The 55982-nt window shown below is 60.2% G+C and carries 59 protein-coding genes and 1 pseudogene (1 of these 60 running past the window's edge); 43 read left to right on the top strand and 17 right to left on the bottom strand.

What is annotated here, in order from left to right; genetic code table 11:
• The first annotated feature begins 351 nt into the window (after nt 1-351).
• The 6 genes from AWB70_RS20515 to AWB70_RS20490 all read left to right on the top strand — a co-directional run bounded on the left by AWB70_RS20515 (nt 352) and on the right by AWB70_RS20490 (nt 4207).
• Nucleotides 352-651: a hypothetical protein gene (locus AWB70_RS20515; RefSeq protein ID WP_053572386.1), complete on the top strand. Its 300-nt coding sequence runs from the start codon at nt 352-354 to the stop codon at nt 649-651.
• 108 nt (nt 652-759) lie between these two features.
• Nucleotides 760-1194 carry a hypothetical protein gene (locus tag AWB70_RS20510; protein WP_060854163.1) on the top strand — a complete coding sequence of 145 codons (435 nt, stop codon included), beginning with the start codon at nt 760-762 and terminating at the stop codon, nt 1192-1194.
• A 10-nt stretch (nt 1195-1204) separates the two neighbouring features.
• Entirely contained in the window at nt 1205-1987 is a 783-nt protein-coding gene (locus AWB70_RS20505; protein ID WP_053572385.1) for a hypothetical protein, read from the top strand.
• Nucleotides 1988-1999: 12 nt separating this feature from the next.
• Entirely contained in the window at nt 2000-2539 is a 540-nt protein-coding gene (gene ssb / locus AWB70_RS20500; RefSeq protein WP_053572384.1) for a single-stranded DNA-binding protein, read from the top strand.
• Nucleotides 2540-2792: 253 nt separating this feature from the next.
• Nucleotides 2793-3875 carry a DUF7146 domain-containing protein gene (locus AWB70_RS20495; RefSeq protein ID WP_060854162.1) on the top strand — a complete coding sequence of 361 codons (1083 nt, stop codon included), beginning with the start codon at nt 2793-2795 and terminating at the stop codon, nt 3873-3875.
• Nucleotides 3876-3982: 107 nt separating this feature from the next.
• Complete coding sequence (locus AWB70_RS20490) at nt 3983-4207, top strand: hypothetical protein (RefSeq protein WP_035511697.1); 225 nt, start codon at nt 3983-3985, stop codon at nt 4205-4207.
• A gap of 289 nt (nt 4208-4496) precedes the next feature.
• On the opposite strand, the gene AWB70_RS38800 is transcribed toward AWB70_RS20490, so the two are convergent.
• The gene (locus tag AWB70_RS38800; RefSeq protein ID WP_159680270.1) at nt 4497-4649 is read right to left on the bottom strand and encodes a hypothetical protein; all 153 of its coding nucleotides are present in this window, start codon (nt 4647-4649) and stop codon (nt 4497-4499) included.
• 485 nt (nt 4650-5134) lie between these two features.
• A complete protein-coding gene (locus tag AWB70_RS20480; RefSeq protein WP_235024302.1) occupies nt 5135-6166 on the bottom strand; it encodes a PRTRC system protein D in 1032 nt (343 codons plus the stop codon).
• Nucleotides 6167-7957: 1791 nt separating this feature from the next.
• Between AWB70_RS20480 and AWB70_RS20475 the strand changes: the two genes are divergently transcribed.
• Entirely contained in the window at nt 7958-9103 is a 1146-nt protein-coding gene (locus tag AWB70_RS20475) for an integrase domain-containing protein (protein ID WP_053572379.1), read from the top strand.
• A gap of 117 nt (nt 9104-9220) precedes the next feature.
• Here the strand turns inward: AWB70_RS20475 and AWB70_RS38795 are convergent, their stop codons facing one another.
• From AWB70_RS38795 to AWB70_RS20465, 3 genes are all read right to left on the bottom strand, one after another.
• A complete protein-coding gene (locus tag AWB70_RS38795) occupies nt 9221-9361 on the bottom strand; it encodes a hypothetical protein (RefSeq protein ID WP_159680267.1) in 141 nt (46 codons plus the stop codon).
• A 69-nt stretch (nt 9362-9430) separates the two neighbouring features.
• Nucleotides 9431-10096: a Lar family restriction alleviation protein gene (locus tag AWB70_RS20470; RefSeq protein WP_060854160.1), complete on the bottom strand. Its 666-nt coding sequence runs from the start codon at nt 10094-10096 to the stop codon at nt 9431-9433.
• 341 nt (nt 10097-10437) lie between these two features.
• Entirely contained in the window at nt 10438-10938 is a 501-nt protein-coding gene (locus AWB70_RS20465; protein WP_235024301.1) for a hypothetical protein, read from the bottom strand.
• Between AWB70_RS20465 and AWB70_RS20460 the strand changes: the two genes are divergently transcribed.
• The 3 genes from AWB70_RS20460 (at nt 10931) to AWB70_RS20450 (ending at nt 13913) form a co-directional block, all read left to right on the top strand.
• Nucleotides 10931-12226: an SDR family oxidoreductase gene (locus AWB70_RS20460; RefSeq protein WP_053572377.1), complete on the top strand. Its 1296-nt coding sequence runs from the start codon at nt 10931-10933 to the stop codon at nt 12224-12226. The two genes, AWB70_RS20465 and AWB70_RS20460, sit on opposite strands and share 8 nt — an antisense overlap.
• Nucleotides 12223-12687, top strand: a complete 465-nt coding sequence (locus AWB70_RS20455) for a DUF2269 family protein (RefSeq protein ID WP_053572376.1) — start codon at nt 12223-12225, stop codon at nt 12685-12687. Before AWB70_RS20460 ends, AWB70_RS20455 begins: the two co-directional genes overlap by 4 nt.
• Nucleotides 12688-13139: 452 nt before the next feature.
• Complete coding sequence (locus AWB70_RS20450; protein WP_053572375.1) at nt 13140-13913, top strand: SDR family NAD(P)-dependent oxidoreductase; 774 nt, start codon at nt 13140-13142, stop codon at nt 13911-13913.
• 96 nt (nt 13914-14009) lie between these two features.
• Here the strand turns inward: AWB70_RS20450 and AWB70_RS20445 are convergent, their stop codons facing one another.
• From AWB70_RS20445 to AWB70_RS20420, 6 genes are all read right to left on the bottom strand, one after another.
• Nucleotides 14010-14405: a DUF7682 family zinc-binding protein gene (locus AWB70_RS20445; RefSeq protein ID WP_053572374.1), complete on the bottom strand. Its 396-nt coding sequence runs from the start codon at nt 14403-14405 to the stop codon at nt 14010-14012.
• A gap of 70 nt (nt 14406-14475) precedes the next feature.
• Complete coding sequence (locus tag AWB70_RS20440) at nt 14476-14775, bottom strand: hypothetical protein (RefSeq protein WP_063786785.1); 300 nt, start codon at nt 14773-14775, stop codon at nt 14476-14478.
• A gap of 8 nt (nt 14776-14783) precedes the next feature.
• The gene (locus tag AWB70_RS20435; RefSeq protein WP_235024300.1) at nt 14784-15293 is read right to left on the bottom strand and encodes a hypothetical protein; all 510 of its coding nucleotides are present in this window, start codon (nt 15291-15293) and stop codon (nt 14784-14786) included.
• Between the two features lie 54 nt (nt 15294-15347).
• The gene (locus AWB70_RS20430; RefSeq protein WP_235024317.1) at nt 15348-16553 is read right to left on the bottom strand and encodes a DUF1173 family protein; all 1206 of its coding nucleotides are present in this window, start codon (nt 16551-16553) and stop codon (nt 15348-15350) included.
• Nucleotides 16543-16872: a hypothetical protein gene (locus AWB70_RS20425; protein ID WP_053572372.1), complete on the bottom strand. Its 330-nt coding sequence runs from the start codon at nt 16870-16872 to the stop codon at nt 16543-16545. Before AWB70_RS20425 ends, AWB70_RS20430 begins: the two co-directional genes overlap by 11 nt.
• Before the next feature lie 35 nt (nt 16873-16907).
• Complete coding sequence (locus AWB70_RS20420; RefSeq protein WP_053572371.1) at nt 16908-17354, bottom strand: hypothetical protein; 447 nt, start codon at nt 17352-17354, stop codon at nt 16908-16910.
• 430 nt (nt 17355-17784) lie between these two features.
• Between AWB70_RS20420 and AWB70_RS20415 the strand changes: the two genes are divergently transcribed.
• The 3 genes from AWB70_RS20415 (at nt 17785) to AWB70_RS20405 (ending at nt 22011) form a co-directional block, all read left to right on the top strand.
• Nucleotides 17785-18579, top strand: a complete 795-nt coding sequence (locus AWB70_RS20415; RefSeq protein ID WP_053572370.1) for a hypothetical protein — start codon at nt 17785-17787, stop codon at nt 18577-18579.
• Nucleotides 18580-18642: 63 nt separating this feature from the next.
• Nucleotides 18643-21762: an SNF2-related protein gene (locus tag AWB70_RS20410; RefSeq protein WP_060854159.1), complete on the top strand. Its 3120-nt coding sequence runs from the start codon at nt 18643-18645 to the stop codon at nt 21760-21762.
• The gene (locus AWB70_RS20405; RefSeq protein WP_060854158.1) at nt 21763-22011 is read left to right on the top strand and encodes a hypothetical protein; all 249 of its coding nucleotides are present in this window, start codon (nt 21763-21765) and stop codon (nt 22009-22011) included.
• A 234-nt stretch (nt 22012-22245) separates the two neighbouring features.
• On the opposite strand, the gene AWB70_RS20400 is transcribed toward AWB70_RS20405, so the two are convergent.
• The 4 genes from AWB70_RS20400 to AWB70_RS20385 all read right to left on the bottom strand — a co-directional run bounded on the left by AWB70_RS20400 (nt 22246) and on the right by AWB70_RS20385 (nt 26332).
• On the bottom strand, nt 22246-23697 hold the full coding sequence (locus AWB70_RS20400) for an IS1182 family transposase (RefSeq protein ID WP_053572368.1): 1452 nt from the start codon (nt 23695-23697) through the stop codon (nt 22246-22248).
• 25 nt (nt 23698-23722) lie between these two features.
• Nucleotides 23723-24160, bottom strand: a complete 438-nt coding sequence (locus AWB70_RS20395; protein ID WP_053572367.1) for a tautomerase family protein — start codon at nt 24158-24160, stop codon at nt 23723-23725.
• A 51-nt stretch (nt 24161-24211) separates the two neighbouring features.
• The gene (locus AWB70_RS20390; RefSeq protein ID WP_060854157.1) at nt 24212-25309 is read right to left on the bottom strand and encodes a threonine aldolase family protein; all 1098 of its coding nucleotides are present in this window, start codon (nt 25307-25309) and stop codon (nt 24212-24214) included.
• A 75-nt stretch (nt 25310-25384) separates the two neighbouring features.
• The gene (locus tag AWB70_RS20385; protein WP_082378245.1) at nt 25385-26332 is read right to left on the bottom strand and encodes an AraC family transcriptional regulator; all 948 of its coding nucleotides are present in this window, start codon (nt 26330-26332) and stop codon (nt 25385-25387) included.
• A gap of 315 nt (nt 26333-26647) precedes the next feature.
• Between AWB70_RS20385 and AWB70_RS20380 the strand changes: the two are divergent.
• The 22 genes and pseudogenes from AWB70_RS20380 (at nt 26648) to AWB70_RS20285 (ending at nt 46028) form a co-directional block, all read left to right on the top strand.
• Nucleotides 26648-28078 (top strand): annotated as a pseudogene (locus AWB70_RS20380) (IS1182 family transposase).
• A 438-nt stretch (nt 28079-28516) separates the two neighbouring features.
• Entirely contained in the window at nt 28517-29215 is a 699-nt protein-coding gene (locus tag AWB70_RS20375; protein WP_060854155.1) for a DUF7673 family protein, read from the top strand.
• A 177-nt stretch (nt 29216-29392) separates the two neighbouring features.
• The gene (locus AWB70_RS20370) at nt 29393-31069 is read left to right on the top strand and encodes a PRTRC system ParB family protein (protein ID WP_060854154.1); all 1677 of its coding nucleotides are present in this window, start codon (nt 29393-29395) and stop codon (nt 31067-31069) included.
• Between the two features lie 62 nt (nt 31070-31131).
• A complete protein-coding gene (locus AWB70_RS20365) occupies nt 31132-31653 on the top strand; it encodes a PRTRC system protein E (RefSeq protein ID WP_327349749.1) in 522 nt (173 codons plus the stop codon).
• A gap of 9 nt (nt 31654-31662) precedes the next feature.
• A complete protein-coding gene (locus AWB70_RS20360) occupies nt 31663-31899 on the top strand; it encodes a PRTRC system protein C (protein WP_053572363.1) in 237 nt (78 codons plus the stop codon).
• Nucleotides 31892-32107 carry a hypothetical protein gene (locus AWB70_RS39305; protein WP_060854153.1) on the top strand — a complete coding sequence of 72 codons (216 nt, stop codon included), beginning with the start codon at nt 31892-31894 and terminating at the stop codon, nt 32105-32107. The genes AWB70_RS20360 and AWB70_RS39305 overlap by 8 nt, the downstream gene beginning before the upstream one ends.
• A gap of 17 nt (nt 32108-32124) precedes the next feature.
• Nucleotides 32125-33138: a PRTRC system protein F gene (locus AWB70_RS20355; RefSeq protein ID WP_235024298.1), complete on the top strand. Its 1014-nt coding sequence runs from the start codon at nt 32125-32127 to the stop codon at nt 33136-33138.
• 13 nt (nt 33139-33151) lie between these two features.
• A complete protein-coding gene (locus AWB70_RS20350; RefSeq protein WP_060854151.1) occupies nt 33152-33883 on the top strand; it encodes a PRTRC system protein B in 732 nt (243 codons plus the stop codon).
• On the top strand, nt 33880-34536 hold the full coding sequence (locus AWB70_RS20345; protein WP_087086304.1) for a PRTRC system protein A: 657 nt from the start codon (nt 33880-33882) through the stop codon (nt 34534-34536). The genes AWB70_RS20350 and AWB70_RS20345 overlap by 4 nt, the downstream gene beginning before the upstream one ends.
• A complete protein-coding gene (locus tag AWB70_RS20340; RefSeq protein ID WP_060854150.1) occupies nt 34533-35366 on the top strand; it encodes a PRTRC system ThiF family protein in 834 nt (277 codons plus the stop codon). The genes AWB70_RS20345 and AWB70_RS20340 overlap by 4 nt, the downstream gene beginning before the upstream one ends.
• Nucleotides 35367-35479: 113 nt before the next feature.
• Nucleotides 35480-36562: a hypothetical protein gene (locus AWB70_RS20335; protein ID WP_053572898.1), complete on the top strand. Its 1083-nt coding sequence runs from the start codon at nt 35480-35482 to the stop codon at nt 36560-36562.
• 1191 nt (nt 36563-37753) lie between these two features.
• Nucleotides 37754-37999, top strand: coding sequence for a hypothetical protein (locus AWB70_RS38355; protein WP_097191177.1), 246 nt, complete (start codon nt 37754-37756; stop codon nt 37997-37999).
• Between the two features lie 117 nt (nt 38000-38116).
• Nucleotides 38117-38251 (top strand): hypothetical protein, encoded by a 135-nt coding sequence (locus AWB70_RS39550; RefSeq protein ID WP_268811020.1) that lies wholly within the window; start codon nt 38117-38119, stop codon nt 38249-38251.
• A gap of 99 nt (nt 38252-38350) precedes the next feature.
• A complete protein-coding gene (locus AWB70_RS20325) occupies nt 38351-38812 on the top strand; it encodes an outer membrane lipoprotein (RefSeq protein ID WP_053572901.1) in 462 nt (153 codons plus the stop codon).
• A gap of 38 nt (nt 38813-38850) precedes the next feature.
• On the top strand, nt 38851-39096 hold the full coding sequence (locus AWB70_RS20320; protein ID WP_235024297.1) for a hypothetical protein: 246 nt from the start codon (nt 38851-38853) through the stop codon (nt 39094-39096).
• 143 nt (nt 39097-39239) lie between these two features.
• A complete protein-coding gene (locus AWB70_RS20315; RefSeq protein WP_053572902.1) occupies nt 39240-39638 on the top strand; it encodes a hypothetical protein in 399 nt (132 codons plus the stop codon).
• Nucleotides 39635-40096 carry a hypothetical protein gene (locus tag AWB70_RS20310; protein ID WP_053572903.1) on the top strand — a complete coding sequence of 154 codons (462 nt, stop codon included), beginning with the start codon at nt 39635-39637 and terminating at the stop codon, nt 40094-40096. The genes AWB70_RS20315 and AWB70_RS20310 overlap by 4 nt, the downstream gene beginning before the upstream one ends.
• A gap of 36 nt (nt 40097-40132) precedes the next feature.
• Complete coding sequence (locus AWB70_RS20305; RefSeq protein ID WP_143281670.1) at nt 40133-40777, top strand: hypothetical protein; 645 nt, start codon at nt 40133-40135, stop codon at nt 40775-40777.
• Between the two features lie 102 nt (nt 40778-40879).
• Complete coding sequence (locus tag AWB70_RS20300; protein WP_053572905.1) at nt 40880-42397, top strand: hypothetical protein; 1518 nt, start codon at nt 40880-40882, stop codon at nt 42395-42397.
• Between the two features lie 250 nt (nt 42398-42647).
• The gene (locus tag AWB70_RS20295; protein WP_008343193.1) at nt 42648-43673 is read left to right on the top strand and encodes an ATP-binding protein; all 1026 of its coding nucleotides are present in this window, start codon (nt 42648-42650) and stop codon (nt 43671-43673) included.
• Nucleotides 43674-43781: 108 nt separating this feature from the next.
• The gene (locus AWB70_RS20290) at nt 43782-44696 is read left to right on the top strand and encodes a hypothetical protein (protein WP_060854148.1); all 915 of its coding nucleotides are present in this window, start codon (nt 43782-43784) and stop codon (nt 44694-44696) included.
• Nucleotides 44697-44705: 9 nt separating this feature from the next.
• Nucleotides 44706-46028, top strand: a complete 1323-nt coding sequence (locus AWB70_RS20285) for a vWA domain-containing protein (RefSeq protein ID WP_053572906.1) — start codon at nt 44706-44708, stop codon at nt 46026-46028.
• Nucleotides 46029-46105: 77 nt separating this feature from the next.
• On the opposite strand, the gene AWB70_RS20280 is transcribed toward AWB70_RS20285, so the two are convergent.
• Together AWB70_RS20280 and AWB70_RS20275 are read right to left on the bottom strand one after the other, a co-directional pair.
• Nucleotides 46106-46573 carry a hypothetical protein gene (locus tag AWB70_RS20280; RefSeq protein ID WP_053572907.1) on the bottom strand — a complete coding sequence of 156 codons (468 nt, stop codon included), beginning with the start codon at nt 46571-46573 and terminating at the stop codon, nt 46106-46108.
• 26 nt (nt 46574-46599) lie between these two features.
• The gene (locus AWB70_RS20275) at nt 46600-47067 is read right to left on the bottom strand and encodes a zinc-finger-containing protein (protein ID WP_053572908.1); all 468 of its coding nucleotides are present in this window, start codon (nt 47065-47067) and stop codon (nt 46600-46602) included.
• A 367-nt stretch (nt 47068-47434) separates the two neighbouring features.
• Here AWB70_RS20275 and AWB70_RS20270 point away from each other — a divergent pair, with 367 nt between their 5' ends.
• The 8 genes in view from AWB70_RS20270 to traD are tightly spaced (at most 46 nt apart) and all read left to right on the top strand, a layout consistent with a single transcriptional unit that may run on beyond the window.
• Nucleotides 47435-48484, top strand: a complete 1050-nt coding sequence (locus tag AWB70_RS20270; protein WP_053572909.1) for a TadA family conjugal transfer-associated ATPase — start codon at nt 47435-47437, stop codon at nt 48482-48484.
• A 12-nt stretch (nt 48485-48496) separates the two neighbouring features.
• Nucleotides 48497-48850 carry a hypothetical protein gene (locus AWB70_RS20265; protein WP_035967777.1) on the top strand — a complete coding sequence of 118 codons (354 nt, stop codon included), beginning with the start codon at nt 48497-48499 and terminating at the stop codon, nt 48848-48850.
• A gap of 46 nt (nt 48851-48896) precedes the next feature.
• Nucleotides 48897-49160 (top strand): conjugal transfer protein, encoded by a 264-nt coding sequence (locus tag AWB70_RS20260; RefSeq protein WP_053572942.1) that lies wholly within the window; start codon nt 48897-48899, stop codon nt 49158-49160.
• 13 nt (nt 49161-49173) lie between these two features.
• Nucleotides 49174-51636, top strand: coding sequence for a VirB4 family type IV secretion system protein (locus tag AWB70_RS20255; RefSeq protein ID WP_053572910.1), 2463 nt, complete (start codon nt 49174-49176; stop codon nt 51634-51636).
• A gap of 23 nt (nt 51637-51659) precedes the next feature.
• Nucleotides 51660-52427 carry a TrbJ/VirB5 family protein gene (locus AWB70_RS20250; protein WP_082378325.1) on the top strand — a complete coding sequence of 256 codons (768 nt, stop codon included), beginning with the start codon at nt 51660-51662 and terminating at the stop codon, nt 52425-52427.
• Entirely contained in the window at nt 52427-53446 is a 1020-nt protein-coding gene (locus tag AWB70_RS20245) for a type IV secretion system protein (RefSeq protein ID WP_063786812.1), read from the top strand. Before AWB70_RS20250 ends, AWB70_RS20245 begins: the two co-directional genes overlap by 1 nt.
• Nucleotides 53443-54801 carry a TraI domain-containing protein gene (locus AWB70_RS20240; protein ID WP_053572912.1) on the top strand — a complete coding sequence of 453 codons (1359 nt, stop codon included), beginning with the start codon at nt 53443-53445 and terminating at the stop codon, nt 54799-54801. The genes AWB70_RS20245 and AWB70_RS20240 overlap by 4 nt, the downstream gene beginning before the upstream one ends.
• Nucleotides 54798-55982: the 5' portion of a conjugative transfer system coupling protein TraD gene (gene traD, locus AWB70_RS20235; RefSeq protein WP_053572913.1), read on the top strand. The gene runs 687 nt beyond the window's last position; the window shows 1185 of its 1872 coding nt (coding positions 1-1185); it begins with the start codon at nt 54798-54800; its stop codon lies beyond the right edge, outside the window. The genes AWB70_RS20240 and traD overlap by 4 nt, the downstream gene beginning before the upstream one ends.

Here is a 55982-nt window from a genome sequence, read left to right as displayed (position 1 = left end):
AAGGGCAAATGGAAGTCAAGGGAGCACCGCGGCGCTGTCACGTTCCAAGCCGAAAATCGAAAGGCGGTGTGAAATTGGGAGCTTTCGCGCGCACGCGCTCGCGGCCCACGCGTAAATTGCCTGTTATCCCCGCGTCACCGACGCATCGACCCAAGCCGCCACTGAGCATGAGTGCGTGCGCTTGCGATCTCTTCTTCCATCCGCAGTGAGTTGCTTCCGCCACGCCTTCATCGAGTCGTGACGAAAGCGTCTCTCCGCGCGCCCGTTTTTCCCTGCTCACCCGAGCATCGAAAATCATCCAGCGCTGTACTGGCTGGACATCCCCTAGTGCGTCTTTTTCTGGAGAGAAAAATGCCGAAGCAGTTGGTTATGAAGGCGATGAAGTCGCCCGGCTGGTTGGTCGCTGTTTGCTTTGCCCTGTGGTTTGCGGCGCATTCGTTCTTCGCCTTTCTGTTTGTCTCTGCCACCGTCGCTGTCTGGATCAAGAGATCCATCAAGGCGGCGCTGAAAGAGGAGAAAGCTGAGGATTCGAAGGCGCCCGCGCACGCCGTTGTCGCTCCGGCTCCCGCCGACGCCAACGTCACGCCCATCAAACGTCAGTACGCCAAGTCCGCAGTGGTCGTTCCACTTAAGACAGGCACCGACAACTAGTCGCTACGCCTGAATGTCAAGACTGCCCGCACGGGCGGTCTTGACCCCTCACCCCAACGGGAAACCATCCCGTTGCGGGCATGGGTTCCCGTTCATTCGGAGATTCCCATGCAAGCAGAAGTAGCCGCATGGCAACTGGACATGTTTGGCGCTCCCGATGCACCGATCACACGCGTCCAAGCCAAGCCCGATCCGCTGCCCGATCCGCACCTGTGGAGCGAGGCCGTTAAAGACAAGATGGTCGACGCGTTGATCAGTCTCGCGACTGACAGCAGACGCGGCGACAACATGCCCGAGTCGTTAATGGACTGCGCTGCGTTGTTCAGCGAGCGACTCAAAAACCGAAAAAAGATGGAACTCGAAGACTACCGGGCCACGCTCGGCTGGGTCATGGAGTTCTGGAGCGGGGCGCTGCCGTATCGGTTCGTCTGCCAGATCAACGGCGTCGATCCCGAGTTCTTGCAAGACGTCATCCTGAGCAACCCGCTGCTCAAGCGCGACATGGAAGAGGTGCGTCGCGAGTGCTTCGGCACGCTGGTGTAGGAGGCCGACGATGACCACATCAACATTCGGCCGGCTGATCGGGACGCTTTTCGGAGTGACGCCGCAGCCGCAGCGTCGCAGCGACAATCCCACAAGCCATTCATCCCCGATCGAGGTCGGTAAGGGCGGTGCCAACGAACGGCACATCGCCATCGCAGGACAACCGATGTTGTTCCGCGATGAAGGTGGAGTCGTCGTGCAGTTTCGTCCGGCGTTCGACTACGAGCTGCGACCAACGGCTGTCGGCATGAAGCTGATACCGGCGCTCGCGCCGCACTGGGAAGTGCTGCACGAGTACAGGGGCACGTTGACCGACGCCATTGCGGCTGCACTCAGGGGCGCTCATGCGCAAGACACGCCTTCGCTCGACGCCAAACCCGTTCGACCAGTCAATGTCAGCGACGCGCGACCCCGGCCAGAAGTTACGGACGCCGTCGTGACAGCGCCCCCTCGACCCGCTGAGTCGTCACATCGGCGGACCGAGCGCGCGAGGTACGGGGTCTTGAGAGAGTGGGGGGAGAAACGATTCCCCGATGGCAAGCGCCCTGGCAAGACGTATGAATCGTTTTGCGTGACGCTCGAGCATCGCGGCGAGACGCACGTTCTCCAAGGCGAAGGCCTCCGTGACGCAATCGCAGAGTCGGCCTGTCGCATCGGCGACCGCGTTGAAGTCAAGCGGATCGGCAAAACCAAAGTGCCAGCAGTCGATGGACGTGGGCGACCTAAGCTAGACGCCAGCGGCGAGCAAGTCCTGTGGGACAAGTGGCTTTGGTCTATTTCCAAAAAATCTTAAAGGGAGTTAGTTATGGCATCAGTAAACAAAGTCATCCTCGTCGGCAACCTCGGGGCTGATCCTGAGACGCGCTACCTGCCGAGCGGCGATGCGGTCGCCAATATCCGACTCGCAACGACCGATCGCTATAAAGACAAGGCCTCGGGCGAAATGAAGGAGCAGACCGAATGGCATCGAGTGTCGTTCTTCGGTCGGCTGGCTGAGATCGTCAATGAGTATCTGAAGAAGGGCTCGTCGGTGTACATCGAAGGCAGAATCCGCACGCGCAAGTACACGGACCAAGCCGGGCAGGAGCGGTACTCGACGGAAATCGTCGCAGACCAGATGCAAATGCTCGGCGGCCGCTCTACGGGCGATCGTTCATCCAGTGACGGCTTCGAGAGCCAACGCCCGGCACGTCAAGAACGCTCGCAGCAGCCGCGATCGAGCAACCCTGCGCCGGCGAATCGCGAACCGCAATCGACGTCGCATGGTGGTGGCGGTGGGTTTGATGACATGGATGACATTCCCTTCAACGCTTACCTAACGCGACGCGAGTGGGCTGCGATTTGATCCCGTAACGGCTCACCTCGCTTCCTGTTTCTTCTCACCTTCGTTGCTTCGTCGAACCGGAAACGGTCGGCGAAGCCGCGAAGCGTCTCTTCCTGTGCGACGCGCCCTCGCTGTCGCGACACCCGCCTTTCGCTTTCCCTGCTGAAAAAAGCCGCCGACCGTGCTCGCCTTGCGCGAGTCGGGCGGCTTTTTTGAGCACGGTTTTACCGCCTGTTCAGGCATCGACCTCAACCACACCACTACTGGAGTGCCAATGAATATCAAGGACATCAAGCTGTCCCCGGAACAGTGGATTGCGTTGCTCCAGAAGTATGGAGTGCCCGCAAGCTCATTGACCGGGAAGGGCGCACCCTGTCCCATCTGCGGCGGAAACGACCGCTTCACCTACGACAACAACCGCGGCCGCGGCGACTGGGTCTGCCGCAAGTGCAACGACGGCGACCGTAAAGCTGGCGACGGCTTCGAGCTCATCTGCAAGTCCGCCGGGATGACCTTCCGCGAACTCATGATTGAACTCGAAGGCGGCAGTCTGGCCGACGCACGGCAAAGCCGAGCGCAACCGGTGGCCCCGGCGCCCGGCAGAAAGGTCGATCCCGAGTGGGCGCGCAAGCGCCTCGACTCGATGTGGGATCGCGCGACGCTGGTCGGTTCCGATGGCCTCGTTGCGCGATACCTGCGCAATCGGGTGCCGGGTTTGACAGTGGCGCCGTCCGCAGCGCTGCGCATGGCGATGCTCGATTACCGGCACGAGAAGAAAGTCATCGGTCAGTGGCCGGGCATCCTTGCTCGATTCACATTGCCGGACGGCCGACTCGGGACGCTGCACCGCACGTTCCTTGAACGCACGGAACCGGCGAAGGCGTCGATCGTCACTAGCGATGGCGAGATCCTTCCGGCCAAGTTGCACGACGTGACGCTTCATAAGCTCAACGGCGGCGCAGTCCGGCTGATGGATCCAGTCGATGGCGAGATCGGCGTCGCGGAAGGTCTCGAGACGGCGTATGCCGCGCACATGCTCTTCGGTGTGCCGGTCTGGTACTGCCTGAATCGCATCCTTCTCGCCGATTTTGTTGTGCCGGACGGCCTAGGAATTCGAGTCGTTCATATCTTCGCGGACTTCGATGCGGTCGATCCCCGCACCGGCAAATCGCCGGGCGTCGATGCTGCATTGAAGCTGGCGAAGCGGCTGCGAGCTGAAGGCTACACCGCTATGGTTCACCGGCCCAAAAAGCGGGAAACGGATTTTGCCGACGAGTGGTGTGCGTCTCAGGCAGCGCATCGCCCTGCAGTGGCAATGGTGGTCCGCCGCGACGAACCCGAAGCACTGCACGTTTGATTTTGATTCCGCGGCCGTCTGGCTGCTAACAGTAACTTTCTGCCCGGTGGGGATTCGTCCCCGCTGGGGCCGCAATCCGCCCGAGCTTGTCCAATGGAGAAAAGGAAATGAGCTTCAGCATGATTGTTGGCCGGTATGAAATCGTGGCGACTTCCGGTGTCGAGAACGGCTCGGTCAGGGTAGGAAAGTCGGAGGCGGAAGCCTATGACGTCATCGACCGGAAGCGAGGCGGTCATGCCCGACTGGAGAAACAAGGCGTCACGCTGGACACTGCTTGGTTTTACTGCATTCGTCGACAGGCGAACGCACAAGGGGTGACCCTGCTGCATTGATGTCCATCTATGAAAACAAAACCCGGCCAATGAGCCGGGTTTTTTTTCGTCTGTAGCTTTCAGTGCTCACCATGTACTAGCCTTAACTCTCAAGGCAACTTTGAACACATAAAGCGCGAGCTTTATCCCAGGAACCATCACGCCGCTAGCCCAGAAGGAACCGACGAGCGAGAGCCCAAAAATCCAGTTACACAACGGTGTATCCGGCAAGCGGGCAGCGACGCACGCGACGAAAAAAAGAGCTCCTGCAGTCAGCGCCCGACGTGCAATCAAGGGCAAGGCCAAGAACTTACCGTACATCATCGGCTCCTTTGGCTGAGCGGAACACAGCGCGATGAAACAGATAGCCTGCCTCGCACGCAGCGAGCGCGGCGGCCACGAGAATCCACATGCGAACGCCGCGAGTCCAGTCAAGCTGTGCCAAGTTTTCGATGAAGCTCATTATTCCTCCGTTGCCTTTGCAAATTGCACTATACATGTCCCTATTCTGCCAACAACTAGGCGAAGTCAAGCCGTCGACGAAAGCCCACGCCGCTGCGCTTCTGTTGGCGCTAAACGCCGATCTGCGAAGCGGCATGTGCCTTCTCCATCTAGCTCAGGCTCACCCTAGATTCAAGTTTTCCGCCAGGAACGCGTAGTCGAAATCAGGCTGATCATCCTGAACTGGCGCGATTTGCTTAGCAGCGACGGGAGTTGCCTCGCTTGGCGCAGGACCCCTTGCAGCTTTCGTCGTTGCGGATGCGTTGGCTGACGTTGGCGTGCTAGTCACTCCTGCACGAGGAACCTGGACACTGCCCCGCAAAGCATCTTCCGCTAAGCGCTTGAGCAACGCTGCGCGTTGCCTCGGATTGGAGATCGCGACTAGAGCATCAAACAACGTTGGCGTCGCGATCTCGCTGATTGTTACCTTGATCTCCAAAGCGCCTGTCATGCGGGCACCGCTTCCTTGCGCTTCTTGTCGCGCAGCAGCGTTGCCTCACCAGCGGCGAGGAACCCCCTTACATTCGTGAAGCATGGCTCTGCCATATGGTCGATCCTCAAATGGGGAAACCGCGCTTGAATCTCAGACCTATACAGAGCCGCACCGCCACCAGTTAGAACGATGGAGCGAATGTCCACTGTGTTCTTCACGCCTGCTTGAATAGCTTTAACCGCGGCGTCGATAACCGTCTGCGCCGCCGGCAGAAAATCTTGCAAGTCATAGTCGTTCCCGTTGAGCAGGAGAGTCGATCCCGTGCGCAGCGCCTTGTCGATCCGCTCAATCCCCTGCGTGTCGATATGCAGCTTTTCCTTGATGACTGCGGCGATGGCTTCGTAATAGTGAGACGCGCCGCTGTGGTGGCCGCCGCTGCGCTCTTCGTCGATCGTCAGCCCGGTTGCTACCACCCAGTCCGTAGTGAAGTAGCCGACATCGATGATGAGGTGCGGGTCTTCCTTGTCGAACTCGTGGTACCGCGAGAAGTTGACCAATGCGCCGAGGGGCTGTGGAAGCACGATGACGCTGCCGACATCGAACTCCACGTCGCCGTATGAATTATTACCAGCAAACGCACTGCGCAAATGAGCAACGTGGGTGTGGAAATTCCTCATCGGCAGGCCGAGAACCAGGCGGTCGACTGATGCGATGTTCGCGAAGTGGAACGCACCGGCCAGCAGCGCGGCATAGCTGGCAGTCGTGCAATAGTCGTCGTTAAGTGTCGCCCCCGCGTCCCCGTTACGCGAGCTCAACAGCACGCCGGGACCCACTTGATAGCGCTTTCCCTCGACGTCCACCGCGACAGTCTTGGGCGTCGTGATCAAACCCGCGCTCTCTTTGGCGATCGTGTGTGCCTTGTACGGCGGGGTCAGCGACGGAAACATAAAGGTCGACACGTCGGAGCCGTTGCGGAAGGCGATCTTAGTGTTGCCATATCCGACGTCAACAGCAAGGACGGGTGCATGTACTTTCATGGTGTTCATTCTCTCTCCAGAGCAATTCGATAGGTTCAACCCATCCGCCAGTTGTCTGACAGAAAAGTGGTAGATGGGTGTACGCGCCGATTCCTTTTGTCGAAACGTTCGGTTAACTGTCAGTTGTCTCGCCGTGAACGGTGAGAAGGCGAATCGACGGTCTGAAGCGCCTCAATCTGTCAGTCATCAAGACAAAATCGGTGGGAAAAGTCCCCGTTACGCCTGTCCAACTCTACAGATCGGCGCGCAATGTCAAGGAAGCAAAAGCTCGCTACATTTAGGCGGCTTTTAATGTTGCGTGTGGTCACGGCGCCGATATCCTTCTACTTACCAACCGCGCGCACGCGCATCGACTCTCCTGAAAAGGACGATCGAGGGGGCCGCTTTGCCTAGCGAAAACCCCTCTGTCACGGCCGCAAAATGAAGCGGCCTTTTTCTGAATCTAATCAAGTTCAAAGCGACCCAAAGTGAGGACGCTGGACACGCGATATCCATTGGGTTTGCGGGCGGTTTTGCACGAGTGTCCGAGATGAGACGGATTGGGAATGCGCGGACACATGTCCGTGGCTGCCCAATTTCGACCTCATGGAGGATGGACGCATCCTTACAGCACACGACGCTGGGTACGTTGCATGAGGTCCGACACACCGCGACCGAGTGAACGCGCTTTGGGATGGGGGACCAGCTAGGCCGACGCGGCAAGCTGCTCCCTGTACGGAAGACGAACGGGCGGCGCACCCGGAATAAAGCAGCGCAAAAAGATTACCGAGCACTTGGCCGAGGTCGTGCCGCCGCAAAGACGGGGCACACCGGCGCGCAACAGCGCGTCTAGGGCCGGCGCGGTAGCCGTGGCAGCGGCATAGCCGAATCGCACAGTTAGCTGTACGCGGTTCGACTGCTGGAGCAGCAGGAGATGCACAACGACGAGAGATTCCGCGAAGCGGGCGCGCGTTGGAAGTACTCCAGCAGCAAATCAGCGGCAGTCAGCACGCGAAGCGTGGCGACTGGCAGCACGCAGCAGTACGGAGGTCGATGCACGTTTCTTCCACGTGCGGGGCTATCGAATGGAATCGCTAAAGGACAGGAAGGCAGGACCCGGCGGGGCAACGCAGCGGCTGTGCGGCAATAGCCCGGGGATAGGCTCCTGAGGTATGCAGCGCGGTGGCAGGGAAGTACACCGTTCAATAGATGAGCACGGTTGCTGACTCTCAGCACATAAGGAGAACGCGCTTGCTAGAGCCGCAAAAAAATGACGCTTCAGGAGCAGCACTAGTCTCGGATTACATGGCCATTGCGTCGTATGAGCTGGACTGGTCCCGCACCAATGTGAGCGCTGATGTGCGCTGAGATGATCGACACGTCAGGCGCTGATGCGCTGACGCGATTGCTGTGTGCGTGGGCGCCCGGGGCAGAACAGGTATCGACCTTCGCCACCGTAGCACTGAGGCGCTGCAAAGACGAAGGCGATGCGAATGGAGCACAGCCACAGCGCTTCTCAACTGCCCCGAAGCAAAGCGAACGACGTCGGATTTTCACGCTGGTAGATCACGCCTTCGAGGCCGAAGTTGCGTGGTCTCTATGGCGGCTGTCGATTGCCTATGGTTTCGACGATACGCGGTCCAGGCGAAGAGCACTCCGGCATGCGGCGATAGCTGGATGGATTTCTGGCACGTGCGCGGGTGGCGGAGTCCCGAATGGGTTTCGGCAGTCATGCCAGTTGGAGATGGCGTTTGAGAGGGGCCGAGCAATGCACTCGGTGGCCGACACGCGGCAATCAACAAACGAGGAAGGAGCATCCGAATGACAGTAACCGTCTATGTGAAAGGCATCGTTGCGGGCTATCCCGAGCTTCCCCCCGCGTTCCGGGATGCGCTTGAGAAGATTTTCACTCCAAACGTCAATCGTGTTCACAGCCGTACCCGTGTTAGCAATAAGCCGATATCGGTCGGAACACAGGAACCGCGACTGCAAAAGCTTTGCCGTTCGTTTGTTGAGCTACGCCAGATCGGCTACGCGATACAAACACCGTATGCGCTCAAGGAAAAGCACATCGAAGGGCTGGTGGCGCTATGGCACAAGGACGGCCAAAGTCCCGGGACCATCGAGAACAAGTTGACGTACTTCCGAGCGTTCTCGAACTGGATCAACAAGCGGAACCTTGTCAAAAAGATGTCGGAGTACATTGATCCAGCCGCGCACGACTTTCGGCGCACGTCTGTGGCGACCGAGGACAAGTCATGGGAAGGCAAGGGGATCGATGCCGTTTCCATTATCGAAGAAATCGCGAAGACGGAGCCCGTGGTCGCGGTGCAAATGAAGCTGCAGGCGGCCTTCGGTCTACGGGTCGAAGAGAGTCTTCTGTTGCGGCCTAAAGATGCAGTCCGTAGAGACGGAAAGCTCAGCGTCGTCCACGGCACAAAGGGCGGTCGCGCGCGTGTGGTGCCGATGGAGTTGAAGATGGACCTCCTACTCGAGGCTGCTCAACACGCAAACCGGTCTACTGGCTCGACGATCCCCGACGGCTATACCAAGACTCAGTGGAAGGACCATTTCTATACGGTTCTAAAGCGCCATGGTGTGACGAAGTCTGGCTTGGGCGTTACGTGCCACGGCCTGAGGCATCAGTTCTTGCAGCAAATGTTTGAAAAATACACCGGCGTTCCTGCGCCGATCAAAGGCAGCGACCAGAGGGCCGACCCGGCGCTCCACCGCGAAGCGATGCAAGCCGTGGTTGAGGCGGCGGGCCATAGCAAAGAGCAAAAGGCCGGCGCTTACCTGTCTAGCTTTTCTGTCCAGAGGCGGCTAAAGGCGCCTAAGGTGACATTAGAACAAGTCCACGAGGCACTCGCAGCAACCGATGGCAATAAGAAAGCAGCGGCAATCGCCCTGGGCATCAGCAGAACAGCCCTGTACCGCGTTTTACAATGCGAAAAGTTCGCCGGATAAGGGGGGTGTGCATATCCGGCTAAATTTGTAACAGTGGTTATTCGGTGTTAATTCAACAACTTGGTACTTGATGCTGGCTGAGAGGGACGCTATCCGGATAGCGTCCCTGTGGGGTTTTCAGTCCAAAAGCCAGCCCAACTGCGGACTTGTCATCGCGTGATACGTCAGGATCACGCCGAGGGCGAGCAGCGTAAAAAGCTGCGGCGCGAGCTTATTGCGGAGCCGGTAGGCGGCGACGATGTACTGGATGGGTGACATATTCGGTCCTTGTTTGCCGTGTCTAGTTTGTAGGTTCCTTCAGTATGACCGGCGCCGAATGAAGTCAAGTCACCAGCGGTTGCGGTCGGGGAGGTCATCGACCGCCTCGTTGACGCTGTTTTCAAAGTTGCCTTCGTCACCGCCTGTCGCGGGAATCCGGGGAAACTGGACCGAAGCGATTCCGTCAATGTATATGCGCTTCGCAAGCTGCTGCAGCTTTCGGTATCGCGCCGCATCGCGGAGGACTGTGTCGACTGGCCAGAACTCGCTCATTGTAATTTTGCTGTCGGCAATTTTCTTGGCGAGCATTTGGAAGATGGGACCGCGTTTCTCCCAGTCGTCTTCGTTCCTCGAGAGGAGGTCGATCAGGTAAGCATCGTCGACTGCGCTAACTTCTTTTCTTACGAGCTGAAGCAGATCGCCCTCGGTGGCTTTCGGCCGCCGCATCCGAGCATTCCAAATCTCGCCGGCCTTATCCAGTGCAGCGTAGCGGTCGTTGCCGATCGGGATCCAAGGCGTCTGCATCCCACATTCTTCACAGAAAATGCAGCAGACCTTCTCGTAGGGAACGTCGTACGGTGAGCGCGGTTCCATGTCTTGCGTGGGCGGCGCCAGGCTGTTGCCGAGGCGAGCGAAGTCGCGCTCAGGAGCCGACGGACGGCCGACTAATCGCTGGGAGAATCCGAAAGACCACTTTCCGCCGCAATGGTCGCAGGGAAAAAGTTCGTCAGTCATAGCGCTGTCCTGTCGGCGGGGTCCGGCGGTTTCAATTTTGTAAGCCGGTGACGATTATAGCGACCTGGCCCCACGCGACCGGCTCCTACGCGATTTGCCGTCACGGAAGGACGTAAATTGGAGTCAATCCGACTGCGAGGCCGAAGTCGCGCGCTGTCTCGCGTTCGCTGTCGTCCAGCCGCATGTGCGTCAGTCGGACAAGGCGTTCCATGGTGGATGGCTCGGCAAACTGCGGCGCAGTAAGACTATCGGATCGACGAGCCCTAGTGCAGCATTGTTGAACTGGTCCGCAGGCGCGAGGCGTCGTATCTGGAGAACTGGCGGCGCTTGCGCCGGCTGTGTCATCGGCTCAGCGCGCCGAGCGCTTCGTGAAAAACGGCAGGACGAGCCCCGCCCCAAACGCAAGATAAACCGCGGCGATATGGGCGACCGGCAAGTGATATTCGAAGCCCGGCGTGAAGCGCTTCGGAACGACGATATAGTCGCCCGCCGCAGCGGCCAAGGTCGTCGCAGTAGCGAGCGCGATGCGTCGGCCGTGCCCCTGTGTCGCGATGATTCATGGAACGGCGCGCCACCGCGACAGCCAGCGCGTTGCCGGCCGCCCAACCGATGGACATCAGTTGATGGATTGCAAGCCCGGTTAGCAGATGCCGCGGCTTTGGATGCGCCGTCTGGTTCGCTTCTTGCGGCCAGACCCAATGGCTCGCGGCGCTCACCGGAGCCGTCGCGCGCTTGCCGTGGAGGCGGCCGCACACCGCGAGCGCCGCCGTCGATAGCAGCCCGGCTGCAATGCCGGGCCAAAGAATGTCTTTTCTCGTGTCGATGCCCAGCGTCATGGTCATATTCCTCTCGGGTTCAACCGGGCTCCTCGGTTCACGCATCGCGGCGGCCTTGCTCGCGGATGGTCATTCGCTGATTTGCGCCGCGCGCCATCCACTGGCGAAGGCGGGTCTGTCGAAGCAGTGCCGCTTCGTCGAACTGGACTTCGCGCGCATCGACAACCAAGCAACTTTGGTACCGCTTCTCGAAGGCGTCGATGTCTTGATCAACGCGGTCGGCATCTTCATCGATCGCACCGGCCACGACTTCCAGCGTCTGCACGCGGATGCGCCGATTGCGCTCTTTCATGCGGCGGTGCGGGCCGGAGTGCGGCGCATTGTGCAGATTTCGGCGCTCGGCGCGGACGAGCACGCCGCTAGCGCATACCACCTGACCAAGCGCGCCGGCGACGATGCGTTGCGCGCCCTACCGGTGTCATCGCTGATCGTGCAGCCGTCGCTGGTCTTTTCGCCGGAAGGCGCCAGTACGAAGTTTTTCACTGCATGGTCGACGCTGCCAGTTGTCCCGCTGCCGGGGCGCGGCGGCCAGTCCATTCAACCCGTGCACATTGACGACGTCGTCGCATTAGTGACCCAGGGCGTGATTGTCGTCGATGGCGTGACGGAAACGGTGGCCGCGGTCGGCCCCGAGCCGATGACGATGCGAAGCTATCTCACGGTTCTCGCCGGCCTCGCCGGCGCATCCGCCCCGCGGTTCGTCGCGGTGCCGATCTCGCTCGTTCGTCTGAGCGCGCGCATCGGCGAACATTTACCGGGGGGCTTCGTCAGCAGCGATTCCATCGGCATGCTGGAACGTGGCAACACCGCGCCCGCGGACGGCATCACGCGCTGGCTCGGACGGCCGCCGAAAGCGCTTTCGCAGCTACGTGCGATGCCGCAATGTCTCGACCTGCATGCGAAGCTCGCGTGGCTTTTGCCGTTGCTGATAGCGTCCATTGCGGCGGTGTGGATCTGGACCGCAATCGTTTCCGCATGGCTATATCCGCGAGCGGCCAGTCTGGATCTACTCGCGAGAGTCGGCGCGCCGGACGCCATGCGCCCGTTGCTGCTCTACGCCGCCGCGCTTTTTGATTTGCTGCTCGGCGCGCTGTCACTGTGTTGGCCCGCGCGTCTCGGTCCTCGTAATCGACTTTGGAAAATCCAGATCTGCCTGATCATCGTTTATACGGCCCTCATTAGCTGGCGCTTGCCGGAGTTCTGGCTGCATCCGTATGGTCCGCTTTCCAAAAACCTGCCGATGCTCGCTGCGCTCGTCCTGCTGATTCAACTCGATAGAAAGAACCGAAGGTGAGTTACCTCGTCATCAAGTGGTTGCATGTGCTGTCGTCCACGATTCTCTTTGGCACCGGAATCGGTTCGGCGTTTTATCTGCTGTGCGCGAGTCTTGGCCGCGATGCTCGCACGGTCGCTCGCGTAAGCCGTTTGGTCGTCATCGCGGACTGGCTTTTCACGACGCCCACGGCCATCATCCAGCCTTTTAGTGGCTATCTGATGATACGGCTCGTCGGCTTCCGGGTGCAGACGCCGTGGCTTGCGTGGTCCATCGGGCTGTACGTGTTCGCGATTTCGTGCTGGGTGCCGGTCGTTTGGCTGCAACACCTGATCGCCGATGAAGCGCGAGATTGCGCGGCATCGCAGGCGCCGCTGTCTCGCCGCTTCTGGATGCTCATGGCGATATGGACTGTGCTCGGCGTGCTCGCTTTCGTCGCGTTCCTTGCGATTTTCTGGCTAATGGTTACGAAGACGCTGTAACTTGGCGCCCCCCGTCACTTCAATTGCCCGCCGCGCCGCTCAGACGATTTGGCCGCCGCGTCGGAGGCAGGGCATCCGCTCACCTGCAGGCTACGCGTGGCGGCTTCGACATCGGCTGGTTAGGTAATCTCGTCGGCCATTGGACTGAAGCCCGCGCAACGCTACTGCGCGAGATCTTGCCGAACTCATTCTCGCGTAGCACCGGGCGGGTGCGGCCGGCGGAATATCGGCGAAGACAGGCGACGAGCAGGCGGGCGTCCACGCTGCGTGACCGGGCGCGGCTCGCGCGCGCTCAGCGCATCAACTTCGTCACCATCAAGAAAGCCGCTTGTTGCAGGCCCGGAGCACGAGTGCCATTCATGTCCCCCTGTCATCGGTGAAATGCCTTTCATTGCATCGCGAGGCGGGCAGCCGGCGGGCAGAATGGGCGCTTCTTTCCCTGGGGACTCGACATGTCTCGCATCTTCATTACCGGATCGACGGACGGACTGGGGCTGATGGCCGCGCGCCTTTTAATCGAACAAGGGCATCGCGTCGTGCTGCACGCACGCAATGAAGCCCGCGCCGACGACGCGCGTACCGTGCTCCCGCGAGCCGAAGCGGTTGTGACCGGCGACCTCGCGAGCTTAGATGCGATGTGCGACGTCGCCGAGCAAACGAACGCGCTTGGCCGCTTCGATGCGGTTATTCACAACGCGGCGGTCGGATATCGCGAGCCGCGACGCATTGAGACGGTGGACGGTTTGCCGCACGTATTCGCGGTAAACGTGCTTGCGCCGTATGTCCTCACAGCGTCCATTGACATGCCCGCACGGCTCGTCTATCTCAGCTCGGGAATGCATCGTGGAGCCTCTGCCGGGCTCGACGATGTGCAGTGGATTGCGCGGCCCTGGAACGGTGCCGAAGCCTATGCGGAGAGCAAGTTTATGGACGTGCTACTCGCCTTCGCGGTGGCGCGCTATTGGCCAGATGTGCGTTCAAACGCGCTCGAGCCGGGATGGGTCCCGACGAAGATGGGCGGCTCCTCCGCGCCGGACGATCTGAACAAGGCGCACCGCACGCAGGCGTGGCTCGCCTCGAGCGACGACGAAGCCGCCCGCGTCTCCGGCCGCTATTTCTTTCACATGCGCGAGCGCGCTTGTGATCCAGCTGCGCGAGACCGGGCGATGCAGGATCGGCTGATCGAGGTGTGCGAGCGGCTTTCGGGGGTGCCGCTTCGGCGGTGACCCGTATGGGAGTTTGAAGGCAAGCTGCGCGCGTGCCTCAGCAATAGCTCAGCCGTCGATGGCCATAGTGCCAAGCAACACGTCAGTCGAGGTAAGTTATGCGGCTACGCGATTCGCCGCAATCCCATTGTAGTCTTCGTGACTGACGAGGCGTAGCGGTGCGAGCGATGGTGCGTCAAAGAGCAGGCGATAGGATCGGCCAACCGGCACGGAAACCAGCTTGCCTGCCGAGGACTTGATGAACTTTCCGTCGAGCGAAAATGGATGCACGCCGCTACTGACCTTTGCGAGCAGATCTCTGGCCTCTCGTTGTACGGCCGAGAGGTGTCGCACCATGGACAGATCGATCGGATCGTCGGTGGTCGCGACTCGCTTCGCAGTGCGCGTCTCCTCGAGGTCGAGACGACGCTGGGCCTTATGCTTTTCGGCAGCCGCGCATGCGTGGCAGTATTTGCCCTTGCCGCTGTGACCGCATTCGAAGGTTCGTTTCATGGTGCATTCCTGAGTCGTTGATGATCTATTGCACCACTGTTCGACGGTTGGTCAAGTGTCGGTAGACGACTTATTCAGGCTTCTTTTCGCCCGGCAACATTGCATCGAGTTCCTGCGATAACTCTAGGATCCGAGCGTCGGCGAGCTCGATTCGAGATTTGAGCCGGTCGATGTGAGCCATCGCAAATGCATACTGCTCGGACAGCATCGAGAGCGCCCAAATAGGACTGAGCGTGGCGTGACAAACGGCGCACATGACGATATCGCTCTGTTCGACGAGCCGAAGATTTCGGTGTGCACAGTTGGCCTCGACATCGCGGGGCGTGTTAGGAGCGACGGCTCGCCTGCCGAAGGGAATGACCTTGCGCATTGACGGTCTTATGAATGACGCATGGCCGTATTGATTGGCGAAGTCGCGACGGCTGCAATGGCGTTGGGCGCGAACAGGACGCTGGAGATGGCCGGGTCGCGGCGATAGTGGAGTTCAACGACATCGAGGAATTCGCGAAAAGAGGCGGTATCACCGGCGGCGGACCCCTGGTACCGATTCGCGAAGCGAAGATCAGTTGGCGCGAACGCGTGCTGCGCTAGCCATTGAACATGATCAGCGTTGGGCAACCACCACCGGTTCCAGCGTATGGTGAAAGCGAGCCATCCCTTGCCTGACCGCTCCAGTTCGTCCCAAGTTGCGTTGATGTCGAGTATTGCACCGAGGGAACTGAAGAACACCGCGCGCAGGGAAGTTTCGTCCGCAGCAGCAACGACGATCTGCTTGCGTCGTTCGTCGACCGCGTCGATGGTGCTTGCCATCGCGAGCGCGGGGTAGTTCACTTGCCAGTCGGCGTTACGCGCGACTGCACGATTCAGAAAGAACGAGTTCGCGGCCATATCATTTGCTCAGCAGTTACGGATGCGCTCAAAGTATCCTAGAAGGAGCGACCGTCAAGTCAACGGTCTAGGAAGCCGTACTGACGCGAGGTCGGCCGGCGGTATCCACTCAACGCACGGCTTTGCGTCGCGCGCGTACAGCGCCTGTTTCTCTTTCTTTCGGGCGAGATACTGCTCATTGCCTTGCATCCCATAAATTTCGATCGCCGTCGGCTGTCGGGTATCGGTCAGTTGAAAGTCGGGCAGCATGACGTCGCCGGCCTCGAGCCTCATAGGCTTGATGAAACGTCGGCGCTCGGCGACGAGCCGGTTAGCCATCTCCACCTCATAGCTCGAATCGCAGGGAACAAAACTGCTGCTGCACAGTTGCAGCGCAAGGTCGATGATCCGAAGATTTCCGTCCCTTGTCCGCTCGACCAAGGCGAGAATCACGACGCGCGCGCTAGCGTTACCTGTCATCGCCCAGGCGGACCTGAACGACGCGGCGGCCGATTCGATAACGGGTGTGGAGGCGAAGAATGTGCGCTTCGTTTGGCGTAGCGCGACGACGAAGCCGTACTTCGAGGCCACCACGCCGCGGAGCTCGCCGAGCACCAATCGGCGTTGAGAAGCGTGGGGTGTGGTCGTGATCTCGTCTAGGAACGCATTGAACTCGGCGACAATGGATTGCGCTTGGCTCTCGTCATGTCGCCGCATGACATGCAAGACCTCATGGATGGGCTTACCGTTAAGCTTGCCATCGCCTAGAGCGGCCACGAGCTGTGCGTTGCACTGACCCCAACCGCGCGTAGAACCTCCTTGCCAGACGTGCAAATTGGCCTCGAGCCAAACGCGTTGCAGAAACCCAAGGAGCGGTGCGGCGCGGCGAGTTGTGGTGGTGAGCGAGGAGCCGCCTTCAGCGCGTATCGACCGTTGGAGCGTTCGAACAGATAGCGAGGCGTCGAGCTTGACGTTCAGCCCTGCGGGCGTTTGCTGGATCGCACTGAGGGCGTCGGGCGGTCTTCCATCTTTGATGGGCGCCGCGGCATAGAACGGACATGAGATCTCGTCGTGGTTTGGCCCGTCGTCTGGCCATCTTGCGAGATGAAAAAGCGCGCCGTAGCGTCTCACAACGAGGCGCAAGAGTGTTCCCGCGACGCGCTCCCGGCAGCGGCATACGGCGTAACCCGGTGACTTCTTTGCGCGTTCGAGCTGGCGTGCGTACCGCGCCGGGTTGTCTTGAACGTCTTCGAGTGCGACTGTGAGTCCGTCAAATGACACTTGCACGATGTCTTGAGGCCTCGCTCAGTGTCAGGTCCACCTGATGGGCGGGAACCTTGTGTATGTGTGCCCGGGTCCCGAGGAGATTGGCCACTTTGCGTACGCTCAGGCAAAACTGCTCGGCGTGCTCGCCGCTAGGAAAGCGAAGGCCGATCGTCTTTACAGCTCCGGGCGCTGCTTCATCGCGCGAGAAGACGGAGCCGGTACCGACCAGCGCGTCGATCCAGCTGTCGGGGAAGCCCTTAGACGGTACCGAGTCAGCACGCGCGCCGGCGGGGTCCTTTGTGAAGTCTTCGAAGCTAACAACGATTAGATTCATCTTGTGTCGGCAAAGCGAGGTTGGACGGCACGGCGCTAGGCGGCAACGGTGTCGGCTTCGCGCGTCCCTCGGCCGCGAGCCACGTGCGCGTCGTAGAGCGCAACGGCTCCCATAATGGCGACAATCGCACTGAGGCCACATGCCGCCAGCAAAGCGGCCAAGCGTTTTTCGTTGGCAGCGAGTTCCGCAGCGCGCAGTCTCTCTGCTGAGTCCAGATCGCGCCGCTGCGCTGTTAGAGCAGCACCGAGCGCCGTTTCGTCCTGGAAGCCGTATTTCGACAGCAGCAAAGGACGCTCAGCAGTTGGGACGTGCTCCATCGCGTCAGATAAGCCCTGGAGGCGTGCGGCGATGCTGGTATCAACGACGACCTGAACGGCTGAGCGTTCGATCGTGAACTGGCGCGCGACAACGCTAACCGCTCCGGTCATGCCGATGGCTGAGGCACTAAGGAACGCGATGGTCGCAATGTGACTTACTTTCATGGACGTGCTCGAAGGGATCGCACGCACACGCGTGCACCTCGAAATTCTGATCTCAGCAGGCCAGCGGCGGACCGGCGAAAGGGACCGAAATCGTTGCGTCTTTTGAGGAGGATACGCGCACGGGCGCGTTTTTCGCCGACCGTGGATGTATCGCAAACATCGGGCGGCGGCTCAGGTTATCCCCAAGGTTAGCCACAGAAACTGTGGATAAGGTTTCCATGCCTGAGGACGAAAGGCACCATGAAAAGATCGCCTTTCGAGTCAGCGGCGGAACCTCGTGCATGTACTGTTGCACTACCACCCGCGCTTCTAGCGCATCGACGATGCGGCGCTTAGCAAGCTCACCGCTCAATCAATCTTCTGCTTTTTCTACCCGCAGGGGCATGTCCCCTTCGCGGGCGTGCGCCTGCTCATCCTATGGAGCAATCGCATGTACACACAACTGATCGAGCAGTTCAAGACGGCACAAACGGCAGCAGCAGTGGCATATCGAGCTGTCGTCCAGGCGGAGCGCGATGTCTTCGCAGACGGGCTGACCGAATATTCAGCGATGGAAGTGCGCAGCGAATACAAGGTCGAGCGCGAGCTCAACACGTTCTGTCGCAGGCTGCTCTCGCGGCTTGTGATGGAGGCAAGCCGGAAGTTCGCCCCCGTCGGCGGCAGAATCGAGATCGACCAGTGTCGCGAACTCGACCGATGCGGTCTCGATATCGAGGAGGATCTGAGGAAGAACAACATCCCTGACTTGGACGGCTTCTGGCGACACCTCGAGCGTACGTTCCGCGGTGAAGCTGGCGAGCGAGTCGCGTTCGAGCAGGCAGCCAAGGCCATCATCGACGGCTTCTGGCTGAAGCCCGATACCGAGATCAAGCGCACCAGCAGCGCGGTGATTCTCGAAAAGCGCGTCACCTCCCAGTCGTGCTTCCATTCGAAAGGTCAGCGCGAGGTCTATTACTCCTCGCAGCAGGCAGTCGTCACGACCTTCGATGGCCTGGCGACTTTCGCGAAGAAGCATCAGTTCGGCGCGCTGGCGATGCAACTGCGCAACTTCAGCGTCCACCGATTGACGTTCTCCACTCGCGAGAAGCTGTCGTTTACGGGGCTGGAGATCGTGCTGTTCAACGACAAATGGCAGTTCAAGTTCGCTCACGACGTGGGTGACGCGTTGTCCCTCTTCATTAGTGAGTTCGGCGCCACGTACCTCGCCTCGCGCGACCGGTACTAAAGCGTCCACCGTTCCATCCTTTCGACCCGCTTCGGCGGGTCTTTTCATTTCTAGAGGCAATTCATGCAGAGAGATCTGTTTTCGTACGAGCGGGACTGGTATGAGCCGTTGCGCGGGATCAGGAGTTTGGGATCGCAGGCACCGTCGATCGCCCATCAGGGCGAGCTGGCAGCGGCACGGCGTCAGCACCTCGGGCAATTCTTCACCCCGGACGCCATTGCGGCGTTCATGTGGAGCTTCGTCAGCGGCTGGAAGGTCAATCGGCTTATCCGGATCCTGGATAACTCGGTTGGTTCCGGGCGCCTCTTTCAGTACGCAGACCCGGAACGCCATGCCGTGTACGGCGTCGACGTCCACGCCGATGTCATCCAGCAGTGCCAGAAGGTGTTCGAGGACGCGGGGTTTGATTGCGAGTTTCGGCAAGCTGGCATGGAGGATATCCATCCGGCGCGCTTCGATATCGCGATCATCAATCCTCCGTTCTCGATCCATTTGGAGTCGCCGCATCTGCAGACGCTGGAATGCACGACGTGGGGCCGGTACGGCGCGCACACCAGCGCATTGAGCCACGACTACGCTGTGCATCAGGCGCTTGAGGCGGCGAATATCGTCGTCGCGCTCCTGCCGATCACGACCGCGGAGTCGATGATCGCGGGCGAGCAGGGCGATCGCATGAAGCGCCGCGCGGCAGGCCTTTTCGAACTGCCGGCGGACGCATTCAAGCTCGAAGGCGCGAACGTACGCACGGCGGTGGTCGTGTTCGACCGCTATCGCGATCGTCCCTCGGACTTCGTCCGGGCGGTCGTCGACGATCTGGCCAAGCCCGGCCCGGATCTCGGGCTGGACTTCGAGGATCGTTCCTTCGGGGAAGCTCGGCTGCGGCTGCAGAAGCTCGATGACAGCGTGCCGTTCATCACGCGTGCCGTCACGGGCGACAAGTCGGTCAAGGTGTCGCACGATGGCCGGCGCATTCGCTTGTCTTTTGCGTGTGGCTTCAACGAAGCGATGGTGCTCAACGCGGTTCTCGTAAAGCGCATTTACTCGCGCGACGGCCACCGGCTGCCGCGTGGCTTTCGTTACTCGGGGCAAGGCTTGCTGGATATGGAGACGTATCTGGTGCAAGACGATCCGGTCGCGGCTTTTGGTCAGTTGCTCGATCGAATCCGCAGCGTCGGTGGCGAGCCGCAACTTGCGCCCGGGTTCATGGAGCACTTCACCAGACGCACGAGGCGTAGTGTGCGCCAGGCGATACCACTGCGGCACGTCGCGTGGACGACCGGCGCTGGGTCGCGAGATCAGGTGTCGGGCATCGCGAAGGAGACCCACAAGGTCGACGCGAGCCGCTGGGCCAGTCCGCTCATCAAGGCGGGCGATGAAGTCCAGTTTGATCGTGAAGCCGACGGGCGTTACCGATATGCGCTGCACGGCGTTTGGTATCACCTGTCTGTTGACGAGCTCAATGCGCGGTTCGCGGTCGACAACGTCAGCGAGGGATGGGAGGTGGTGCACGAAGGTCTGTGCGCGCGCTTTCCCGACCAAGCAGCGGCGCTGCGCTCACGCGTGAAGGCGCTCGGCGTCGATCAGTGGCTCGATTGGGAGTTTCAGGTCGATGATCTAGTCGAAACGCTGTTGAAGCCTACCGGTTGCGTCGTTGCATGGGAGCAGGGTTGCGGCAAGTCCCGGCTCGCGCTCGCGCTGATCCTCGTCTCCGGTGTGAAGCACGGCCTCATCGTCGTTGAGTCCAGGCTGATCGAGGAGATGTTGAAGGAGATTGGGCAGTTGCCTATCGCGGCCGATCAGGTGCAGGTAATCGAATCGGCGGCGGATCTCAGCGACCTTCGACAGATCAACCTTATCTCGTATGAGCGCCTGCGGATGCCGGTCGACAAAGCCGCATCTGCGCGCGGGACGTATGCGCATCGACTGCGGCGTCGCATCGGCCTGCTGGTGGCCGACGAGGGCGAGCGCCTCGCCAATCCCACGAGCGATCAGAGCCGCGCGCTTTGGCAGCTTTCGGCGCGGCGACGGTTCGTTTTGACGGGAAGTCCGATCCCGAACTACCCAAGAGACGCGTTCGGGTTGATTGCGTTCTCCGGTGGTGATGGAACGGCAGCACAGCCCTACGGCTACCGCGTCGGTTATCTCGAGCAGAACTGGATCAATTCGGTCGAGTACGCGATGCGCGGCGTCGATCGATTCAGGGATGACTTCGTGGTGCTGGAGTGGGTGACGTGGCAGTTTGCGGAGAGCCTGCAGGACGGGGCGAAGCGCGAGGTGCCCAAGATCGGCAACCTGCACCTGTACCGGGCGATGCTCGCGCCGCATATCAAGCGGCGGTTGGTCGCCGAGCCCGAGGTGTCGCGTTACATCCAAATCGAGCCGCCTCAGTTTGAGGTGGAAACGGTGGACTGGGATCGCGGGCATCTGGCCGCGTATCTGCGCGCTGCCGACGAGTTCGCCGATTGGTATCGCTCATCGCGCGATGACAAGAAAGCGTGCAACCTGGTGACGATCCTCGCTCGAATCCGTGCTGTTCACTTCTCTGCCAACTACCCGCAGTTCGGGATGGAGGGCGTGGAATACCTCGGCGGGCTCACGAGCAAGCAGCGCGCTATCGTGGGCCGTATGAGAGCGATTGCGGCGGAAGGCAAGCAAGCAATCGTGTTCGCCGAAAACCCGGGCGTGCTTGATCTTCTGGCGCGCGAGCTGGATGCGCATGGTGTGCAGACTGTCCCGTTTCATGGCGAGATCCCGATCAAGCGTCGCGTGGCCGATAAGGACAAGCGGTTCTTGGGCGGACTGGCAACCGGGTTGATGGCTACGAAGGCATCGGGCCGCGCCGGTTATAACCTGCCCAACGCCGACTACATCCTCTTCTACGACCGATCGTGGACGTGGCGCATCGAGTATCAGGCGATGCGGCGCGCGCTGCGATGGAACCGGAAGGGCGTGTTGAAGGTGGTCTATTTCCACCTGCCTGGAAGCATCGACGAGTACCAGGACCAAATGGTCGCGCACAAACGTGATGCGACGCAGGCGGGGCTGGACTGGGCGACGCCAGAACTGGACGACGAGACGTTCTTGCATATGGACTCCCTGCTAGATCGTTTTGTCGATGACCTCGCGTTGCTGTCGGCGGAAACGTCCGGTGACATGCGCAAACTTTTGAAGGAGGCAGCGTAAATGCCGAAAGACTCGAATGTGTATGTGGTGGTCGGGGAGGGAGTCGTCACGGTTAAACGTGAAGGCTCCAATCGCGCGGTGCTGGCGAACGTCCTTGGCAAGGTTCAAGTCGATGGCGTTGAGGTGCTGTGCCTTGACCGTCTCGTCCATGAAAGCCATGAGCAGCAATTTGGCGAGTGGACGTTGGCCGGGGCAGTCACGACGTTATTGTCTCGATCGCTGCCGCCCGCGTTTGGCGCGGCGGCATGAGAACTAGCGGCACCCTCTGATGCCGCTCGTCATACCCTTTAATCACAACCCGGCTTTCGAGCCGGGTTTTTTTTGTTCTTCGTGGGTTTTCGGGAAAGGGCTGGATGCGACCGAGACCGTGTGAGAACTCATTTTTTGGCGCTAAACGCCAAGGCTCGGTTCCGCCGGGTCAAGTCCGGCAAATTCAGCTTACGCCAATTGAGTCTCGCGAGTGCGGCAAAGCCCCTCGGGGCTTTAGCTTCCCGCCATCTTCATGGCCTTCATCGTTCCCGCAACACCGAGTATGTTCATGACCCGCTTCAGGTTGTAGGCCAATACCTGAAGACTCATCTCCGTACTCACCCGCGCGAGCGTCCGGGTCAGGAAGTGTGCGGGACCCATCCAGTGCTTGAGGGTACCGAAGACATGCTCGACGGTACTTCGGCGGATGGTCATTGCATCGGGCTTCCGGTCAAGGCGGCGCTGCATGGCTTCCAAGATATTTTCGTGCTCCCATCGTCGGATGCGACGATAGTCGCTGGGCGAACATCGGCCCTTGAGGTGGCAACGGGGGCAGGCACTGGGCCAGTACACCCGCAGGGTCATTTCATGCTCAACGGTGTTGAATCGATGAATGGCGCGCTCGCCGGCAGGGCATCGATACACGTCGCTTTTTGACTCGTAGACAAAGTCGGCCTTCGTGAAGAGACCTTTCTTCCTTGATGCGGAGGTGAGTAGCTTGGGAACGTACGCGCTGATGTTGTCCAGATCGCACGCCCGTATCTCCGGGCCGCTGTAGTAGCCACGATCGGCCAACACCTTCAGTCTCGCTTTGCCCATCGCATTTTTTGCAGACGTTGCCATCCGGCTGAGTTGCCCGTGATCGTTTCCGACGTTTGTCACTTCGTGTGCGACGATCAGATGATGCTTTGTGTCTACGGCGGTCTGAACGTTGTAGCCCACTATGCCGGAGCCTCTCCCACTTGTTGCCATGGACCGTGCGTCGGGATCCGTCATGGACAGCTGTTTGTCCGCTTGCTTCTTCAACTGCTTTCTGACCTGGTCGAGTTCACGCATCTGCTGGCGAAGGCTGGCAATCTTCTCGTACAGGCGCACAGTCTTCACATCGAACCCCGTCGGACTCGTCCGGTCTGCACTCTCAATCAGGTCGAGATATCGCTGAACGCTTTCCTCAATCTGCTGCTGTCGCTTGTCGATTTTGCCCGTCGTGAAGTTTCTGTCGCGGCTGTTCGCAGCCTTGAACTTGCTGCCGTCGATGGCCACCATGTCACTGGACAGCAGCTTCAGTCCGCGACACAGTTCGACGAAACGACGGCATACGTTCCGGATGGCGGGCCCGTTGTCGCGGCGAAAGTCGGCGATCGTCTTGAAGTCCGGCGCCAGACGCCCCGTCAACCACATCAACTCGACGTTGCGCTGACATTCACGCTCCAGCCGCCGGCTTGAGGGTATCCGGTTCAGATACCCGTAGATGTAAATCTCGAGCATCACGCCCGGGTGATACGACGGGCGGCCCGTGATCGCGGGCGTGGTACGGTTGAAACCGAGTTCTGCAAGATCAAGCTCATCGACGAATGCATCAATGACTCTCACCGGATTGTCTTGCCCGATGTAGTCATCGACACATTCGGGAAGCAGTGCAATCTGCTTGCGGTCACACGCGAGCCTACGGGCGTGTTGCCTCAACGTCGCTCGGACCCATCGAGCGCAGTCAGCCGAGCGCGTCTAGAAATCTTAGATCTTCAGCGGACATCGACTCGAGCCACTGCGCTTCGCGGCCGGGTTCAGGAAGGACTCTACCGAATTCGACCATCTGCGACGGAGACAACTCGGACAGGTAGACCCAAACGTGGCGGCTCGGCGTGCGAGCCTCGTCAACCACGATAGTCACGATACGTTCGAGCAATCGTTGTTTTTGCCCCGACGTTCGGCCCGCGCGAATCTCCCCGTGTACGAAAATGTGGTCCGACGCCATAGGCTGACCCGCCAGAAAGTGATTCCCGGCGGCGATATCTTGGAAGATCACCTGGGCAAAGAACGCCTGCGCGCCCGTCGCTTCACTGTGCGCCTGTGTGATGCCGGAAGCGATTGCACGCTTCAGTTGAGCGTCCAGGCGGCCTTCGGCAGCGGCGACAACGTAGGTTGGCATTGACAGTCTCCCGTAGATCGATTTATCGGCGAAAATTTTGAAGTGGAACGTTCAATATCCGGCGGATGCCCCGCGGCCCGCTTGCGAGCCAAGCGTCCCCGCAGCAGCCGAGTGAGGCTCGAGGACGGAGGCGATAACTTCAATAGCTTGCTGAATCTGCTGACGGGAGATGTTGAGATACGGGATGGCGCGAACCGCATCAGCGCCGGACGGAAGAAAATACAGTCCTTTTGCGTGGAGCTTCTCGACGAATTCGCCAGCGGGCAGCGATGTCACGCCGAAACGTACGATATTGGTCTCCACCGACGCAACGTCCAGTGTGATCCCTGGCAAAGATGCAATTCCACGGGCAAGCATTTGCGCGTGCTCATGATCTTCCACCAGGCGGGCACGATGGTTACGCAGCGCATAGAGCGCCCCCGCCGCGATGATGCCCGCCTGCCGAAAGCCCCCTCCAATCTGTTGCTTGAAGCGACGCGCCCGAGCGATGAAGTCGCGCGGGCCGGCCAGCGCAGAGCCGACCGGTGCGCCCAGGGCCTTTGAAAAACACACGCTGACCGTGTCGAAGTGTTTCGCGTAGTCGCGCTCGGAAATACCTGTAGCCGCCGTTGCATGCCACAACCGCGCGCCATCGAGATGCAGCGCCAGGCCTTTCGATCGGGCTGCATCGCAAACACCGACGAGCTGCTCAATCGGCCAGACTTTCCCCCCGCCGATGTTGTGAGTGTTTTCCAGACACAGCAGCTTGACCGGGGCGGGGATCGTAGCCGGAAAGAATTTATGCGGCACACCCAGTGCGTCCGACAGGTCCTTCGGGGAAAAGACGCCGCGTACGCCGGGCAAAAGCCGTGGGAGCACACCTGAGAAAGCAGCTGGCGCGCCACCCTCGAGAATATAGACGTGTGCGTTTTGATCAAACAGCACCGCGTCGCCCGGTTCCGTGTGGGCCCGGATGGCGACCTGATTGGTCATGGTGCCGGTCACCATATATACGGCATCCTCCTTGCCCAGCATTTCCGCTACTTCGCGCTCCAGCTCCTTTACCGTCGGGTCGTCGCCATAGACGTCGTCGCCTACCGGTGCGGACGCCATGGCTGCTCGCATGGCCGCCGTGGGCTGGCTACAAGTATCGCTGCGCAGGTCTATCATTTCGTGCTCTCTGGGATGATTGTCGTGCCCAGATTGTGTATTCCTGCAGGTGCGTACTTTTGGATAAAGTTGCGCTTATTGCCGGCGCGAGCGACTTGGGGGGACGCCGAAAAAGCGTCGGAATTCGCGGGTTAGATGCCCTTGGTCGCAGTATCCGACTTCGATCGCGACCTGCCTTAGCGGCTGCCCCCTGAGCAAAAGCTGCTTTGCCATTGCGACCCGGCGCTGGACCAGGTACGCGTGCGGCGCCATACCTACGGCATGTTTGAACGCGCGAATTAGCTGATAGGAACTCATTCCGGCGACTGCAGCGATCGCGTCGAGGGTCGGGTTCTCGACGAAGTGCGCATCGATATATTCGCGTGCCCGTTTAACCGCGCCCGGCAGCAACGTTGAAACGTCGGTTCGCGGAGCTGTCTGTGCGTGCCGCTGAACCAGTTGAAACAACGCTGCGGTGAGCCGCGAGGCCTTTTCCAAAGGATGAATGTCGGTCGATTCCGAACAACGATGGGCGTCGTACAGCAACCGCATCGTCTGCGGGTCGTCAATGACGGTTTCTGAGAAATGAAGCGTACCTATCAATGGCCGGCGCTCACGGTTCAGCATGCTCGTCAGGTCGGCGGTAGGCACATACATCATCCGATAGTCCCAGCCTCCCTCAAGTGCCGGCCGCCCTTCGTGCACATTCCCGGGGTTGATGACGCAAATCGTGCGTTCGGGCATCACGAGACGGTGTCCACGCGCGTCGAGGTAGGCCTGTGCACCACGTTCGATGATGCCGAACGCAAACTCGTCGTGCGCGTGGGGCGGAAACCGGTGGGTACGGTAGGTCGCCTGTAGCATCTCGATACTTCCGAACGCAGGCTCCCGCCAGAACTTCGCCTGATTGGGAATGTGCGGCGATACACGATCCATATGACTGACCCGGGATGTTAGGAGAGGTTCGGTCTGCACACGCGGTCGAAATTTGCTCGCCTCGACCTCACCAATGATCGCATTTTCGCGAATTGCACGCCGGCTCATCTTGGACGCGCGAGCCAATCCTCGACCAACGCTGCGGCTAGCGTGGCTTTTTCGGACACAGGATCAAAGGAGGATGAAGACCGCATCAGGCCCTCAAAATTGCGCAGACAGCGCCGCGCCTGCGCACATGCCCGTAGGAGCAGCTTCCTCACAAATCCGCGCCTCGAGTGACCGGTTCCATTAACTGCAGCGAGCGGCAGCCGCGCCGCGAATGCAGTACATGTCTCAGGCGAGCGGCAGAAATTGGCCCAGACTGTGTCAAAACGCATTTTTGGAGCGCTAAAATTTCGCTATCCATGGTGGGGGATGCGCAAAATGAAGCGTTTCGTTCGAGGCGACGATCGTAACCAGAGCTTTCTCCTTCCCGAAGCGCTTGATGATTACGTGACGGACACAAATCCGGTCCGCGTGATCGATGTCTTTGCAGAAGAACTTGATCTTAATGATCTCGGCTTCGAGGGAGTACAGCCAGCCTTGACTGGAAGACCGGCTTATCACCCTGAGGTGATGCTTAAGATCTATATCTACGGGTATCTCAATCGCATCCAGTCCAGTCGTCGTCTTGAACGCGAAGCGCAGCGAAACGTTTAACTGATGTGGCTCACTGGTCGGCTGGCACCGGACTTTAAAACCATAGCTCGGTTCCGTAAAGACAATGGCAAAGCTATCCGCAACGTCTGCCGGCAGTTTGTGATGCTATGCCAACGTCTGGACCTTTTCGCTGATGCGATCGTCGCTATCGACGGCAGCAAGTTCAAGGCGGTAAACCATCGCGATCGCAACTTCACGAGCGCCAAGCTCGAACGGCGCATGCGCGACATCGAATCAAGTATTGCTAGGTATCTTCAGGCAATGGACACGGCCGATCGTCAGGAACCTGCAATCGCGAAGGCCAAGACGGAGCGACTGCAGCACAAGATTGCAGCCTTGAAGGAGCAGATGCAACGTCTCAAGGAGATCGAGGTCCAACTCAAGGCGGCACCCGACGGACAAATATCGCTCACCGATCCGGATGCGCGTTCGATGAAGACGCGAGGAACGGGAGTCGTCGGCTACAACGTACAAACGGCCGTCGACACGAAGCACCATCTAATCGTCGCGCACGTCGTCACGAACGATGGTATTGATCGCGATCAGTTGACATCGACGGCCAAGCTTGCTCGTGCTGAAATGGGCGTCGACAAAATCACTGCTATTGCAGATCGTGGCTATTACAAGAGTGAAGAGATACTCGCATGCCACGAAGCTGGAATAACGGTGTTTGTCCCGAAGACGGTGACCTCAATGGCCACTGCTGACGGCCGCTTCGGGAAGGATGACTTCATTTACAACGCAAAGACGAACGAATATCAATGCCCCGCTGGGGAGAGACTGATTTGGCGATTCTCGACTATTGAGCGCGGCTTGAAGATCAGTAAATACTGGAGTTCGAATTGCCAACAATGTCCGTTGAAGGAGAGCTGCACGCCCAGCCCTCAACGTCGCGTGACTCGTTGGGAACACGAAGCTGTTCTTGAGGATATGCAGGCGCGACTCGATCATGCGCCTGAGATGATGCGGATCCGGCGACAGACAGTCGAGCACCCGTTTGGCACGATCAAGGCATGGATGGGAGCCACTCATTTCCTAACTCGAACCATTGAGCGGGTAAGCACGGAAATGAGCTTGCACGTGCTTGCATACAACATCAAGCGAGTGACCAAGATACTTGGTTCAGAAGTTGTGATGAAAGCGATGCGAGCGTGATGCTCGCAGGACTTCTAATCCTCGGCGATAAAGTTCGTCGGGCGACTTTGAATTCGGCATGTGCAACGAAAGACGCAACTTGCGCCGAGACAGCGCTTCGTCAATTCGAGTGGCTGTGCGTTTTGACACGGTCTGGGCCGGGAAAAGCCTTTCGCGAACAGGCTCCCGGAAATCTGCGAAGAACCTTTTTTCGGCCCTTCCCCCGAGAATTGATGACTGTTCGGCCACGCTCCGTGGGTGTTTGCGCCATTGCGAGCGCGAGTGTTCGTTTCGCGCATCATTTGGCCCTCAATGCACATACGCTCCGTTCGCGGTTTGGCGTCCCCCCGGTTATGCGCCGACTGTCTTAGGCGCCGGCGTTTTGCCGGCGCACTTTTTCACTCATGGCATCATGCGGACAGGCGCAATTTGGAGCGTCCGTTACGCTATGACAATGCAATGAGTGATTCGCCAACGCCCAGCACCCGATCCATTGCCTTTACCGTCCCAACGCATTTAGCCGAAGCACTCCAAGAGACCGTTGACGACTTCCTTGCTAAAGCGGCGGGCGGGACGACGCCCGCGCAGCGAGCGGCCGAGATACGCGCTCAGAATCTCGACGCGAGCTTGGATTCGCTTGCCCATCTCCTTGACGTAGCGGAAGGTAGCTCCGGACAAGCGCGCGTCGCTGCCCAGTTCCTGGCAGGCCTCTACAACGGCGACGACTTCCCATTTAGCCTCACGGACTTTCGACGGCTCGACGAGGATTTGCTGGAGCACTGCATGCAGGTGCTGCGGCTGGACAGTCGGCACACGGCGGAAGTGCATCGCTACTTTCCCAATGGGGAAGCGCGCTGGCTGGCGATGATCAGACGATGGGGGCTGGCTGATGAATCGGCGCACACGCCGCTGCCGGACGACGACCTGGTGCATTCGTGTCAGTACGAAAACAACCTGGACGCGCCCGGGTATCGAGACGTCGTACTGTTCGTCAAGGTCGCGGTCGGTGCAGACGACGTTCGGTCAGTCGGCCTCGCGCTATCTGCTGCTGATTCAGAGCGGCTCGCGGCGGACCTTGTCTCGGTCCATCGCCTCGCGTGGACACGCGGCAAGCCGTTGGATGCGGATGAAAAAGAGCCGCGACCCGCCTGGCTGTGAAAGACGGCACAAAATCGTGAGCTTTTGGGCGTTGTGCCGGCAAAGTAAGCGGCTATCTTTGCTTCATCACCCGCGTCATAGACGCATCGACCCCGCGCTGACTTCCGTCAGCCCACGTTGTTCAACCCTTTGGGAACCACTCCCAAAGGGGGCAGGTTCCCTCTCTGGAGCCCTGTCATGCAACAGCAACCTACTCTCGCCCTCAAGCAAATTCAGGTCAGCGTCAATCCCCGCAAGTACTTCGATGCGGCGGAGATGGAAGAGCTGACCGCGTCTGTGCGCGAAAAAGGCGTCATTCAGCCTGTCATCGTGCGCACGCTCGCTGACGGCGGCTTCAGCCTCGTCGCTGGCGGCCGCAGATACAAGGCGGCGCTCGCCGCGCACGGCGAGGACTATGAAATCCCGGTCGTCGTTCGCGACATCGATGAAGTCGAAGCGAAGCAGCTCGCCATCATCGAAAACATCCAGCGAGCCGACATGTCGCCCGCCGAAGAAGCCATTGCGGCAGCCGAGCAAGTCGGGCTGTGCAAAGGCGATCGCGACGAAGTCGCGCGCATCTTCGGCTGGTCGCGTGCGACGTTGGATAAGCGTCTCGCGCTGATGAACTGCAGCACGCCTGTGCTCGATGCGCTCAGCACGCGCCAGATCCTTCTCGGTCACGCCGAGCTGCTGGCTGCACTCCCCAAGGAGACGCAGGACAAGCTGCTGCCGGTGATCATCAAGGAGGGTAAGGCGGTGGCGGAGGTCAAAAAAACCATCGAACAGGTCGCCTGTTCGTTGGCTGCTGCGATCTTCGACAAGGCTGACTGTGCCGGATGCCCGCACAACTCGTCCACGCAGGGCGAGATGTTCGGCGAATCCATCGGTACGGGGAACTGCACCAACCGAACCTGCTACAACGAGAAGACCGAAAAGATGCTCGAAGCGACGGCCACTGGTCTGCGCGACGAATATCCGGTCGTGCGCATCGTGCGTGCTGGCGACAACCACACGCGCGTGCAACTCGCTGTCGACGGCCCCAAAGGCGTCGGCGAGGAGCAGGCGAAGGCGTGTCATGCGTGCCAGAACTACGGCGCGGCGGTAAGCGGTTTGCCTGATTCGATCGGCAAGGTCTATCGCGGCCAGTGCTTTGACACCGTCTGCAACATGAAGAAGGTGGCGGCGCAACTGCAAGCGGTGAAAGCCGCGACGCAGCCGAAGCCCGAGACAGCCAAGGCGGGCGCGAAAGCGTCGCCTGCAGCAGCGAAGGGCGCGGCCGGTTCGTCCGCGGCATCGACGACAAGTAATCCGCCGGCGACGGTGGTGGCTGAGTCGGACCGGATCAAAGCGTATCGCGTGGCGTTGTGGCGTAAAGCCCTGCGCCGCGAGGTGGGAGCCGATCCCGCACTCGCTCAGCGCTACCTCGTTGCGATCGCACTGTCCGACCAGATGCGCTGCGTCGATCAGAAGACGCTCTCGGGCATCTGGGAAAAGCTCACCGAGGAGCAGGTCGCTTCCGGTGACGTATCGAAAGCCGCAGCCTCAACGGCTGCCGCAGACGACGCGAAGCTCGCGCATGCCGTCACCGGTGTGACGGTCGCTGCGCTCCAGGGCCTCGATGTCCAGCACCTTACGCGTCTGTGTAAGCACCATCACCTCGATCTCGCGAAGCACTGGAAGCTCTGCAAGGAGTTTCTGGAGTTGATCACGAAGTCGGAATTGATGGTGGTTGCTGACGAACTGGGCATTCGTGCCGCGCTCGGCGACAACTTCAAGAAAGTCTTCGGCAAGTCCAAGTCCGAGGTCATCGACGCGCTTCTGGCCGTCGAAGGCTTCGACTACACGGGCAAGATCCCGAAGGTGCTCAAGTTCTAAACGCACGGCTCGCCCGTGCATCGATCGTAGTTTCCATCCTTTATAGACCGCCCATCCTTTCGATGGCGGTCTTTTTTCTTTTTCAGGAGTTTTCCATGTTTGCAGCTATTGAACCGCTTCTGCGTCACTGCACGAAGCTCACGTTGTCCTTGCAGATGAAGGGCGACGAGATGGTTGTCTGTGTCATGCCGCAAGGCACGGCAAAAGACGCCGCCATGCTTCAGCCGCTCGCGCTCACCGCGACGGCCGCAGAGCTGGACGTGGGCTTCATCGACGCGCTCGTGGCCTACACCGGTGCGCACGCGTCGCTCGCCGAGCAGGTTGCTGCGACCACCGCCATCCTCGAGGCCGCCAAGACGACGCAAGTCTCCAAAGCGACCAAGACGCTGGCGAAGGGCAGCAGCAAGCCGGCATCGCCGGCGCCCGGCAGATCAAACGCCGACGCGGACAACGATGATGACGACGGAAGTGCCGACGCTGAAGGGCAGAGCACCGCCCCAACCGCGTCGTCGGCATCGCCCGCAGCGGAAGCATCGGCGGAACCGGCTAACACCGGTACCAACCTCGCATCGCTTTTCGACTAAGGAGCAGACATGGCTATCCAAGTTGCGAAGCTCACGCGCGAGTTTGTCTACAACGGCGTGACGTTCCCCGATCCCGGGCCGACCTTCTCGCCCGACGATGTCCGTGATCTCTATTCCGCGCAGTACCCGGAGCTGACGACCGCGGCGATCGACGGACCCACGACGGAGGGCGATGTCATGCGCTTCACGTTCGTGCGCGCGGCCGGTGCGAAGGGTGCAGTCATGCCCTGCGGCGCCCATGCGTAAGCGCGACCTCCTCAAAGCCCTGTCCGACCCGGACTTGGCTCTTTCTCATCAGCAACCGCCCGGAAGGGCGGTTTTTTTTCATGACAAGGAGATCGAGCAATGTTCTTCGATCCTCGCCCGTCTGGTGCAGAAGTCGCTGTCTCGGGAGAGCATTGGCAACCGCGATGCACTCCCCCTGCCAGACGTCGACCTCCCAATGATTTTCTAAGCCTCCCGGCCATCGGCTTGGACGTCAAAACGCGCGCAGTGATGCGTTGGAACGCCGAAAAGGATGTCGCCAGCCTCATCGCCGCCCAGTTCAACTCGGGCGTGTTGAGGCCGCGCGACGTACCGGAGTTCAAAGGCGCGGGTGACGCGCTTGCCCACGGGTTCTTTGCGTGGGCCAAGCGTCATACGCCGCGTCTGGACTGCCTCGGCTTTGACTTCGTGCTGTGCGACGTGCAGGCGGTGCAGGACGTTGTCCAGTATCAGGAGGACAGCAGCGAGTTCAATCCGAGCTCGTCCGTTTATCTCGGCATCGAGATTACGGAGGAGAGCATCTTCGAGATCGGCAGGCGTGCCGCCGAGCTTCGCAATGTTCATCCGCGGTTGGTGTCGACGGCGATGGTGCTGATCAATCGTGCAGCAGGACGCACGATGTGGGTTCGGACGCCGGACGAGTTCCTTGGGGAATTCGCTTCCTGGTTCTGGGACGGCGACTCGAACGCAACCGATGAGGAAGCGCGCGAGATGCTGACGGACCGGTTCGGCGACGACGAAGCGGAGATCGAGCATTACCTCCCTTCCGTTGTACGTCCGCAGCTTTGTCCCGATGACATGGACGTCTACCGCTGGAACGCAAAGAGCCGCCGCTATCTGCCTCAACGGGCGCTTGGCGTCGCGGCTCTTAGGCGGCTACAGCGTTTCACCTCCGGGCGCACGCGTCGCATCTGCGCGGAGCTTGAAAGGCTTTCGTTGATGCTGCAGCGGGTGGGCAATCGCGACCTCTTCGGTTGCGAGTATCGGCCCCGCTGCGCATATGCAGCCGCCACGCTCACCGTGCAAAACGACGGCCGCGTGGGTGAAGTACTCGATTCGCACTACGAGTACCTCGCCAGCGCCGGCGACGGCACGACTTACCTCGGCTTTACGCCGCTTGCCTCTACGCCTGACGCCATCCGCAAGCAGTACGCGGACTGGTCGCAGGGCTTATCCATTCTTGGCCAACTGGACCGCGTCATCGCGTGTCTCGCGGCATAACGAGGAGTTTCGTATGAAAGGGCTTGATATCGGCTCGGACCGCGTCGAGGAACTCGCGGCCATCAGTGCCATCTTGTTGTACGGCCGTCAGGACCGCAGCGCCGTCTACGGCACGGTTCATCCGGTGACGCAGGGCAAAAGCGGCCGGGCGACGATCGGTGCCGGACGGCCGATCGACCGCATGGCGCTTGTTGATTGCCTGCGTGAGCTGGCTAAGAACGCAGCGCCGAAGGCCGAGTTTTTGCCTGAGACGGTGCTGGCGGTGTCGCAAGACGCGGTGATGTGGTGGTGCAGACCGGCGATGCGAAGAGTCTTCTTCGATTGTCAGGAGATCGGGCGACGTAGTGCTGTCGTCCCCCATCCGGGGTTGGTGTTCCGTGCAGCTTCGAGCGGGTTTTCCGTGTTCGCGCTGCAGGAAGACAGCCGGCCAACGCCTGAATCGAAGCTGCACGAACCGCCTTACTTTAACACCTGGGACTGGGGGCGGATCTGCATTGGCTCGGCGCACGTGCCCAAGCGCATCGACGTCGAATCGATCGCCCGATGGGAAAGCGGATTTTTCGAATCGGCCTTCACGCACCCGAACCACGGCAACAAACGTGTTTCGCATCCATACGGGGAGTTTGCGTTCTGGAAGGAGATGCTCGACGGCAAGTACGGCGAGCAGTTCCCGAAAGAAGCGCTCGTCTCCATGGACATTACTCTCGCTGACCTAATCGCCAGCAAAAAAGGGAATTTGAAATGAATGCTGGTTCTTTGAATGCGGGAGATGCGGCGCTCCAACGCTCGTTCCCTACTGTCATGGTACCCCGGCGTGAGCCGGTGACGCCCATGCAGGCGGCGGGCGAGCGGCTGCTGATCGGCGAGAACGGTGTCTTCATCGAAATCGATCTGCCGTGGCTGTCAGTCGTCCGCCGCGTCGCACACTACACGGTTCCGACTGCGATCCCCTATGGGAGAGTGGTCGAATCGACTGTTTTGCGCTGTGGCCCGGTGCCGCCGGAACTCATGGGCGAGTTCGTCGCAATGGCACGCGCCGCGCATCCGCTAGAGACCGGTGCCTGGATCGTCTGGAACGTGGAGACGAAACAGTTCCGGCTGGCACCTGTGAAGGTGCTGTCGCAGGGCACCGGTTCGCTGAAGTATGAGCGGCCGGCACTGCTGGAGGGCGAACTGCGCGTGATCGACTGCCATTCGCATGGTGGTCATCCGGCCTTTTTCTCGTCGACCGACGACGAGGATGACCGGCATGAGACGAAGTTCGCCTTCGTCGTTGGAAACTGCGCGTCATCAGTTCCCAGCATGGCGATGCGGCTGTGCGCAAAGGGCATCTTCGAAGACGTCGAGCGCGTGCCGAGCAGCTGGTACGCGGCGGCCAAGTTGAAGGAGGTTGCATGAACGGGACCATCCGACATCAACTTCCTTCGCGGATGCTTGAGCGAAGCTGGAACGTGGTCGTGGTAGGCGCGGGCGGCACCGGAAGTGCGGTGCTCCCGAGCCTCGCGCGCCTTCATCACGCGATGCTCGAACTCGGCCACCCGGGCGGCATCGACTGCACCGTGTTCGATGACGACACCGTCAGCCCGACCAACGTCGGCCGGCAGGGCTTCTATCCGAACGACGTGGGCGAGTACAAAGCCTCGCTTATCGTCAATCGGCTAAACGCACTGATGGGTACGAACTGGCGGGCCGAAACCCGGCTATTCGGTCCGGGCGAGCCGCTCTACAACGTCGATCTCGTGATCGGCTGTGTCGATACGCGTGCCGCTCGCGCCGCAATAGTCGGCGCCGCCCAGCACACCGGGGCGTATTACCTCGACTGCGGCAACGACACGGATCGCGGCCAAGTCGTCATAGGTCAGGTCTGTGGCAAGAGCTACGCGCTGAAGCATCCTGAACGGTTGCCGCATGTGGGCGAGTTGTTTCCGGAACTGATCGACGCGAAGCTCGATGCGAAAGACGAGACCCCGTCCTGTTCGATGGCCGAAGCGCTGCGCAAGCAGTCGCTAGTGATCAATCAGGCCATCGCGGTTCAGGCTTTCAATCTGCTGTGGACCATGTTTCGGACCGGCGCCGTGCCGTTCTCGGGCGTGTTTGTGAACCTCGCAACGGGGCGCACAAATCCGATTCCGTTGGACCCGGCCGCTTGGGCGCGCCTTGGATATGAAGTCCCAAGCCCGCCTGTAAAAAAGGCAAGCAAAAGCCGAAAGGTGAAGCTCGCTGCTTGAGAAATCGTTGTTCAGTCACCGCCGGCCCCAACAAACGGGGTCGGCCCTTTCTTTTCATACCTCAGCGGGTACGCAGCCCGTTGGGGCTGCTCCGCGCATCAATGGAGCAAGACATGGGTTCTTCAATTTTGACGGGCAAGCGCGCAGGCGCACTGCAGAAAGCGGACGGCGAGTGGATCTACGCGTTGTTCGAGCGCGGCTATGAGTCAAACGTCTATCCGCACACTGACCAGTGGTCGCCTGTGGCACTGGGCAATTACGCGCAGGTGATGCGCCGCATCTTTTCGCGTGCGACCAGTTGCGAAGGCGGGATGCTCCGAAGCCGCAATGGATCAATCCGGCCCGAAAACTACATCGAAAGCTGGAGACGTGAACTCGCCAAGCCCGCGCTGCTTCGGGATCGGGCAATCGATCTGTCGGTCGGCTCGTCGTGCTACTCGGCTGTACCGGAGTCGCAGTTGGACGATGTTCGGCTGTCGTTGATCCGGGCGGGCTTTGAATCACGTATCGATGAGTTGGTCGGTGGCAGCTTGAGCGTTTCCCTGCACACGGACATCGACCTGCTGCTCTCGATCTACGGGAACAGCGGGCCGCTCAGCGTGTGGCGAGTGCTCAAGGAGTACGACTGCGGGACAGCCCAGATCGAGGTGCCAGTACCATCGGCAACGAAGACGGCCATGGAGCGGATGCCCGAGGTGCGGTGTCATTCCATCGACCAACACAATGTGCTGGTCGCAATGGGTGCAGCTCCGTGGCGTCACGCTGGCTGGCAGTACAGCGCAGTCGGTTCGTTCGTCACGGAGGTTGCCTATCCGGTGGAGATGGAAGCGCCGGGCTTCGCCAAGAAGGCGATTCCAGCATTCCGTGACGCGGTGAGCAACGCCCCGCAGGTCCCTTCGGCGACGCGCATCACCGTGACGCGTTCGCCCGAAGGCACCGAGGAGTGGAAGGTCCGCCGCGCTGACGAGCTTGCACGAACGCTCGGCCTCGTGGCTGAGGACGCATGCGCGCCGGCTGTATTCAGCTTTGCGTTCGGCGACTTGCTCAATCGCGAAGACACCGACCGGCTGTTGTACGGTTTGGATTCCTTCAGCGATGCGCAACTCCAGTGGGAGGTGCCAGTCACGCGCGCAGGCGCTGAGCCGGATCCTGCATTTTTTGCGGCGGACTTTCAGCTATCGCTGTGTCTTGCCTAGTCTCTTGCAACAGACGCCACACTCCGGGTTTCCGGAGTGTGGCGTTTTTTTTTGAGAGCGAGCGCGAGGGTCGCCCAGTTACCTTCCCTTCCCGAACGCACGGAGAAAAACCGGGGACAGCTGCGCCAGCCAGTAGGCTTAATTGGCTGGTCTGGAAACGCGCGCCGCACACAAGGTCAAGCTTCGTCTCGCGGGTCAATTTCGTCCCGGACTGTGACCCATCCAAACTGCGCGGCGCATACTCGACGCCAAAAGTTGCTCGAGCCAGAAGAGGTATGGTGCATACTCTTTTCGCCATATAATCAGCGTCCGCTTGACACGGACGCACACAATAGATGGAAGGAAAGAAACAAGAGTCCGAGCGCAGACGCGGCCGAGAAAACTGAGAGCCTTCGACTGGATCTGCCTTGCAGTGCCCGTGGTGGCTGGCGTCTTGTACTGGCTTTGCGATTGAGCAAGCCTTTACTGAGCAACCTGCCAGCTTCTGAAAGTGACGTATCCAACAGTTTGTTTAGATTTGTCAGTCTATATTGCCAATACCCGCTACTAAGGGTGCTGAGAGACCAGACCATACAAAAACGACAAACTGAGGCCATCTAGGGCGCGTCCCTGGATGGCCTTTTCTTTCGCCCTCGAACTACGCAGCCACCAGCGTCTCCTTGCACCTTGCGCTTCGGTCGGAGCGCCCCGCATTTAATTCGCTTCCCGTCGTTGGGACGGTGTTTATTCCAAATAGCGACGTTTTTAGCGTTCTTTTGACGCATCCGCTACGGTATCGCTGGCTAGAATGGTGTCTCTCTCAGGTTCGTCGACGGCCCTCGGATTTGCGACGGACTTTCAAGCGCCGCTTCAGAAATGGAGCAGGCGCTTTTTTTTCGTCCCGGCCTCGTGCTGCGGGCCCCGCTCCGGACGATTCGTCGCGACCGCGATGTGTTCGGCTCCGTATTTGAGCGAAAGGCATGGCGATTTATTGAGCTTTCCGACTTCGACTGCGCGATTGACTCCGTAGACTGTGCTGCATTCCCCGCGCTTTTGCGCATCGACCTACCCCTCCAGCGTGCTGGAGGACCATCTTCTCTCCAGCCGTCTATGACGGCAATCTTCTGGCGACCCTCGTTGGTCGCCTTTTTTCGTCCCGTTGGGAGCCTATCCCTCCGGGAGACAGCTCCCATTATCTTTTTGGAGTTGTCTATGTCTCGCAATCTCGCACCTGTCGTCAAAGTCTCCAGCAAGAACGGTTTCATGGCGAATCAGCGTGTGGTCGGTCAGGACGTCGAGGCCAGCCCGCCGCAGCTTTACACCGGACGTATTCGTTCGGTGTGGAGCGACGGCACGGCAATGGTGGACTGGGACTATTCGCTCAACCATCAAGCAGAACGGCATCTGGTGCAAAGCGGTCGTGTCAGACTGCATCACCTGAGCCATACCGCCTCGTAGGTCTTCGTAAATGACGCGTCCAGTGCAGTTCGCTGGACGCCGTTTCTTCAGTTCCAAATCTTTCCTTGATGGGAGCCTCCCATCAAGGGCGGCTCCTACCTTTCTCAGGAGTTGCCCATGTTTCCCATGCTCAAACACGCTCTCAGCAGCCTCGCCTGGTACGCCAAGCAGGACGCCGAAGCCTGGAAGATGCTGTCGTTTCTCGTTGTCGTTGTGTACGTCTCGACGGCAATCGCCTCGGTCACCCACTGAGTCACGTAGCTTTTCGCTGCGTATTTCCCGTTCCTCTTCCCTTTGGGGCAAACCAGCCCCTTCGGGAATGGATTGCCTCACATTCAATCGAGGTGTTCCATGATCAAGTTTTTCTGTTCCGTGATGCTTCTTTCGGTTCTGACTGGCTGCGCCACGGCGGACTTCGGCTCGCCGGATACCTACCAGCGCTACGACGTTCAACGCATCGGCCAGTTCGAGCAGGCAACCATCCTGCGCGTGCGTCCGATCACCATCGAGAGCAATTCTGGCTCGTCGGGCATTGCATCGATCGTCAGCGCAGCGGCAGGTGCCTTCCTGGGCTCGCAAGTCATCGGCAACGGTAGCGGCCGCTATATCGCCGGCGCGCTTTCTGGCTCCGTCTCCGGATTGGTGGCTCAGCGCGTAAGCGCCGCTATGTCTCGCCACAGCGGTGTCGAAGTTTTCCTTCGTCGCGCCAACGGTCAGACCGTGGTCGTTACACAGGTCGACGATCAGCAGTTCGCTGCTGGTCAGCAGGTGTTTCTCGTCTCAAATGGGTCCGGCTACCGGATCACCCACTAACTGGCGGCCACGCCTCGAACCGACTGGATGATCCATCAATGAACCACTATCAGCTGATCACCCACGGCCAGACCAGCGGCTGGGACGCTTCTTCCAACGACGTGAACGGCAAAAACTTCTACGGGATGCTTCCGGTGGAAGTCGCTGCGCAAGCAGGCGACGTTGACGAATTCGCGGCGATTGTGTCTCACCCGGCGTTCAACCCGTTGGGCGCGCGGCCGCATATGTTCGCCGAGGTTGGGCGGATCAGCGACGGTTCGGCGACGCGAGCTTCAGACGCTTGAAGCCCGCACTCGACGCATACAAGGCGCGATTCCTCTAACCGGGCATCGCAGTACGCATCTTTTGAATGCGCGGTGAAAACCGCGCCAACCCTTGCGGGGCAGGCTCCCCGCGAGGGACCTGCCTCGTCTGCAATGAGGCAATCATGAAATTTCCCCGAGTGTTCTATGCGGACCGCAGTAGTGCCAATGCCGGCGCGAAAGCGGCTCTGCAACGTCATGCGGCGCGCGTTCTGCGACGCGTCGCCCAGGACTTGCGTCTTCCGGCGCATGCGCACGAGATCGTCACCGATACGCGTCGCGGCAGTTCTGCGGTACGGGTGTCGTTGCGCACAGAGACGTTGTTTGTCGACGTGCTCGAGCGGCAAGGTGGTTCTGGTGTCGCGCTGTGCTTCAGAACCCGGCGCGGCCGCTCCGACCTTACGGGCGGTGGCGAGAACCACGTCGCCCTGACGCAACTCGAGACGCCCGCGGGCTATCGAGCGATGCTGGACGGCCTGCGTTTGGCTGGCGGCATTGACTTGAAGTGCGGAGGTCGTCGATGAAGCTGGCGAAGGTGAAAAGCGAGTACAGCTCCGGTACGACCATCGTGGACCGCGCTAGCCTCGACCCTCTCACGGGTCGTGTCTATTTGGCTCCCCGGGTACTGGGGCTCATGAAAACGATGGAGCAGTCGGAATGTTCTCCATCGTTTAGTCTGCAGTACAAGGGCTATGTGTTGCCGGTAGCTGCTGCTAGCGGGGAGTACAGCGTCTCGATGCCCGTAGAACATGGCACCGGGTTCGGGAAAATCCTCCACTCAATAGCCGTGCCGTCAAAAGAACAGCGCCAGCAGAACGGGCGCTATCTGCATACGCTCTCGGCGGCGTCGATTGGCGGCGCCGCCGCGTCATGGCATGCCGCGCTTGGGCAGGGGTGGGACGCATTCGTGCTGCCGGGATTTCTGGCTGTCGCGGGAGTGCTATTATGGTACGCAGGAATTTGGAGCATGGAAGGAGAATGAATATGTCCACAGGAATCTTCGTTTTGGCGATGTCGATTGTCATTTCGGCTTTCTTCATCTGGACCTCCAACAACGGCCGCAAAGCCGATCGCGAACGCGATTGGGGCAAGTGATTCGACACGGCGCAAGCTGAGTCCAAAGACGAAACCGCACCTTTCGAGGTGCGGTTTTTTTTTTACCGTTTCCCTTTTCTGGCGCGCCTTCGGGCGCGCTTTTCATTTTCAGGAGTTGGTTATGTCTTTAGCAGACACGGATGTGCGGCCCGCAGGTGTTGCCGCCGATGGCGTAGTCGATATCAAGTCAGTCGCGCGGCTCGACATCGACGGCAAAACGGTCGATCAGGTCTTCCAAGATCTGTGCCGCTTCGTGCGCGGAACGGAGCTCGAATCCGAGTGGCTTTGTCACGCGAACCTGCAGGACGACGCGAACGAAGCCATGTACGGAGCGCGCCACAGCAGACCGTGGCCCGAGCCGTCGTCATACGAACGAATCTCTGTTTCCGTGTGCATCGGAAACAGCGAGGGCTGGCTCATTCATGTCGACTTCGTCAGCCGACCGCAGCTTAGCGACTCGCTCGATCGCACCTACGCGATCATGCCGTTGCTCCGCGCGAAGGTATTTTCGACTGACCATGCGTGGTCGCTCGCCCGTCTTATCGCCCGTCTAATCGACGCGGCCTAATAGCTTTTCAACTTCGTCCAGCGCTCATTCGGCGCATTAACCCTTGCCGGGCATCGACCCGACGGGGAGCGATTGCCCGCAATTTTTCAAAGGCAATCGACCATGTACCAGCTTTCGTTCTCGGGCTACGCCCATTCCTTCCGTACGATGCTCGAAGTGCTCCGCTTCCTGCGAGACGATACGAGCGTCCGAGCAGTCGACGCGGCAGAGATCGCGCTCACGTTCTTCAGCCACCCGGTGTCCGTTACTCGCTATAACGGCTCACTGACCGTTCGCCGGCCCGGGACGGCGACGAGCCTCTTCCTGTCGCTGATCGACGAGATCGACGCGGCCTACTTCAGACCGTCGTTCGCCGCGCTCGAAGCGTGGCAAATCCGGCGCGAGCACTGGCAACTGCTCTATCTGGCTTTTGATCTGGCACGGGAGCCGCTGTATTTGTTCTCCTCGGATCAGATTGCGCAAGCCAACGAAGAGGCAGCTAAGAGCGGCCGTCGCGGGCTGGGCCTGTTCGAGCTGTTGCAAGATGAGTCGCAACGCCGGTTCGGATTTCGCTACGCGGGCCCGGTCCTCGACAACCGGCAGAGCAATGGTCGGCACGAGGTTCATGTCGCCTACGCGCTCGCGGCGGGCAAGCCCGTTCCGCAAGCGGTCATCGATGACTACGCTTCGTTGTCGAAGTTCGATTCCGACTTGCAATGGGCCACGCCGCTTCTCGCGGTGCCCGAGTTGCGTGGTGCGTTGCCGCTTGCGAAGCTCGTGCCGCTCGCAACGGTGATGCGCCATTCGAGGCAGGCCATCACCTCTGACAATGCGGCGCTGCTCGCGATGCTGATGGGTCTCGTGCCGAACTCGCCAACGACAGTCGAAGTCGACGACCTGCTGTACGCGAAGGGCATTCTCGAAGCGCATCCTTTGCCTGAGGCGTACCTGAAGCCCGTCGATGTTGGCCTACCGACCTGTCAGTTCGCGGAAGTGCTTCGGCGCACGCTCGCCGACACCGCGCGTGACAACCGGCTAGCGGAACTCGAGAAGGCGCGGAAGTCGGGCAGCATGAGCGCCCGCCGCTTCCAGCTGGACTCGCAACTGGCCATTCTCGATCACGGCAGGCACACCCACACTTTCGCCAACGAGTTTGCGAAGGCAGTGCAGACGGCCGACATGTCCTATCTCCTCAGTATCCTGGACCGGCCCGACGATGCGAACCGCGCGAGCAAGCAAGCGGTGCGCGAGGTGTTCGGGATCAAGCTCATCGGCGTTCGCGCCGCGGCTCGGCGCCGGGGCATTTTTCAACTGGCAGGTATGGACGCCGCGCAGCAAGCAGAGTGGGAGGCGTTGTCGGTTTCTCAACGTGAGGCGAGGCGCGTCGCCCGCGAGGTCGCTCGCGCTCGCGAAGCGGCTGAGATGTCGCGCGTTCGTGCGGAAGACGGCGCGGTGCTGACCGGTGCGGAGTGGGTAGATCGCACGATCGCCGACGGCTTCTCGCAGATCGTCAGCGTGCGGCAGGGGACGAGCGTGCGCTACGCGCTCGCAGATCCTGTGCGGCAGTTGCAGGTATCGCTTCGTGCAAACGACGGTACGCTCGCCTACGCGCGCGTGGCGCTCGAACAGCGCGCGAGCTAATTCACCTTCGACGAACCCGGCTACGTGCCGGGTTTTTTTTCGTCGGTTGCGCCAGCGCCAAAGCTTAAGACGATGCGAAATAGTGACCTTTCCACGAATTGCCTGACCGCTCGACCCCTACACTGCATCTATCACCCGCGTCACTGACGCATCGACCCAGCCGGCTACGAGCCGGCTTTTTCATATCTTGCCCTAAGGGACCACGTCCCTACGGGCGTAGTCTTTATGGGGCTTCTCTTTGGAAGCCATCATGAAAGTCACGCCCGCTCAACTCACCGAACTCCTCTCGCTGTACGTGCCGAAGCGTCTGCCGGTGCTCATCACTGGCCGCCCCGGCATCGGCAAGAGCGACATCGTCGAACAGACCGCGCATGCGACTGATCACGAATTGCTCATCAGCCACCCGGTTGTCGAGGATCCGACCGACTCGAAAGGGTTGCCGTTTCCCTCGCCCGATGGCACGACCGCCAAGTTCCTGCCGTTCGGGGATTTGGAACGCGCGATGACCGCCAGACGCCCGCTGATCTGGTTTCTGGACGATCTCGGGCAGGCCTCGCCTGCCGTGCAAGCCGCAAAGATGCAACTGCTGCTCGCGCGGCGCGTCGGCGAGCACGTCCTGCCGCCGCAGGTCACTTTTCTCGCGGCCACGAACCGCCGCACCGACAACGCCGGTGTCTCCGGGATTCTCGATCCGGTGATCTCGCGTTTCGCCACGGTGGTAGAGCTGGAACCGACCATCGACGACTGGACGCAGTGGGCCGTGCGCGAAAACATCCCGCCCGCGCTCATCGCGTTCCTGCGCTTCCGCCCGGACTTGCTGTCCGTGCAGAAGACGTCGCGCGATATCGAGAACGCCCCGAGTCCGCGTAGCTGGGGGTTCGTGGCGAAAACCATGGATGTAGTCCCCAAGCACCTGGAGCACATCTCCTACGCCGGTTCGGTGGGAGAGGGCGCCGCGACGGAACTGGTCGCGTTCCTCCAGATTTTCCGCGAACTGCCTAATCCGGACGCAATTCTTCTCGCGCCCGACACGGCCATGATCCCGACGACGCCTTCGGCGTTGTACGCGATCGCGGCAGCGCTTGCGGCACGCGCGAACGAAAACAACTTCGATCGCGTCGTGCGCTACACCGAGCGTCTGATCGGTGAGGGGCACCGTGAGTTCGCGGCGCTGCTGGTGCGCGATGCAGTTCAGCGCACGCCGCAGATCCAGAACTCGTATGCCTTCATTGGCGCGCAAGGCGGAGAGATCGGCAAGATCATCCGCGGCGAGTAACCACGCAATACCCCTTTCTCAGCATCACCCATGTTGGCCCTGTCGCGTCTTCGGACGCACAGGGCCTTTTTCTTTGCTTCATCCATTCCATTTCTACGAGGTTCTCTCATGGACATCACTTCCATCCAATCGAAGGTCATGCTCTGCTCCGTCACGATTTCGACCTGGGTCGCCCGCCGTTTCGACGGCAAGGTGACGCAGGAAGTCGAGAGCAAGCACCACGCGAAAGGCATCGGCAGATTCAACAAACGCCTGTTGCCCGAGCACGCGCCGAGCTTTGCTGAAGTCGTGACGCTCGCCGGCCGCATCCGCTCGTACTTCTACGACCACACGCTGAAGTACGACCAGTTGGGCGTGCGGCTGCTGCCGACGATGGTCTACATGGATTTCGCCGAAAAGATGCGCTCGTTGAAAGACGAGTTCGACTTGGCGGTCTCCGTGTTCCTGACCGACTATCTGAACCTGAAGGAGGCGGCTCGCGAAGAACTGAATGGACTGTTCAACGAGGCGGACTATCCGACCCTCGCTGAGCTAACCACGAAGTTCGGCGTGAAGATGGCCGTTCTGCCGTTTCCCGACGCAAGCCAGTTTGGCGTCGAGTTGCCGGCGAACGTACTGACCACGCTCAAGAGCGAGCTGGACCAGCATGTTTTGGCCTCGATCGCGACCGCCAACGAGGACCTAGTGCGGCGTTTGTACGAAGCCGTGTCGCAGATGGCCAATCGGCTGTATGCGACGGGCAACGTGCGACTGGACGTCGCCAATAACGTCCGGGAGCTCTGCGCGTTGCTGCCGAAGCTCAACTTCGCGAACGACCCGCAGCTCACGCATATCCTCGAGCAAGCCAAGACGCATCTGGCCGTGCATACGGGGGCGGAATTGAAGGACTCGCGCGTGCTTCGTTCTCAGGTGGCCAGCAAGGCGCTTGAGATCGAAGGCCTGATGGCCGCGTTCATGGGCATGCAGCCGGAGCCGATGGAAGTCGAATCGGCGCACGCGAGCCAACTGCGCCTCGTCGCGTAAGGGGGCGTCATGGACCGCAATGATGTGGTGTTGGGCAGTAGCGCGGTCCATCCGCGCATTGCCCGGCAGCGGACCGAGCTCGTCCTCTCACAGCCATTCTTCGGGGCGCTCGCGCTCCGGTTGACTGTCCGTGAGGATCCGTCTGCCAAGACGTTCTGGGTCGACGGCGAGACGTTGGGCTACAACCCGACGTATATGGAAACGCTCAGCGACCTTGAAGTGCGCGGCGTCGTCGCGCACGAGGTACTGCACGTGGCCAATGGCCACTGCTGGCGTCAGGGTGCACGGGATCCCGACCGATGGAACGATGCCTGCGACTACGCGATCAACCCGATCGTGCTGTCGTCGGGCATGGTTCTGCCGAAAGGGGCGCTCGTCGATCCGCGTTATACGGGCAAGTCGGCCGAGGAGATCTACGGTTTGCTGACGCAGGAGGCGAAGGAAAAGCAGCAACAGCCTCCGCAGCAGAACCAGCAGCCGCAGAACCAGCAGCCTCAGAACCAGCAGCCTCAGAACCAGCAGCAGCCGCAGCAGCCGCAGCCGGTTTCGCAAGACCAGCAGCAGCCGAACGGCGGGCAGGCTCCGAAGCCTGGTGGCCAGAACGGCACCGCGCCGGGGCAGGCGCCCGCCGATCAGCAAGCGAAACCCGGCTCATTCGGCGAAGTGCGTCCCTACAAAGGTCCGGACAAACCGGTGAAGGAGGCGGAGTGGAAGGTTGCCGTCACGCAAGCCGCGAAAGCGGCCGCGATGCGCGGCAAGCTCCCGGGTGATCTGCAGGCGATGGCGGGCGAAGCGGTGCGGCCCGTCGTGGACTGGCGATCGGTGCTGCATCGCTTCGCGCAGCAGTCGTCGCCGTCGGACTACAGCTTCGCGACGCCGAATCGGCGGTATTTGCATCTCGGCTTCTATTTGCCGTCGTTGCATATACCGGCGATCGGCGATGCCGTCTTCGTGCGTGACTCAAGTGGTTCGGTGTTCGACGAGACGCAGGCTCAGTTCGACGCGGAGATCCTTGCGGTTTTCCACTCGTTGAAGCCCGCGCGCTTGATCGTGATGGATTGCGACACGCGCGTCACGCAGGTGCAGATCTTCGAGCGAGGCGACTCGCCCGAGATCAAGCCTGTGCGTGGTGGTGGCGGGACGGCGTTCGTCGACCCGTTCAACCGGGTCGCGGAATACGGCACGAACCCGGCCTTTCTGGTCTATCTGACAGATATGGTGGGGCGCTTCCCGACGGTCGCGCCGCACTACCCGGTGCTGTGGGAATCGACCACGCCTTTGACGCGCGCTCGCAAGGCGCCGTTTGGCGAGACGATGGAGGTGATTTGTTAGAACCCGGCATCGGCCGGGCATTCCCTGAAGAACGAAAGCCCGGCATGCCGGGCTTTTTTTTCGACTACGCGGGAGGGTCAGGCCCGGCGTTTTTGCAGCGGCTGGTATGCCTCGCCGCCCTTGAACCGTTCTAGGCGGTCGCTCGCCGTGGTCAGCGCGCCGAGCGTCGCGCTATGGAGTTGCCGGTCGTACATGCTGACGATCGCAGCCAGCAGCGCAAAGGCTGACTCCGACGACACCCCCCACGTTCCGCTCTCCCGGCCGCCCTCAAAAACCTCGGCCATTGCCCGGTCGGCCGCCAGCAGCGATTCGTGTGCGAACTCGCCGTGGCCCGCCTCGCTGAGAAACTTACCGAGCAACACGATTTCGGTGATGTGCTGAGCGGGGCCGATATGGTCGCACGCGCCGCGGATGGCTTCCAACGAGAGGTGGGCACGAAGCGCGAGGTCATCGGCGACGGCACGCGGGATTGGGAGCAGTTGCGCCTTGGTGAGGCGCGCACGAACTGCTTGAGCGGAGCGTTGGAAGGGAAGGGTGCGAGACATAGAAGAGGTTTGATTGACTGCCCGTGTTAACGAGCTTCCCACGCCGGTTCTGAAGGGCTAGCGGTACGAGCGCGATGGAATTGCTCAACAACAGCGATCGCGCGCTCGCATTGATCCGCGTCGAGCGTATGGATCGAGCACTTCTCCGCATCCGCCCCGATCTCGCCGCCTAGCCACTTCATTGCTTTGGCGCGCGCCTCAAAAACATTGCAGCCATCCCGCCGGACCTTCGCCGCAACCATCGGCTCGAGCGCCGCGTGGAGCTTCGCCTTTAGGTCGCGCAGGCGGGCGTCGGCGAGACGGCCGAGCGGTACGTGGCGGGTACTGCGCGGAAACACGCCGACCCATGCCTGGCAGTCCGCGCAAAGCCACAATGGACCGTGATCGTCGCGGTAAGGGTAAGCGTCGTCACCGGCGTGCACGAGCGTCGCGGGCGTGCCGCAGTAGTCACAGTTTGGGTGGGGAAGAGGCTTGAGTGGTTTTCCGACGCGCATCGCCGAGAACTCCGGGCGGAAAAGTTGAATATAGCAAGCAGGTTGATAACGCCACTCGAACGCGGCGTTTCATAACCTAAAAAGTTAGCCGACTAAGGGGGGTGTGCATATCCGGCGAACTTTGTAACACGTCTTTTTTTCCTTAGATTCAAGGCACTAAGCGAATGCTCGTCCGCGGTGGGACGCTATCCGGATAGCGTTGGTCGCCCGCCTCAGCGAAAGTTTCTGCGGGCCTGTTCCGCAACAGCCCCGAAGATATCTCCGCAGTCGCCGGGAAAGCTGCTCAATTTGACGCCTCTTTCGCTGCCTGCGCACGTTTGCCAACACCAACAATAGCCGACATGTTAGATAGCCCACAAAGCATCGCATGTCCGAGTCTGCCGACAACCAACTCCTGAAGTTGCGCCCCCTCGAAGCGGAAGCCGTGCGCATGTTCTTCCATGCGCTTTCGCCGCTGCGCGAGCTGCTGGACTCGCCCGACCTTGCGGAAATCATGATCAACGATTACCGCAATGTGTGGGTGGAACGTCGCGGCGTGATGACACGCGAGAACATTGACCTGCGCCCTGAGCAGCTCGAAGGAGCAATTCACTCCCTCGCTTCGTCCGTTGAGAAGTCGGCGAAGGCGGGCAGCGACAAGGGGATCATCAACGCGGGTCATCAGAACTTGCGTATCGCAGCGGTGATGAGCCCGACGTCGATCGACGGTCACGCGCTGAGCATCCGGAAGCACCGTGAATCGAAACTCACGCTGTCGGACTACGTGAACATGGGCGCGTTTTCGGCAGCCAACGCCCGACCGGAATACGCGGAAGCCATTCATTTCGAGGACGGCATCGAGGACGAAGCGCTCATGCGCGCGCTCGTCGCGCTCGTCCAGTCGCGCAAGAACGTGCTCGTCGCCGGCGGGACGTCGGCGGGTAAGACCACGTTTCTCAACGCGCTGATCGAACAAATCCCGCAAGACCAGCGGGTCATCTCGATCGAGGACACGATGGAACTGAAGCTGCACGTGCCCAACCGCGTGCGGCTACTTTCCAATGCCGACACGAACGTGACGACGCAGCTGCTCGTGGCGCTGTGCCTGCGCTTTCGCCCCGACCGCATCATCGTTGGTGAAGTCCGGGGCGGCGAAGCCTACGACCTGCTGCAGGCACTCAACACTGGCCACGATGGCGGCCTTGCCTCCATCCACGCGAACAACGGGCGCACGGCGTTGAGCCGCCTTGAATCGCTTGCCATGCTCGGTATCCCGACCGGATCGCGGTGGGAGCTGGAAGACATGCGCAAAAACATCGCTGACTGCTTCAACTACGTCGTGCATTTCAAACGCACCGGCGAGATGCGGCACGTCTCCGAAATCCTCGAAATCCGTGGATTCAAAAACAACGATTACGACCTACAACGCGTTTTTTAACGGGAGCATCAAATGAAGGGCAAGAAGGTACTTAACAGAGCCGCAACGGTGGCAAAACGTCTGCGTCCGGGCAAGTCCATGCTGGTCGGCGCGCTCTTGAGCGTCGTGTCGGTGGCCGCTATGGCAGCGGGCGACTTTTCCAATCTGACGGGCCTGACGGACATCATCTGCACGATCAGCAACCTGATCAGCGGCCCATATCTCTACGGCATCGGCATCGTGCTGATCACGCTCGGCGGCGTCGCGGTGGCGAACTCAGAAAGCAATATCGCCAAGACGTTCTCGGTGGTGCTCGTCGGCCTCGGCATTGCGTCGGTCGCCGTGCCGATTATGCAGAGCCACTTCCACATGGCCAACGCCTGCTGATATGCGCCAACACAAGGTTAGTCGGGGCCTTTCGCTGCCGCGCCAGATGGGCGGGGCAGACCGGGGGCTCGCCATTTTTAACGGGACGATGACGGCGCTGCTCACCTACACGAGCTGGACACCGGGATTTCTCCTTGTCGGCGTGGTGGTGCATGTGTTCTTGCGCTGGAAAAGCTCGACTGACCCGTGGTGGCGAATCGTGATGCTGGTGTACAACCGCTACCCGGATGTCTATGAGCCGGGCCCGAGCAGCCGTTTCAGTGCGCGCTTCAAGCGCCCGTATGGGTTTGATCAGGACCTACCATGCTAGTAGGCAAAGAACCATGCTGAAGATGATGTTCACCAAGCGCGCGGTGCAGGAAATCGCGCCCTGGGCAACTATGGTCACACCAGAACTGGTGCTCAACAAGGACGGGTCGCTCCTGACCGTGTTCGAGTTCGAAGGCATCGACGCAGATTCGCCGAATCCTGGCGACATTACAGCCGCGCGAGACAACCTGGACCATGCGTGCCGGAACTTTGACCACCGGGTAACTGCGTGGTGGCGCATGTCGCATCGGCGCGTGCGGGGTGGCATGGACGGCACGTTTGCGTCGGAAGCCGATGCGCGCGTCGACGCGATCAATCAAGCGATCATTGGCAGTGGCAAGTACTTCAAAAACTCGCACTCGCTCGCGTTGGCCTTCACGCCTGAAACCGGCATCTCGCGGATCTTCGACAAGATCTCCTACCACATGACGGTCGGCGGCAAGAACCTCGCTGTGGCGATGTTCGAAGCCGCGAAAGACACAATTCTCGCGCGCAGCGCCTTTGCGTTCGACCTGACCAAGATCCAGAACGAGATCAAGCGGTTTGAATCGGTGATCGACGGCTTCGTTGGCGGCGTTACACGTCTGAAGATGAAGCGGCTTCAGCTTCAGAACGTGCTTTCGTTCCTGCATCAGCGAGCGAATCCGTCGACGCCCAAGCGCCGCGTGCGCTATCCGGTCACGATGCTGGACACGCATCTGACCGAGACGGAAGTTACGATCGGCGCGACCGAGCTGATGTTCGAATCGGCGCACGGCAAGGTGTACGCCCGCGTCATCGGTATCAAGGAGTGGATGGGGTTTCAGGAGGCGGCGCTCGATGTGCTCTCGCAGGTCGATGCTGAACTGGACGTCTGCGTGATGTTCCGTTTCCTCGACACGTCACGCGCGAGCGCGTACATCAAGAAAATTCGCGGCTTCTACAAGGTCGCGGCCTTCAATCCAGTCGCCATCCTGAAGCAGTGGGCAACGAAGGAAGAGCAGAAAAACGACGAAGGTCGTGAGATTCTCGCGAAAGAAGCCGGCGACGCACTCGCGAAGCTGGACGCCGAGGGCCAGCAGTACGGCTTCGCCAATATCTCCGTGGTCGTCTATGGCAGCACGCCTGAAGAATGCGAGGACGCGACGCGTCAGGTGGTCGGCGTCATCGGCAACGCGGGCTTTGGTGTGATCCTCGAAAAGACGAACCTGTTCGCCTCGTGGAGCGCGACGCTGCCGGGCCGCTGGGACCAGCAGAAGCGCCTGCAGTTCGTTGAGACGCCTGCCGTCTCCGACATTGCGCCGCTGTGCAGCGTAGGCGAGGGTTCGAAGGTCAATGAATGGCTGACGCAGCAGTCCGGTGCGAAAACCGGCCCGCTCACGTGCCTGCCGACCCGCCATCGCACGCTGCAGTATTTCGACTTGCACCATCCGGGCGGCAAGGCGCACACACTCGTCGTTGGTCCAATCGGCGCGGGTAAGTCGGTGTTTCTGAATTACCTGATGACGCAGACGGGCCGCCACGGGGCGCGCCGCATCCGCTTCGACAAGGACCGCTCGACGCGCATTCCCACGTTGCTCGCTGGTGGCCGGTTCATCGACGCTACGGGACGTTTTGAAGCGGCGACCTCGGTCAATCCGCTTTCGCTGATCGCCGAAGAGAAGCACTGGTCCTACGTCGCAGACTGGGTGCAACTCGCCATCGAGGGCGAGGACTACACCTGCACGCCGCAGCAGCAGACCGAGATTTACGAGCGCATCCGGACGCTCGCGCTCGGCTTTCCGCCGGAGAAGTGGCGTCTTTCGGGGCTGATCACGCTGCTGCCGGCCGATTTGCGCGAGCGCCTTCAGGTCTGGACCGAGGGCAACAAGAACGGCAAATTCTTCGACCACGCGGAAGACGGCTTCGCTATCTCGGACGACTTGTCGATCGAGATGGGCGACCTGTTTCAGAATTTTCCGGTGGCCGCAGCCTTGTTCATGGACTACGCGTTCTACCGGATCGCGCAAATCCTCGACGGCAAGCGGTATACGGTGATTGAGATCGAAGAGGCAGGCTTCTTCTTCACCTACCCGAAGTTTTACGCGCGCCTCGAAATCTGGGCGGTGACGATCCGAAAGCTCAACGCAACGCTGCTGATGGCCACGCAGTCGCTTGGCCAGGTGGCTCGCGTGCCGAACTTCGAGATTCTCAAGGAGAACATCCCGAACATCATCTACCTGCCGAACAGCGACGCAATCAACAACCAAGGGCTGTACAGCGACGTATTCGGTCTGACGCAGCACCAGATCAAGATGATTTCCGACGCAGTGCCCAACCGCGACTACCTGTGGGTGACGGCCAAGCAGAGCCGGATGCTGCAGGCCCAGTTCCCGAAGGAAGCACTTGCCTACCTGCGCTCGGACGGTCGCGCGCAGGCGCTCCTCGACAAGCACGTGAAGTCAGGCAGCCCGCACTGGCGGGAGGACTACGTGCGCGACGTGCTCGTCAACGCTTGAACGCATTAGATAAAGGTATCGCCATGATGAAAAAACTGCTCCGCTGCGTCGCAGCCACCGGCGTTTTGACGCTGGGATTCGTGCAACACGCGCACGCGAACATGCCGGTCTTCGACGCATCGAATTTCATTCAAAACACGATGACGGCGGCGGCCGCCGTGAAGGGTGAGGTCTATCAGGATTCAAACCTCGTGTACCAATATCAGATGATGCTCAACCAGTTGAAGCAGGCGACCAACCTGGATCCGTCGGCCATGCTGGCTCAGTTTAAGAGCATCACCAGCGATATCACCAGCCTGTCGAAATACACGGATGCGCTGAAGGACCTGTACGGCGGGCTGCAAAACAACGCGGAATACGCAAGCAAGGTTCAGGCGCTTATCACGCAGTCGGGCAAAACGCCGGAACAGTGGTTCACGGACCAGAACACCCTGCTGCAGAACAACGACAAGACGGCCAAGCAGCTTTTCCAGCAGGGCAACGACGTCATCTCGCACGTCAGCGCGCTCGCAAAGCGCCGGCAAGAAATTCAGGACCAACTGAACATGTCGCCGACGATGGAAGCCACTGCACAGTTGACCACCCACATGCTGGACATCATCTCCAGTCAGAACAGCGACCTTCTGACGATGATGGCAGCGAAGCAGCGAAGCGATGCCGTGAAGGATTCGGCGACGGTCGTAGATCAGCAGGCTAGCAATGCGGCGCAAGCGTCTCTCAAAGCTAAGCAGGACCAGCAGCGCGCTGCCTTCGACGCTCAAATTGGGTCGTCAAAAGTACTGGGGCAGTGATGGCATATTCATTAATGGTCACGCTGAGGACAGTTGTCCTGCTCCTGGCAACGATCGTCGCCATGGTGATCTTTCAGACTGGCGCGTTCGCGCAAGCGGCTAACGCTTCGCCAAGTTCTGCGACGGCCGCTGGGGCGGCGGCGCTTGCTAGTCCGGATGGAGACTTCGGCAAGGGCGCACAGACGGCAGTCACGCAGATAGATTCGCTAGTAGGCAATTTGATACCCAACGCGATTACTGCGAGTTCTGGCGTGATGGACGAGGCGAACAAGTTCGCCTGGGGTTTGGGCGTCATCTCGCTGGTGCTCGTCGGCGTTCGATTTGCCGGCACGCATCATCCGATCTCTGCTTGGGTCAACCTATTCGAGGAGGTCGCTGTACTCGGCATCTTCGTCGCGCTATACCTCGGCTACACGTCGAGTGCGAGCGGGTTCTGGACATGGTTTAAGGATCTGGCAGCACATATCAGTGGCGCGTCCGATTCCTCGACGGGTGGCCAGATGGCGCATTTGGCAGGCGTCATCTTTGACGGGCTAAAGGAGAAGTTGAAGTCAATTAGGATTTTGAACATCCCAGCGGTCCTGTCTGATGCGGCGGTCATGTTGCTCGCCGCGTTCTTCATGTGCTTGGCGGCGATCGTCTTCATTTACTACTCGGCAGTAGGGCAGATCCAATCGGCTATCGGGATTGTGCTGGGGCCGATTGCGATCGCTCTCGCATTCTCGTCCTACACCCGCAACTACTTTGTTAAGTGGCTGGACTGGATGATCAGCGCAGGAATGTATGTCGTCGTCGTTGCGATTTTGATGAAACTCGTCGGGTCCTCAATCGGCGACGCGGTGTCGAAGGCGTCTGACGTTGGTGGGGCAACAACGGTGAACGCGATGTATGTCTTCAATTTGGCGATATTCATCCTTTTGTTGTCGCTCGAGATTCCGAAGCTTGCGGCGATCTTTGGCGGCGGCGCAAGCGCAACCGGCACTGCAGCGCTGAAGCTGGCGAAGGGTTTCATTCCATGATCGCCGCTCACCAAGCAATCCTTGCCGAGGACCTGTTCGCTACGCACCTCAAGCGCATTGAGCTTGTTCGTCAATGCGCTAACGAGAGTACTGAAACGGAATTCGCGCGTAAGTGGCTTGCAGTGTTACGTCGCTGCGCGAATTGGTTTTCGTCTATGCCGCTGACGCCCGAGTTGCATTGCGAGCCGGGCGGTGCATTCCGAGCGACGATCGAATCGACCTTCTATGCAATGCGGCTTGCGGGTGGGCAGAAGTTCGCGGCTGACCTCACGTCTGATAAGCGTCGCCGGTTGGAGCCTCAATACAACTACGCTGTCTTCTTGGCCGCTGCGTGCTCGCTGTTGGACGAGCCGTTTCGTCACTTTGAAATGGTGCGGCTTTCCGACCGCACGAAATGGAATCCGGCGGCGCACGGGGCGTTTGGCACGTGGATCGGGGCCGGTCAGTTCGCGGTTGAGCGGCGTGTGACGCCACTAAAGAACGAGCGCATGCGCACCGCCATGTTCGCCCAGACCGTCATCTCACCCGAACTGCTCTCCGGGTTCGACACAGCGGTGCTGGACGACCTCTTCAACGCGATCAATCCGGAGCGCAGCCCCCAAGGCTTCGAGCCCCTCGTCCACAAGGTCGTGCGCCAGGCGATGGACGTTGCAGGGGACTTCGAGCGCAAGGCACAGCGCGCCGTGTTCGCACCGGTGAAGTATGACGTTCCCTCAGCCGTGCACGTCGCGCTCGCCCTGGAGCCGCAGTTCGTCGCGTCGCCCACCCCGGCCAGTGTCGATCCGTCGGTGGACCCAGCACGGTCGACCGCCACGACGGCGTCAGTACCGCCGGCGACTACGTCAGAGCCGCCGTCTGCCGTTGTTGGAGCAACGGCAGACTCCGAGCAGGCGAGCGCTTCTGCGCCGAAATTCTCTCAGTCGTTGCTCGATGCGTTGGAGCGCAGCGAAGCACAGGCCGGGGGTGCGGCTGCGTCTGAGCCTTCGACCGGCACGAGCGCGCCTGCGTCGCGTCCGGCGCCGGTCGATCCCGCCGAAGCGCGTCCAGCGAGGAGCAATGCAAATAGGGTCGGGCCGTCTGACGAAGAATTAGCGGAACTCCTGGGACCCGGCGCTGCAATGCTGAAAGAGTTTTTCAAAGCCCTTGCTGGCGACGTGGCGACCGGGAGGGCGGAAGTGACGTGGGAAGAGAAGGGGCTGGCCGTCAAGAAGCGGCTCGTCGGCGGCTACGGCATCACAAGCGATACGCTCGTCGAACAACTCAAGAAGCGCAGCTTGCTCATGCGCGCACACGGCAATGACATCTGCATTGTTGAGCGCGCCGGCCGTCTCATCGTGGAGCGACCCGGGGCATGAACTACGTCAATCACTTCCGTCCGATCTACGAGTTCCGTCCGTTTCTCGTTTGGCCAATCGTCATAGTTGGCATTCTGATATCTGGAATGCCGTACGGCTGGGCGTTCGCGCTGGCCGGTGTGGCGCTCCTCTCGATACGCGCGCTGCAGATATGGAAGGCGCTGAGCTTTCGAATGGCCATCTCAACGAAATGGCTGAGCAAAATTCAAATCGAAAAGCTTCTCGCCACGCAAAACGCGATGCGGAAAAGAGCGGACTCGATGTATCTGGGCATCGGATATGAGTGGACGCAGAAGCATACGCAGATTGCCCACGAAATCCTCCGGATGCCCGTAACCGACATTCCGTCGTTGCCGAAGTGGCTGTCGAAAACGGAGATAGGCCGGTCGGTGGAGGAGCGCATCGAGCGGCTATTCGGTCCACGCGACAGCATTCGCGATCGCATGCCGCAGGGATCGTCCTGGATCCACGGGATGGAGCAGAAGAAGGTCGAGGTGCCGTTTCACTATAAGGCGATGGGCGGCCACACGCTGGTGGCGGGCACGACTGGCGCGGGAAAGACCCGCACCTACGAAGTCATCTCCACTCAAGTGATCCACAACCCGAAGGATGTCCTGATCATCGTCGACCCGAAGAACGATGACGAGTGGAAAAAGCGCGTGGAGAAGGAATGCGCGCGCACCGGGCGCAAGTTCCTGTACTTCAATCAGGCGAAGCCGCATGAGTCGATCCGCCTGAACCCGCTTGAAAACTGGTCGCAGCCGTCGGAAATCCCGTCGCGCATCGCGCAGTTGATGGAAGAAGGCCAGTTCCGTGACTTCGCGTTTCTCTTCATCGACCGCGCCGTGAAAGGTGAGCTATATGTGGGCGACAAGCCTAATTTGCGCTCGATTCTCAAATACGCACAGTCAGGCATTGGCAATCTGCTGGACCGTGGGCTGCGACGATTTTTCATCGAGAACGGCCTAACCGATTGGGAAGAACTGACCGTCACCGCGACCGTGAAAGACGCACAGCGCCGCAACGACGCTTCGCTGATTGACGGGATGGTGAAGTTATATCTCGACCGCTTTGCCGCTCACGACCGCGGGCACGAGACGATCGACGGGCTGATCGCCACGCACACCCACGATCGCGAGCACTACATGAAGATCATCGCGTCCGCGTTGCCGCTGCTACAG

Origin of the sequence: Caballeronia cordobensis (assembly GCF_001544575.2) — a bacterium.
GTDB lineage: Bacteria > Pseudomonadota > Gammaproteobacteria > Burkholderiales > Burkholderiaceae > Caballeronia > Caballeronia cordobensis.
Note: the sequence above shows the minus strand (reverse complement) of the source record. Positions and strands in the feature narration are given on the sequence as shown.

Bases quoted from the DNA above. Each gene is read 5' to 3' on its own strand.
- AWB70_RS20425 (WP_053572372.1), bottom strand. From the start codon at position 16,872: ATGAATCTAATCGTTGTTAGCTTCGAAGACTTCACAAAGGACCCCGCC.
- AWB70_RS38355 (WP_097191177.1), top strand. From the start codon at position 37,754: ATGTCTCGCAATCTCGCACCTGTCGTCAAAGTCTCCAGCAAGAACGGT.
- AWB70_RS20240 (WP_053572912.1), top strand. From the start codon at position 53,443: ATGATCGCCGCTCACCAAGCAATCCTTGCCGAGGACCTGTTCGCTACG.
- AWB70_RS20255 (WP_053572910.1), top strand. From the start codon at position 49,174: ATGCTGAAGATGATGTTCACCAAGCGCGCGGTGCAGGAAATCGCGCCC.
- AWB70_RS20490 (WP_035511697.1), top strand. From the start codon at position 3,983: ATGAGCTTCAGCATGATTGTTGGCCGGTATGAAATCGTGGCGACTTCC.
- AWB70_RS20270 (WP_053572909.1), top strand. From the start codon at position 47,435: ATGTCCGAGTCTGCCGACAACCAACTCCTGAAGTTGCGCCCCCTCGAA.
- AWB70_RS20445 (WP_053572374.1), bottom strand. From the start codon at position 14,405: ATGAAACGAACCTTCGAATGCGGTCACAGCGGCAAGGGCAAATACTGC.
- AWB70_RS20515 (WP_053572386.1), top strand. From the start codon at position 352: ATGCCGAAGCAGTTGGTTATGAAGGCGATGAAGTCGCCCGGCTGGTTG.
- AWB70_RS20410 (WP_060854159.1), top strand. From the start codon at position 18,643: ATGCAGAGAGATCTGTTTTCGTACGAGCGGGACTGGTATGAGCCGTTG.
- AWB70_RS20310 (WP_053572903.1), top strand. From the start codon at position 39,635: ATGAAGCTGGCGAAGGTGAAAAGCGAGTACAGCTCCGGTACGACCATC.
- AWB70_RS20290 (WP_060854148.1), top strand. From the start codon at position 43,782: ATGGACATCACTTCCATCCAATCGAAGGTCATGCTCTGCTCCGTCACG.
- AWB70_RS20405 (WP_060854158.1), top strand. From the start codon at position 21,763: ATGCCGAAAGACTCGAATGTGTATGTGGTGGTCGGGGAGGGAGTCGTC.
- AWB70_RS20280 (WP_053572907.1), bottom strand. From the start codon at position 46,573: ATGTCTCGCACCCTTCCCTTCCAACGCTCCGCTCAAGCAGTTCGTGCG.
- AWB70_RS20440 (WP_063786785.1), bottom strand. From the start codon at position 14,775: ATGCGCAAGGTCATTCCCTTCGGCAGGCGAGCCGTCGCTCCTAACACG.
- AWB70_RS20435 (WP_235024300.1), bottom strand. From the start codon at position 15,293: ATGGCCGCGAACTCGTTCTTTCTGAATCGTGCAGTCGCGCGTAACGCC.
- AWB70_RS38795 (WP_159680267.1), bottom strand. From the start codon at position 9,361: ATGTCACCCATCCAGTACATCGTCGCCGCCTACCGGCTCCGCAATAAG.
- AWB70_RS20350 (WP_060854151.1), top strand. From the start codon at position 33,152: ATGAAAGGGCTTGATATCGGCTCGGACCGCGTCGAGGAACTCGCGGCC.
- AWB70_RS39305 (WP_060854153.1), top strand. From the start codon at position 31,892: ATGCGTAAGCGCGACCTCCTCAAAGCCCTGTCCGACCCGGACTTGGCT.
- AWB70_RS20495 (WP_060854162.1), top strand. From the start codon at position 2,793: ATGAATATCAAGGACATCAAGCTGTCCCCGGAACAGTGGATTGCGTTG.
- AWB70_RS20250 (WP_082378325.1), top strand. From the start codon at position 51,660: ATGATGAAAAAACTGCTCCGCTGCGTCGCAGCCACCGGCGTTTTGACG.
- AWB70_RS20325 (WP_053572901.1), top strand. From the start codon at position 38,351: ATGATCAAGTTTTTCTGTTCCGTGATGCTTCTTTCGGTTCTGACTGGC.
- AWB70_RS38800 (WP_159680270.1), bottom strand. From the start codon at position 4,649: ATGAGCTTCATCGAAAACTTGGCACAGCTTGACTGGACTCGCGGCGTT.
- AWB70_RS20375 (WP_060854155.1), top strand. From the start codon at position 28,517: ATGAGTGATTCGCCAACGCCCAGCACCCGATCCATTGCCTTTACCGTC.
- AWB70_RS20465 (WP_235024301.1), bottom strand. From the start codon at position 10,938: ATGACCATGACGCTGGGCATCGACACGAGAAAAGACATTCTTTGGCCC.
- AWB70_RS20275 (WP_053572908.1), bottom strand. From the start codon at position 47,067: ATGCGCGTCGGAAAACCACTCAAGCCTCTTCCCCACCCAAACTGTGAC.
- AWB70_RS20265 (WP_035967777.1), top strand. From the start codon at position 48,497: ATGAAGGGCAAGAAGGTACTTAACAGAGCCGCAACGGTGGCAAAACGT.
- AWB70_RS20295 (WP_008343193.1), top strand. From the start codon at position 42,648: ATGAAAGTCACGCCCGCTCAACTCACCGAACTCCTCTCGCTGTACGTG.
- AWB70_RS20470 (WP_060854160.1), bottom strand. From the start codon at position 10,096: ATGACTGACGAACTTTTTCCCTGCGACCATTGCGGCGGAAAGTGGTCT.
- ssb (WP_053572384.1), top strand. From the start codon at position 2,000: ATGGCATCAGTAAACAAAGTCATCCTCGTCGGCAACCTCGGGGCTGAT.
- AWB70_RS20505 (WP_053572385.1), top strand. From the start codon at position 1,205: ATGACCACATCAACATTCGGCCGGCTGATCGGGACGCTTTTCGGAGTG.
- AWB70_RS20345 (WP_087086304.1), top strand. From the start codon at position 33,880: ATGAATGCTGGTTCTTTGAATGCGGGAGATGCGGCGCTCCAACGCTCG.
- AWB70_RS20385 (WP_082378245.1), bottom strand. From the start codon at position 26,332: ATGAGCCGGCGTGCAATTCGCGAAAATGCGATCATTGGTGAGGTCGAG.
- AWB70_RS20285 (WP_053572906.1), top strand. From the start codon at position 44,706: ATGGACCGCAATGATGTGGTGTTGGGCAGTAGCGCGGTCCATCCGCGC.
- AWB70_RS39550 (WP_268811020.1), top strand. From the start codon at position 38,117: ATGTTTCCCATGCTCAAACACGCTCTCAGCAGCCTCGCCTGGTACGCC.
- AWB70_RS20335 (WP_053572898.1), top strand. From the start codon at position 35,480: ATGGGTTCTTCAATTTTGACGGGCAAGCGCGCAGGCGCACTGCAGAAA.
- AWB70_RS20480 (WP_235024302.1), bottom strand. From the start codon at position 6,166: ATGAACACCATGAAAGTACATGCACCCGTCCTTGCTGTTGACGTCGGA.
- AWB70_RS20320 (WP_235024297.1), top strand. From the start codon at position 38,851: ATGAACCACTATCAGCTGATCACCCACGGCCAGACCAGCGGCTGGGAC.
- AWB70_RS20300 (WP_053572905.1), top strand. From the start codon at position 40,880: ATGTACCAGCTTTCGTTCTCGGGCTACGCCCATTCCTTCCGTACGATG.
- AWB70_RS20475 (WP_053572379.1), top strand. From the start codon at position 7,958: ATGACAGTAACCGTCTATGTGAAAGGCATCGTTGCGGGCTATCCCGAG.
- AWB70_RS20415 (WP_053572370.1), top strand. From the start codon at position 17,785: ATGTACACACAACTGATCGAGCAGTTCAAGACGGCACAAACGGCAGCA.
- AWB70_RS20260 (WP_053572942.1), top strand. From the start codon at position 48,897: ATGGGCGGGGCAGACCGGGGGCTCGCCATTTTTAACGGGACGATGACG.
- AWB70_RS20245 (WP_063786812.1), top strand. From the start codon at position 52,427: ATGGCATATTCATTAATGGTCACGCTGAGGACAGTTGTCCTGCTCCTG.
- AWB70_RS20370 (WP_060854154.1), top strand. From the start codon at position 29,393: ATGCAACAGCAACCTACTCTCGCCCTCAAGCAAATTCAGGTCAGCGTC.
- AWB70_RS20390 (WP_060854157.1), bottom strand. From the start codon at position 25,309: ATGATAGACCTGCGCAGCGATACTTGTAGCCAGCCCACGGCGGCCATG.
- AWB70_RS20460 (WP_053572377.1), top strand. From the start codon at position 10,931: ATGGTCATATTCCTCTCGGGTTCAACCGGGCTCCTCGGTTCACGCATC.
- AWB70_RS20365 (WP_327349749.1), top strand. From the start codon at position 31,132: ATGGCGGTCTTTTTTCTTTTTCAGGAGTTTTCCATGTTTGCAGCTATT.
- AWB70_RS20420 (WP_053572371.1), bottom strand. From the start codon at position 17,354: ATGAAAGTAAGTCACATTGCGACCATCGCGTTCCTTAGTGCCTCAGCC.
- AWB70_RS20340 (WP_060854150.1), top strand. From the start codon at position 34,533: ATGAACGGGACCATCCGACATCAACTTCCTTCGCGGATGCTTGAGCGA.
- AWB70_RS20450 (WP_053572375.1), top strand. From the start codon at position 13,140: ATGTCTCGCATCTTCATTACCGGATCGACGGACGGACTGGGGCTGATG.
- AWB70_RS20395 (WP_053572367.1), bottom strand. From the start codon at position 24,160: ATGCCAACCTACGTTGTCGCCGCTGCCGAAGGCCGCCTGGACGCTCAA.
- AWB70_RS20315 (WP_053572902.1), top strand. From the start codon at position 39,240: ATGAAATTTCCCCGAGTGTTCTATGCGGACCGCAGTAGTGCCAATGCC.
- AWB70_RS20360 (WP_053572363.1), top strand. From the start codon at position 31,663: ATGGCTATCCAAGTTGCGAAGCTCACGCGCGAGTTTGTCTACAACGGC.
- AWB70_RS20510 (WP_060854163.1), top strand. From the start codon at position 760: ATGCAAGCAGAAGTAGCCGCATGGCAACTGGACATGTTTGGCGCTCCC.